Here is a 57,505-nt window from a genome sequence, read left to right on the forward strand (position 1 = left end):
ACCAAAGCCGGCACAAGCCTTCCAGCAGAAGTCAGCATCATCCGCACCACCACCCAAACCGCCCCACCCCCACAACCCATCACGATCTAACACCCAAACCCGTTCACAACCACTTGACACAAAGCGCGGCGCGGCACATGTGTCACTTTCCCCAGGTCGCTGCAGGGGCGGACGGCAGATCTGTCACAACCGCCGCCCCTACGCCTCCTGCTGCTGGGCCATGCGCCAGCGGATCCCGGCCTCGAGGAAGCCGCCGATGTCGCCGTCCAGCACCTTTTGCGGGTCGCCCACCTCGTACTCGGTGCGCAGGTCCTTCACCATCTGGTACGGGTGTAGCACGTAGGAACGCATCTGGTTGCCCCAGCTTGCGTTGCCGCCGGCGCCGAGCGCCTCCATCTCCGCCTTTTCTTCCTGGCGCTTCTTTTCCAACAACTTGGACTGCAAGACGTTCAGCGCCGAGGCCTTGTTCTGAATCTGGGACTTCTCGTTTTGGCAGGTCACCACGATGCCGGTGGGCAGGTGGGTGATGCGCACCGCGGAGTCGGTGGTGTTCACGCTCTGCCCGCCGGGGCCGGAGGAGCGGTAGACGTCCACGCGGATGTCGGAGTCCGGGATGTCGATGTGGTCGGTCTGCTCCACCACAGGAAGCACCTCCACCTCGGCGAAGGAGGTTTGGCGGCGGCCCTGGTTGTCAAAGGGCGAGATGCGCACGAGCCGGTGCGCCCCCTGCTCCACCGAGAGCTGGCCGTACAGGTACTCGCCGTGCACGACGAAGGTGGCGGATTTGATACCGGCCTCTTCGGCGTAGGAGATGTCGTAGACATCCACCTTGTGGCCGGCCTTTTCCGCCCAGCGGGTGTACATGCGCATCAGCATTTCGGCCCAGTCCGCCGCGTCCACGCCGCCGGCGCCGGAGCGGATGTTCACCACGGCCTCGCGCTGGTCGTATTCCCCGGAGAGCATGGTTTGCACCTCCAGCGAGTCGATCTGCGCGGCGACGTCCGCCAGCTCCTCGTCGGCCATCGCCGCGTCGCCTTCTTCTTCGGCCAGTTCGTACATGACCGGCAGGTCGTCGATACGCGAGCGCAGCGAGGACACCTTCTTCAGCCGCGCCTGCACATTCGACAGCTCCGTGGTGACCTTCTGCGCGTGAGCCGGATCGTCCCACAGCGACGGATCGCCTGCCTGCGCCTCAAGCTCGCGGGCGCGCTCGCGGAGTGCGTCGAGGTCCATCACCTTCTCAATGGTGGAAAGGGTGGAGCGTAAGTCCTTGATCCGCGCGTGAGTCTCCGGCTGCATAAGGGGGAAGTCTAGCGAACAGGCTGACGAAACAGCCAAGACGGGATAAGGTGGCTCGAGACCCCACACGGGCGCCCGGGGCACCGGGCTGAGATCGCGCTGATGCCAGCGCGAGCACCGTTCGAACCTGTCTGGTTAGCACCAGCGAAGGAAGTAAAGGAGAAGGTCGTGTCACACACGCATGCCGACTTGTACGCAAACGAAATCCACCCGAAGCACTCCTATGCCCCGATCACGCACAACGGGCTGGAGGTGCCGGAGACCGCGATCCAGTTGGATGACTCCCCCACCGGCCCGAACGCGCCGTTCAAGGTCTACCGCACCCGCGGCCCGTACGCGGAGCCGGAGGTGGGCCTGCCCAACCTGCGCGGCGAGTGGATCACCGCCCGCGGCGACGTGGAGGAGTACACGGGCCGCGAACGCAACTTGCTTGACGACGGCCGCTCCGCCGTCAAACGCGGCAGCGCCAGCGAAGAGTGGCGGGGCGAATCACGCAAACCGCTTCGCGCCAAAGACGGCAAGCGCGTGACGCAGATGGCGTACGCCCGGCGCGGCGAGATCACCCGCGAGATGGAGTTCGTGGCGCTTCGGGAGCACTGCGACGTGGAAAAGGTGCGCGATGAGGTCGCCGCGGGGCGCGCGATCATTCCGAACAACGTCAACCACCCGGAGAGCGAGCCGATGATCATCGGCAACGCGTTTTTGACCAAGATCAACGCCAACATCGGCAACTCCGCAGTGACCTCCTCCATCCGCGAGGAGGTGGACAAGCTGCGTTGGGCCACCCGTTGGGGCGCGGACACCGTGATGGACCTGTCCACCGGCGACGACATCCACGCCACCCGTGAGTGGATTCTGCGCAACTCCCCGGTGCCGATCGGCACCGTGCCCATCTACCAGGCGCTGGAAAAAGTCAACGGCATTGCGGAAGACCTGACCTGGGAGATCTTCCGCGACACCGTGATCGAGCAGTGTGAGCAGGGCGTGGATTACATGACCGTCCACGCCGGCGTGCGCCTGCCGTACGTGCCACTGACGTCGAAGCGCGTCACCGGCATCGTCTCCCGCGGCGGCTCCATCATGGCCGGCTGGTGCCTGGCGCACCACAAGGAATCCTTCCTGTACGAGAACTTCGACGAGCTCTGCGAGATCTTCGCGCAGTACGACGTCGCATTCTCGCTTGGCGACGGGCTCCGCCCCGGCTCCGTGGCCGACGCCAACGACGCGGCCCAGTTCGCCGAGCTGAAGACCATCGGCGAACTGTGCAAGCGGGCCTGGGAGTACGACGTCCAAGTGATGATCGAGGGCCCCGGCCACGTGCCACTCAACATGATCCAGGTAAACAACGACAAGGAGCAGGAGTGGTGCGGCGGCGCGCCGTTCTACACCCTCGGCCCCTTGGTCACCGACATCGCGCCGGGTTACGACCACATCACCTCCGCCATCGGCGCGGCCAACATCGCCATGGGCGGCACGGCCATGCTCTGCTACGTCACCCCCAAGGAACACCTGGGACTGCCCAACCGCGACGACGTGAAGACGGGCGTGATCACGTACAAGGTCGCGGCGCACGCGGCCGACGTGGCGAAGGGCCACCCGGGCGCGCGCGACTGGGACGACGCGATGAGCAAGGCCCGCTTCGAGTTCCGCTGGCACGACCAGTTCGCGCTCTCCCTCGACCCGGAGACCGCGCAGTCCTACCACGACGAGACGCTGCCGGCGGAGCCCGCGAAGACGGCGCACTTCTGCTCCATGTGCGGGCCGAAGTTCTGCTCTATGCGCATCAGCCAGGACATCCGCGACGAGTTCGGCGACCAGATCGCGGACCTGGGCATGCCCACCTTTGACTTCGACGCCACGCCCGACCCGGTGACGGGCCCGGCCGCGCGCGAGGGCGAGCAAGAGATGGCGCGGGAGTTCCGCGACCTGGGTTCCAACGTCTACCTCGAGGAGAACGAGGAAGCCGCAGACGTTGCTGCAACCGCCGCAGACGCGGCAGGCACCGCTACCCCGTCTGCGCAATAATGGCTGCGTGACGGAAGCAACCAGCACTGCAGCATTCATCGAGGCCCACCGCGCATCCACCGATGCCGAGCTGGCCGCGGCGCTCGTTGAGCACGCCGGCCAGCTCGCGCTCCGCATGCGCACGGCGGGCGTCGGCACCGACTTCAAGACGTCGATTTCTGACGTGGTGACCGACGCGGACCGCGCCGCCGAGCGGTTTGTGGCCGATGTGCTCGCTGAGCTGCGCAGCGACGACGGCGTCCTCGGCGAGGAAGGCGCGGACCGCCCGTCCGCCACGGGCCGAACCTGGGTGATCGACCCGGTGGACGGCACCTACAACTTCTCGCAAGGCTCGGATTACTTCTGTTCGGCGCTCGCACTTGTCGATGCCGGCTCCGCCCACACCCCCGCCATCGGTGCTATCCACCGCCCCGCCACGGGCACGACCTGGCTGGCGGCGCACGGTAAGGCCACGCGTGATGGGGTGGAGCTTGGGGAGTTGCCGGAGGCGTCGCTAAGCGAGAGCGCCGTGGTGACGTACCTGCACCCCACGTCCTTGACCGACGACGAGGTGCGGGAAACCTGGCTGCGCGTGGTCACCGGCGCCGCCACCCTGCGTATGCAGGGCGCGGGGTCTGTGGATCTGTCCAACCTCGCGTCCGGGCAGATGGGCGCGTGGCTACAGCACACGGTGCCGGATTGGGATTGGCTACCGGGCAAGGCGCTTGTCGAGGCCGCGGGCGGGCGGTGCGTCACGGTCGACGCCGGCGGAGTGACCTGGTGTGTGGCGGGTAACCCGCGGGTGGTCGACGAGATCGTGTGCAGGCTCCGCGGCTAGCGCCCGCCGGCTGCCCCGCTAGGGCAGGCGGAAACCGCCCGGCATGTCGCTGAGCGCGGTGTCCATACGCAACGAGCCTGTCGGCGCGTGGACAGGGCCCTGCAGCGGCGTCCGGCAGGAGACGTTAAACGGCGGGCCCCAGATGCCGCCGTTGATCATGCCGATGACGCGGTCGCCCTCCATGAGGGGCGCTCCCGAATCGCCCTGCATCGCGCACACGTGGTTCGTGTTGCGGGTGCCCCAATCACTGATGGTGTAGCCGCAAGTGGTGCCCGACGCCACGCCGGTCTTGCACACCACGCCCCCCGCCGGCACAGGCGCGCCGCCGAGGTGGTTGACGGTGACGCCGTTGTAGCTGCGCGTGACCTCGGTGTTGGGGGCCAACGTGATCACGGCGTAGTCCAGATCGTGGTTGACGTGGGTGATCATCCCGGTGCGGCCGAGCTGCGGGGCATCCGCCGAGCGCACGGCATCGCCCACCTCGCCGCAGTGGCCAGCCGTGATGGCGACCTTCTGCCCGCGGTCGTTGTAACCGGCCACGGTAGTGGTGCAGATGACCTCCTGGCCGGGCACAGAGCCGACGTAGATCGGGGTGCTGGGGCCGTAGAGCGCGTGGCCGCGGCGCAGCGCTGCGTCGGACTCCGGCGGGGTACGCGGCGCGTCGAAGAACGAGCCAGGGACGCGGTGCAGCACGCGATCCACTGTGGGCTTACCGGCGAGCGCCTTGGAGATCGGGTCGGTGCGCCAGACGTAATTCTGCAGGTCTTCAACCGGCGCTTCGGCGTTTTGCGCGTCCGCTGCCGGGCTGCCCGCAGCCGCCGAAACAACGAGCATGATCGCGGCGGCAATCGTTCGGGCGGCGAGCAAGCGGCGCATGGCATCCCCAATCACATTGGCAACAGCAGTATCAACGAACATATTCAACCACACCTCGCGGCGACGTGGGGACGCATTGAAATTGCACCGCAAAGCCTGCTCCTTCCTCCCTCTCCCCGTGGCCGACCCGTGGGGGAAGCGGTACGTTGAGCGCATGCAGGACAGCCGACCCCAACAGCAACGCCTGATCGTCCCTGACCTCGCCCGCGGCACCGCGCTGTTGGGCATCGCCATGGCCAACGCTGCCCAGGCGTGGGTGATCAACGGCTGGTCCGAGGACCAGTCCCGCGTCGGCTGGACCGTCGGCGGCGTGCGGCCCGGCAGCGTCGCGGACCATATCAGCGCCATCTTCGCCGCCATGTTCGTCCACGTGCGCGGTCTGCCGATGTTCTCCACGCTCCTCGGCGTCGGGTTCGGCCTCGTCGCCGCCAGCCTCTACCGCAAGCACTACCCCGCCAAGCAGGCCCGGCGTGTGCTGTGGCGGCGCTACGGGATTCTCGCGCTGTTCGGCCTCGCACACGCATTCCTGCTCTTCTACGGCGACATCATGCTCACCTACGGCCTGATCGGCATTGTGCTTGCTTTCATGCTCACACTCAGTTCACGGACACTGCGAATCATCGCCTACAGCATCCTCGGCATCTTCACGGCGATGGGCGTGATGGGCGCGTTCGCGTCCCTGTACTTCGACGCCGGCGCCGGCATCATCGAGTCCGCCCCTACCGCCACGCTGGACAGCCTAGGCGCATATTTCAGCACGAACGCTCAAATGGCGCTCGGGCTCTTGGCCATGCAGCCGTTCGCCGCACTCCAGCTCGGCGCGCTCAGCATCATCGGCTTTGTGTGGGCGCGGGAGCGGGTGCTTATCGACGTCGCTTCGCACCGCCGTACCCTCATCACCTGGACCGTCATCGCGGGGCTGGTCATCGTCTGCGTCGGCCTGCCGTGGGGGCTGAGCGCCGCAGGCGTGCTGCCCGCCGAGTGGGAGATGCCGCTGTTCGTGCTGAACCAGGCCGTTGGCTACCTCACCGGCCCGGGCATCCTAGCCGCGCTCGCGCTCGCCACCGACAGCCTGCACAACCAGGTGCCCGGCTGGGCCCGCGCGTTCGTGGCCCTGGGCAAGCGCTCCATGTCCGGCTACCTCGCCCAGTCGTTCCTCTTCGTCCTCCTGTGCACGCCCGCGTTCCTGGGCATCGGCCTAAATGCCTCCGTCACCGGCAAGCTACTGCTCGGGCTGCTGGTCTGGGCGATCACCCTCCTGCTCGCGGTCGTATTGGACCGCGCCGGCAAACAAGGCCCCTTTGAGTGGGCGCACCGCCACCTCTCCTACGGCGCTACAGGAAGGATTGAGCCGAAATATGATCACGTTCAAGTCACTGGTTGAGATGACCCCGTTTGAGGTCCACCAGCTGTACAAGCTGCGCGTGGACGTCTTCGTCGCCGAGCAACATTGCCCCTACAACGAGATTGACGACCAAGACGCGGACCCCGACACCCGCCACATCCTCGCCTTCGACCGCGAGGCGCTCGTCGGCTGCGCCCGCGTCTTCCCCACCAAGAACGGGTCCCGCTTCGGCCGCTTCGTGGTCCACCCCAGCCACCGAGGCTCTGGTCTGGGCCCGGATATTGTTCGCGCCGGCATCGAGTACACCGAGAGATTCCCCGGCGACCTCGTCATCGAGGCCCAGGCCGGGCTGGTGGGCTACTACTCCCAGTTCGGTTTTGTGGCCGAGGGCGAAGAGTTTCTGGACACCGGTGTCCCCCACCGCGCCATGCGTCTGACACGCGGAGCTCGTCGATAGGCTAGGTGCGCTCCCCGCGGTCCAGCACGAAGCCCTCGGGGAACTTCCACGAGTCGTCCTCTGCGTCGTACTCCAGCTCGGGGCGCTCGACCTCGTTGCCCTCCGCGTCGTAGCCCGGCGCGGGCTTGTTCTCGCCCTGCTCGAGCTTCTCCGCGGTATCCGTCTTTTCCCAGGTGCGCGACCGTGTCTTGCGCGCCGCCGCGGAGTCGTCGTTCATTGCCTTAACCAGCGAATACATCATGACGAAGTACATAAAGAAGAACGGCAGGGCGATGATGATCACCACTTGCTGCAGGGCTTCGATGCCGGAGTCGTTGATGAACAGCAGCGCGCCCGTAACCAGGCCGACGGCGACGACCCAGCCCACGCGGTAGTAGGTGGGCGACTTGTTCTCCTCACCCGAGGCGAACATGTCCATCACCATGGCGGCGGAGTCCATCGAGGTGACGAAGTAGAACACGATCACCACGAGCGCCACGGTGCCGGTGATGGCGTACAGCGGGTACTCGGCCAACAGGGAAAACAGCGCCTGCGGTGTGTCGCCCTCCTCCACCACCGGGGTGGTCAGCACACCCGGGTCCTGCTCCTCCATGTCAATGGCGGCGCGGCCGAAGATGGAAAACCACACGAGGTCGAACGTGGTGGGCAAAAGCAGCGTGCCGCCGATGAACTCGCGAACGGTGCGGCCGCGGGAAATGCGGGCGAAGAACATGCCCACAAAGGGCGACCAGCAAATGGTCCAGGCCCAGTAGAAGGCGGTCCAGGTGGCGTGCCAGCCGGGGTTGTCGTTGTAGGAATCCACCCAGAACATCAGCTCCGGAAGCGACTGCGCGTAGATGCCGAAGGACTCGGTGATCTGCCCCAGAAGCTTCAGGGTGGGGCCGGTGAGCAGCACGAAGATCATCAACGCGATGGTGCCGGCGATGTTGAGGTTGGACAGGATCTTCACGCCCTTGTCCAGGCCTGTGGCCACGGAGATGGAGGCGGCGATGGTGATGGCGCAGATGATCGCGATCTGCACCGGGGTGACCAGCGGCACGTCCCACAGAATGTTCATGCCGGCAGAGATCTGCAGCACGCCCAGGCCCACCGAGACGGCGAGGCCGAAGACTGTGCCGATGATGCCCAGGGCGTCGAGAAGCTTGCCCGGCGCCTCGTACACCTTGCCGCCGAGCAGCGGCGCGAACATCGACGACATGCGCGCGGGCATCTTCCGCTTATAGACGAAATACCCTACGGCCAGCCCCGGCAGCGTGAAGATGACCCACATGTGAATGCCGAAGTGGTAGTAGGTGAACTCGAAGGCCTGGATGATCGCGTCGCGACTCATCGAGTCGTACCCGCCGCGCGGCGGGTTGTAGGCGTGGTTGAGCGGCTCGGCGGCACCCCAAAACATCAGGGTCGCGCCCATGCCCGCGGCGAACAGCATGGCGAACCAGACCGGGTAGGAGTACTCCGGCTCGTCGTCATCGTCGCCGAGGCGCAGGTTGCCGTAACGGGAGACAAACACGCAGATGAGAAACACTAGGGTGGCGGATACGCCGCCGATGTAGAGCCACGTGAAGTGGTCCATCAACCAACCGGAGATGGCCGCGTAGGTCTGGCGCGCCTGGTCGCCGAACGCCAGCGTGGCGGCGACGAACACCAGGATGAAGCCCAACGCGGAAAAGAAAATGAGCGGGTCGGAGTGCAAGCGACGGGTGCGCGCCATGCGGGGTCCTAACTAACTATGTGCGAATGCGGTGAATAAGCGGTACGATCAAACAATGGTACCGGTTTGCTAGGCTTGCCCACCGGAAAACGGGGTTGAGAGGAATGAAATCCGTGGTTGCTGACGAGCAGAAGCTCCTCGAGCGCTTCATGTGGCTCTCCATCGGTGCAGCTGTGCTGACCATCGTGATGAAAGCAACGGCGGCGTGGGTGACCGGCTCCGTGGGCTTTTTGTCCGACGCTATCGAATCCGGCATTAACCTCATCGCCGCCGCCGTTGGCCTGTGGGCGCTGAAGTTGTCGGCCAAGCCTGCGGATGCGAACCACAACTTCGGCCACGCCCGTGCCGAGTACTTTTCGGCCCAGGTGGAAGGCTCGCTGATCCTCCTCGCCTCCGTGGCCATCATCTTCACCGCCATCGACAGGCTGATTAACCCGGCCCCTGTGGAGCAGGTTGGCATCGGTCTGGCCTTCTCTATCGCCGCCACCGCGCTCAACGGTGCGGTCGGCGTCGTGCTCATCCGCGCCGGAAGGAAGTACCGCTCTACCACGCTGGACGCCGACGGGCACCACGTGCTCACGGACGTGTGGACCACCGTCGGCGTCATTGTCGGCATGGCGCTGGTGTGGCTGACCGGGTGGCAGCCGCTGGACCCGATCGTCGCCCTCATCGTCGGCCTGAACATTTTGTTCACCGGCTACAACCTGCTCAAAGGCGCAATGCTCGGCCTGCTCTCCGAGGCGCTGCCGCAGGAAGAGACCGCGGTGGTCCACGCGTTCTTGGACGACTACGCCGCCGCGAACGGTGTGACCTTCACCTCCGTGCGCACTGCCGCCGCCGGCCGCCAGCGCACCGTCAGCTTGGTCATGCAGGTCCCCGGGGACTGGACCGTAGCCCGCGCCCACGACCACGCCGACGCCGTAGAGGAAGGCATGGCGCACGCCCTCGGCAGCGCAGAAACCATCGTGCACGTTGAGCCGCTGGGGCACCCCACCCGCACCGGCCCCCTGGAAATGTAGGGACGCGCGGATCTGCTAGTTACTGCGCGCCGTTTGTGGATGGGCACTAGAAGATCAGCCGTCCAGGTTTGCGTTTTCCCAGGTGGTGTTGGAAACGAGTTTCGGTAACAGCGTCATCTGCTAGTGGTGCCTCCGCGCTCCGAGCGGATCCGCTCACCCCGCCCAGGGAAAGAAAACCCGAACGGCCCCGCGGCAACGCCTAGGCTGACCACCATGGCTGATTCGATCAAGGACCCCGAGGTGTACGAAGCCCTCGTGCGCGAGGGCAACTCCAAATCCAAGGCCGCGGCGATAGCCAACGCGGCGGCGCGCGACGGCCGCTCAAAGGTCGGCGAGCGCGGCGGCGAGGCCGGTTCCTACGAGGACTGGACCAAGGAAGAGCTGTACAAACGCGCCCAGGAGCTCGACATCGACGGCCGCTCCGGGATGACCAAGGACGAGCTGATCGAGGCGCTGCGTGACTAAACCAGCTCTCGACCTGCGCTGCTACTTCGTCACCGGGCAAGGCCTCGACGTCGTCGAGCGCGCGCGCCAAGCCGCGGCCGGCGGCGCGGGCGTAATCCAGGTGCGCTCGAAGCCGATTTCGGCGCGCGAGCTCTACTCGCTCTCCCTCGCCGTCGCCGAGGCGGTGCATTCCGCGAATCCCCATGCACGCGTGCTTATCGACGACCGCGTCGACGTCGCGCTCGCCCTCCAGGGCCACGGCATCGCTGGCGTGCACGTCGGCCAAGACGACCTGGACGTGCGCGTGGTGCGCGAACTGCTCGGCCCGGAGGCGATTATCGGGCTGACCACCGGCACGCTCGATCTGGTCCGGGCCGCCAACGAACACAAGGACGTGATCGACTACATCGGCTGCGGGCCGTTCCGCGCGACACCGACGAAAGATTCGGGCCGCACCCCGATCGGGCTAGACGGCTACCCGGAGCTGGTGGCCGCCTCCGAGCTGCCCCTGGTGGCCATCGGTGATGTCACCGCGGACGATGCATACGACCTGGCGCGACAGGGTGTGGACGGGTTGGCCATCGTGCGTGGCATCATGCACGCAGCTGACGCGAGGGCGTACTGCGAGCGCGTCGTCGCCGAGTTCAAGCGAGCCACTTAGGGCCACCTAGCGCCACCTAAGACAAAACAGACCTCAGCGCGACGCGCGACCTGGGCTTTTGCGGCACCAAGTTCGCTGAGGTCTTGTTTATCCGCGGCACAGGTACCGCTGAGGTCTGGTTTGCCCCACGAGCTAGTACGAGCTGAACCCGTCGCCGGTCAGCTCGTGCACCTCGTCGCCGGTAATCGCCGGGTTGAACACGGACACCAGCACGAGGTCCTCGTCTTTGCCGCCGCGCAGGTAGTGCGGGTCGTGCTTGTCCAGCACGTAGATGGTGCCCGGGGTGATCGGGTAGACATTGCCGTCGGTGTCTTCGACCTCGCCGGAGCCGGCGATGCAGTAGCAGGCCTCCAGGTGGTTGCGGTATTCCAGCTTGGATTCGGTGCCGGCGCGGACCACGGTGTGGGCGACGGCAAACCCCATGTCGTCGCGAGCGGTGAGCAAGCGTTCGCTGGTGCCGCCGCCCCATTCGACGGTCTCGACGTCTTCGCGGGATCGGATGAACATGTTGCACTCTCCTTAAATCGGTCCTTGATTCGGTCTTGCACACTTGCACCTGCCACGGTATCGAAATTCCCAATAGCACCGACACGTTCGCGCTACCCTGTCAAGCGTGAACATCTCGGTCGTCGGCGCAGGCATCATCGGTTTGACCACAGCACTCACTCTCGCGGACCGCGGCCACGCGGTCACCGTCCACGACCCAGCCCCGGCCTCGGGCGCCTCGCACCACGCGGGCGGCATGCTCGCGCCGACCGCGGAGGTGGTGTACAAACAGGACCCGCTCTTTCCACTCATGCGCACGTCCGCCGAGTGGTACCCGGAGCTAATCGCGCTCACGGCCAAATACACGGACTTACCCACCGGTTACCGCACCGACGGCACGCTCGTGGTGGCGCGCGACATCGCGGACAAGACGCACCTGCGCGAACTCGGTGAGTACCAGTCCCGGCACGGCATGGCGGTGGATAAGCTCACCGTCCGCCAGGCCCGGAAGCTCGAGCCCGCCCTCTCCCCCGCCATCAACGGCGCGGTGGCCATCGACGGCGACCACCAGGTGCAGCCGCGCTTGTTCACGCGCGCGCTTCTCGACGCTTGCCGGTCCGCCGGCGTCACCTTCACCACCGACCACGTGAATTCGCTGGACGCTCCGGAAGGCGACCAGGTCGTCGTGGCCAACGGGCTCGGCGCCAGTGCACTCGTGCCAGGTCTTGACCTGCGCCCGGTGTACGGCGACGTGCTGCGCGTGCGGGTGCCACAGCACCAGTACCCGCTGCTCACGCGCGTGGTGCGCGGGTTTGTGGAGGACCGCCCCGTCTACCTCATCCCGCGCGAAGACGGCACGCTCACCATCGGCGCGACCACCCGCGAGGACGGCCGCGACCAGCCCCAGGTCCAGGGCGTCCACCAGCTGCTGCGCGACGCCATCGAGCTTGTTCCGGCCGTGGAGGAGTGCGACTTCGTCGAAGCCACCGCGGGCGCGCGCCCCGGCACGCGGGACGACTTGCCCTACCTGGGCCGGATAGACGAGCGGACCGTCGTGTCCACCGGCTACTTCCGGCACGGGATCTTGTTGGCGGCGTTGGGGGCGCGGGTTGGGGCGGGGCTCGTCGATAGGCAGGAGCCCGCAATAGACTTGTCAGCGTGCGACCCGAGGAGGCATTCATGAACATCACACTCAACGGAGCAGCAACCACAACCGACGCGGCCACCGTCGAGGCGCTGGTGGCGGAGGTCGGCGCCCCTGCCGACGGCACCGCGGTAGCCATCGACGGCGAGGTCGTGCCACGCTCGCAGTGGGGGCGCGAACTTCACGACGGCTGCTCCGCCGACATCCTCACCGCAGTGCAAGGAGGCTAAACGTGCTGGAAATCGCCGGAAAGCAGTTCGGCTCGCACCTGATCATGGGCACGGGCGGGGCGAGCTCCTTCGACATGCTCGAGCAGGCCCTGAAGGCCTCCGGCACGGAGCTGACCACGGTGGCGATGCGCCGCCACGCAGCCACAACCGGCGGCGGGGAGAGTGTGTTCGACCTGCTCAAGCGCCTGGATATCGCTCCGCTGCCGAACACGGCGGGGTGCCGCACCGCACGCGACGCCGTGATTACCGCGAAGCTCGCCCGCGAGGCGCTGGGCACGGATTGGGTCAAGCTAGAGGTCATCGCGGACGACCGCACGCTGCTGCCGGACGTGGTGGAGACGGTCGACGCCTGCGAGATGCTTATCGACGAAGGCTTCACCGTGCTGGCCTACACCTCCGACGACCCGGTGGCCGCCAAGCGCCTGGAAGATCTGGGCGCGGCAGCGGTGATGCCGTTGGGCTCGCCGATCGGCACCGGCCTGGGCATTTTGAACCCGCACAACATCGAACTGATCTGCTCTCGCGCCGAGGTGCCGGTGCTTATCGACGCCGGCGTGGGCACCGCCTCCGACGCCGCCCTGGCCATGGAGCTGGGCTGCTCGGGCGTGCTGCTGGCCAGCGCGGTGAACCGCTGCCAGGACCCGGTGGCGATGGCCCACGCCATGCGCCACGCGGTGGAGGCGGGCCGCCTGGCTCGAAGCGCGGGGCGTATCCCGCGGCGCGAGCACGCCGTGGCGTCTTCCACCTTCGACGGGCTGGCTAGCTGGGCCGATGAGGTGCTGTAGCGTGCTGCCCGAGCGAGAACTCAAACGCACCGCCCGCCAGATGAACCTGCCCGGCTTCGGCCCGGAGCAGCAGGAACGGCTACATAACTCCCACGTGCTGGTCATTGGCGCCGGCGGCCTGGGCTGCCCCATCATGCAGACGCTGGCGGCAACCGGCGTCGGCCACATCACCGTGTGGGACGACGACACGGTGGACCTGACCAACATCCACCGCCAAATCCTCTTCGGCGCGCAAGATGTGGGCCGCAGGAAGGTCGACGTGGCCGCCGAACGGTTGCGCGCGCTGCAGCCGGACATCCAGGTCACGGCCGTCAACGACCGGCTCACCCCCGACAATTTCCTTGAGGCGCTCGAGGGCATCGACCTGCTCATCGACGGCTCCGACACCTTCGCCACCAAATTCCTCGCCGCCGACGCCGCCGAGATCACCGGCACGCCGCTGATGTGGGGATCCGTGCTGCGCTACCGCGGCGACATCGCGCTATGGTGGTCCGGCCCCGGCGCGCCTGCGCACGGGGTGGGTCTTCGCGACCTCTACCCCACCCAGCCCGACGCGGACTCCGTGCCGGACTGCGCCACCGCCGGCGTGCTCGGCGTGACCACGTCTGTGGTCGGCTCGCTCATGTCCACCGAGGCCGTGAAGTTCCTCGCCGGCATCGGCGACGTGCACGTCGGCCGCCTGCACATGTACGACGCACTGACCACCACCATGCGCCAGTTCACTGTTGCCCGCGACCCGGCGCGCCCGCTCGCTTCCACGCTGGGCACGTATATCGACGCATGTGCCGCGCCGTCGACCGAGGGCCAGCAGCTTTTCGACGCGCTTGCGGCTCACAACCTCCCCTCCCTCGACGTGCGCGAACCCCACGAGAAGGCGATCGCGGATCTCCCCGCACCGGGGTTGAACCTGCCGCTCAGCGAGGTCGCGCGCGACCCGGAGGCCGCGGCGCGGGCGCTGTCCAGCTTCTCCCCCGGCGACGACGTGGTGGTCTACTGTGCGGGTGGCGTGCGCTCTGGCCGATTTGTCCAGGAGCACGCTGAGCTCGCCGAACGGTTGGGAATCACGCTGCACTCGCTGCCCGGAGGCGTCCAGCGCTGGGGATGAGGCGCGCGGTTTCCTCGCGCGCATGTTCGATACTTCAGCTCGCGGCTTCGTCCTCGCATTTATAATGTCGCGTTGTTCCATCACAACCGCATAAAGGAGGCGCCCTTGGGCGAAGTATTGAGAGCTGCCGTGCGCTGTGCAAAGGCACCGTCGCTCTACCCCTGTGAACTGAATATGTTGGCCGATATCGCGCTGTGCTGCGATGACCGCTCGGGCCCTGTACTGGACAACTCCGGCACGGTGCGCCAGGCACGGGCTGGCTACGTACCGGAGCTCGATCTGCCGGACGACGTGCAGGGCCTCAAAGCTAAGTTGTTGGAAAGCCACCTCTTCGTCTTCATCGCCACCGGCTGGCTCAAACCGGTGGAGGGCGCAGCCCACGACGGCGCCTACAAACTGAATGTCCCCCGCCTCCAGCGGCTGCTCGACGCGGCCGAGGCGGCAATGGCCGCCGGCCAGCCGGACCCGGATGCGCTCGAGCGCGCGGACCAGGAACTGGAAACCGATTTCCAGATTGACGCCCCCGACCTTGCTGACCAGGTAGACCGGCTCTTAGTGCACAACCCGGCCACGTAGGTCGCTCCCCCAAATCGCTCGCTGGTGGTTCAATGGGGCGCATGAAGTTTCTTGCTCTTTCCACCAGCGCCCACCGCTACGCCAACTCCGGTATCCACACCGGCATGTGGCTCGGCGAATTCACCCACTTCTACGACGTCCTTACCGACGCCGGCCACGAGGTCACCCTCGCCAGCGTCGACGGCGGTTCCGTGCCCATCGACCCGGTCAGCCTGAAAACCCCGGTGATCCAGCTCGGCGGCACGAACAAGCGCTACGAGGACCCCGACTTCATGGATCAGCTCGAAGGCACCCCCGCCATCGCCGACTTGAACCTAGACGAGTTCGACGGCATCTACCTCATCGGCGGCCACGGCACGCTCTTCGACTTCCAGAACGAGGCGGTCTCCCGCGCCGTCGCCCACTTTGCTGACAACGACAAGATCGTCTCCGCGGTGTGCCATGGCCCCGCAGGACTTCTCGACGTCACGCTCGCCGACGGCAGCAAGCTTCTCGACGGCCGCAAGGTCACCGGTTACTCCTGGGCCGAGGAGAAATTGGCCCGCCGCACCGAGGAAGTCCCCTACAGCCTGGAGGAAAAGCTGCGCGACCAGGCCGGCGAGTACACCACCGCCACGGTGCCAATGACCAAGCACGTCGTCGTGGACGGCAAGCTCATCACCGGCCAGAACCCGACGTCGGCTGCAGGGGTGGGCGAGGCGGTGCTGGAGCTGGCGGTATAACTCGAGGTCGGGGGGATCCGACCGACATGCAGAAACCCGGCCAGAGGATGTCTCCTCTGGCCGGGTTGTAATCAGAGCGTTTCGTAAAACTCTGTGACCAGCTCTAAGGTACTCCCTACAGAAATGCTTCCCGCCAAAACCCCCGCACATTTCCCGTTTCCTCCTGCGCAAATGCTGAACAACCCTCCTGACCAGCACTAACAGAACATTCCCGCAGGTGGTCACACACCCCGGCGAGGCGAGGAAAGCCACACGAAAAGGGACCTGCCACACCGTCCGAATGGACGAACACAACAGGTCCCTTTCGCTATCTCGGCACTCCAAACTGGAGCGCCAGTCGGTCTGTGGTTAGACCAACTGCACAATCGTCCCGGAGGGGTCGATGTCATCGCGTCCACCCCGAACGAAGCGACCAGTCTTTGCCGAACGGGTCACCTTACGGGCGTTACCCGTACCGGGACCTACTCGCTCAGTCGTGGTCTTGCCGGGCCACCGCGCAGCAGCAGCGTTGGAAACAAATCGTCCGGTCTTTGCGGAACGATGAACATAACGAGCCATAGCTCATTCCTTTCTGCGAAAAGTATCTTCGCGCGAAAAGTGAGAGTGAGCACGTTTCTTAGGTGAAACGCTGTGAACTCCGTTAGACTCGCCAGCATCACCACGAAGTGATAGGAGAGTCTAACCTCTCAAGCCGGGGCTGAGTTGCCGCTCAGTCCCGGCATTTACCTTAGACCATTGTGTCCAAAACGGACTATCACTACTACATCTAGTAGGTTCCCCCGTAGGTGGGTATTTTCGCCCGAAGCGCGTTTCCTATCGACCCAGCTCAAGGGGTACGGACAAAGAAAACAACCGCGCGCTTCTTGTGTCTGCTAGGTAGGATTTTGCCTTACAACTGTGTAATTAACCGCCAGTGAATTACGTCACATTAAAAGTAATGCGTACGACCACTGTGACGCCGGATTAACTAACGCGCCCTGCCCAGCCCCTAGTACAACGCCTGCGCCTCGTCAACCGGCAACGAGAAAACCACCTACTAAGTGATCCCACCGATTCACCTAGTAAGTGGCTCCATACGCGCTCCCCTCGGGACTGCCCTTCAGAGCACCAGGATGATGCAGCCACGCCGAGCGCGGCCAGCACCACCCCTTACCTACAGCATCGAGAAACGATCCACGAACGCTGTCAGCTTTCTGCCCACACGAGCGCGCACCTCATCGTGGTTTGCCTGTCGCCCAAACCTGGACGTGGTCGGCAAAAGCTTCGTCATCGCCGTGCCAGAGGTAGACACCACGCCAGTGCGAAGTGCTTCCTCCACAAACGAGTAGGTCTGGTCAGCTTTCAGCTTCTCTGCCTCGATCAACTCGTTGAGTTCCTGGTCACGCCGGATCGCCATGAACTGCTCCCAGCGCACATCCGTATCGCCGGACGCGCCAGCGCCGTCCTCGGAATCCATGAACTCTTCGATGAGGTCGCGCTTGTCGCGCAAGGTCGGAGACGCGTCGACACTACGCCCGATGATCGCACGAGTCTCCCGCGCGCCAGCCTCGTCGCCTTGCCCCTGTTTGGTCCGGTAATCGTCAATCAGCATGACGATGTAGTCCACGTTGATCTCAACCTGTTTTACCAGCTCGATTTCGAACACCAGCTGGTTATCATCCGGGGCATCAACGTGCGAGTTGTCCACCCCGCGCTCAGCGTCGCGACGTGCCTTGAACTCGTCGTGGAGGTCCAAGTACATCGACTTGTAATCCTGCGACTCGCGCTCAGTGATGAGCTTCTTGTCATGGAACTCATCGAAGGAAGTCAGGATGTTCTCCAGCTTGAGGATCTCACCGTAAATCTTCACAAACGCAACCTGCGCCTTCTCGGACACGATGAGTTCCCCAGCTGGGTAGAACTCCTTCAAATCCTCCACCTTGCGCTCGTAGTCCCGGTAGAAGTCCTTGAACGGGGCGAGGATCGCTACCTGAGCCGCATTATCAGCATTGCCGAACAACTCCAAGGCTTCGTTCGTGTTCTCGTCTAGGTCACGAAACGCCACGATATTGCCGTAGGTCTTTACAGAGTTGAGAATTCTGTTCGTGCGTGAATACGCCTGAATCAGCCCGTGCATCCGCAGGTTCTTGTCAACAAACAAGGTGTTGAGCGTAGTCGCATCAAACCCAGTCAAGAGCATGTTCACAACAATCACAAGGTCAATCTCGCGGTTTTTGATCCGCTGAGAGAGATCCTTGTAGTAATTCTCGAACGATTCTGGATCGTGCGCGTCGTAGTTGGTGGCGAACATCTCGTTGTAGTCGGACACCGCGCCCGCTAAGAACTCCAGATTGTCGCCGGAAAGCTTCGAGGTATCGAAGTCCTCATCCTCAATAATGTCTACCGCGCCGTTTGGAGTCGATTGCGCTGAGAAAATCGTCGCCACCTTCAAGCGCTGCTCTGGCGCAACGTGCTCTTGCTGTCGGGCGAACGCCTCATAATATGTCCGAGCTGCCGGAATGGAGTCAGTCGCAAACAGCGCATTAAAACCGCGCACGATCTTATCCGACTTCGTTGCATCAAGTGCGCCACGCTTGCGCACGGATTGCTCCACGTTGGTCACAACCTTGTGCATGTACGTCTGCCCGAGATCACGCTTCGTCTTCTGATCGAAATGTTCCAAGATGTAGCCAGTGATCGCTTCGACACGTCCGGGCGCGAGTAGTTCAGCCATTCGCTGCTCTACCGGGGAATGAGGATCAGGATCGACCGGCGCAAGCTCGTTGTATTCCACGCGGAACGGCAGCACGTTCTTATCCCGAATAGCGTCCACAATCGTGTACGCGTGGAGCAAGTCGCCGAAGGCTTGTGCTGTCGTTTGCAGGTTCGGGTTGGAGCCGACCTTGTTCTGATCGAAGATCGGGGTGCCGGTGAATCCGAAGAAGTTAGCCTTCTTGAACTTCTTCTTAATCGAGGTATGCATGCTGCCGAATTGAGAGCGGTGGCACTCATCGAAGATAAATACGGCGTGCTTGTTGTAGATCTCGCGCTTGTCGTTTCCGGCGATAAAGTGGCTCATCTTCTGGATGGTCGTGATCACGATCTTCGAGTCCGCCCGAGATAAATCAATCCCGCCCGTGGATTTACCCTCACGCTCGCGCTGCTCGATTTCTGCAAGCAACTCTTCGCGCGTGGAAAGTTGCTGCGAAAGGACGCGCGTGGACGTATTCGAGTTGGCTGCGCCCCTCTCGAAACGGTCGTACTCGCGGATGGTCTGGTAATCCAGATCCTTTCGATCCACGACGAAGATCACCTTGTCCACAGAATCCATCTCGGAAGCGAGCTGGGCGGTCTTAAACGAGGTAAGCGTCTTGCCTGAGCCAGTGGTGTGCCAGATGTAGCCGCCCGCGTTAATCGTTCCGAGCTGCTTGTTGAGCACAGATCGCTCGATTCGATTCAGGATGCGCTCGGCTGCTGCGATCTGATACGGACGCATGACCAGCAGCAGCTCATCGACAGTGAACACGCAGTACCTAGTAAGTACAGACAACAGCGTGTGCTTGGACATGAAAGTCTTGGCAAACGCGATCAGATCCGTGATCGGTTTATTGCTCGCATCCGCCCACCAAGAAGTGAACTCGAAGGAGTTCGAAGTCTTCTTCTTGTTCTTCCGGGGGTCAGTCTTACCCGCTGCTTCCTTCACATGCAGGTCACGAGTGGTATTTGAGTAGTACTTCGTCTGCGTTCCGTTGGAGATCACGAACAATTGGACGTATTGGAAAAGTCCCTCGTCCGCCCAGAAAGAATCGCGCTGGTAGCGGTCGATCTGGTTGAAGGCCTCGCGAATCGCCACACCCCGACGCTTTAGCTCGATATGGACAAGTGGAAGCCCGTTTACGAGTACGGTCACGTCATAGCGGTTGGATTGGCTGCCCTTGTCGCTACCCTTGGTTGAGTACTGGTTAATGACCTGAAGGGAATTCCGGTAGATGTTCGACTTGTCGATCAGTCGGATATTTTTTGTAGTGCCGTCATCTCGGATCAGGTTTTTCTCGTGATCAACATGGATTGTCCGAGTCTTCTCCACGATGCCCGACGACGGGTTTGCGATTTCCGCGTGGTAGAAGGTTTCCCACTCTGAATCTGTGAAGGCGTAATCGTTCAGGGCCTCGAGTTTGTGACGGAGGTTATCGCGCATTACTTCGGGAGTGCGAATATCCGCGTGCTCATACGCCTGGCTTTTGAGCTGCTTGATGAAAGCATCTTCAAGATCAAATTCAGACTGATACCCAGTAGCACTTTTGCCGTCTGCTACGTAGTTGGCTATGACCGTGGACGTGTCCGTGACCGCAACCGGGTCGGTGTAGACGTGTTGCGGGCGGGGCGAGAAGGAGCGAGATGGGTTCGTGAACTGTGCCATTTCGGATTACTCCTTCGCGTCGAAATCGAGAAGCTGGTCACGGTAGTACTCGTACTGCTTTTGACGTAGCTCGCGCTCTCGCTTCAGGTTGTCGACGTATTCCGTGAAAGTATCGAGCTTGGTGGCGATTTCTTCTTGGACCTCAAGCGGCGGGAGGGGGACCCCCACGCCTTGCACGACTTTAGAATTCAAGTTAGAAACTGTTCCGGAGCTTGCAACTCTGGCGAACTGGCTTTGGACTACTCCCGAGCTAAGAAGATAGTAAAGATAGTCAGGAATGCATGAGTCTTCGAAATCGCTGATTGACAGCCAGCCGTCATGAATCGCTCCTTCAATTTGAGTGATATACGGGCGACCAAAACTCATTGAGTTTGAGAGCACGAAATCGCCGGGATAAACCATGCGGGATTTCTGAGCACCCTCTTGAGTGACTCGCTCAGCAGTTTGGGTGATGAATTTTCCTCCGACCGGTACATCTCCGATCTTGATCCAAGGAATGCCGTCTGGATCATCCGTAGTGAACTTCTTAATGGGGCGGGGTGAAGCTCCACGGGCGACTGTCGCCAGATCGCCGATTCGCACCGTCCCAGCGGACACTACGTCAAGAAGTGCTTCTCGGGCGTTCTGGAACTGTTTTTCGCGCCCGGCGATCTCTTCCTCTAGCTCGCGGTCTAGCTCCACGAACTGATCGAGAATCCGCACGATCTCTTCCTGGACTCCAAGAGGTGGGAGGGGGATCTGAAGAACAGCAGCATCCTTGGCGTAAACGTGAGGAACCCCACCCCCTTTCTTAAGGTCATGCAGCTGGTCTTGCTTGGACTTAAGGACATGAAATACAAACTTGAGCAGCAAATGGTCATTATGCGACTGGATACTGAACGCGTCTGATACGAAAACAGGCTCATCCCAAAAACTTACAAATCCTGCATTAGCGCCAGAACCAGCAACAACGATTACCTTGCCTTCGCGGTTCGGTTTGTCGATGTAATATGCAGGGTTTAATCCTCCGGCGATTACAGGTACTTCGCCGGTTTGAATATTTTTCTTACTAATTGAAGTTCCACGCTTGAGTTCTGTAACCTCTCCGAGTGCGACTCGCTCTACTCCGTCGGGGCACAGCTCTTGAACTAGCTCATCGAGCTTACTCATCTGCGCCCACCTCACCTTCTAGGTCAGCCACGATCTCATCGATGGACTGGCGAAGGACTTCCTGGCGGGAGACGATCTGGCGCAGCTCCTCATTGAGAGCCTTAACGTCGATAACCTCGCGCACATCCTCGCGCTCGACGTAGGAGTTGATCGAGAGGTTGGAGTCGTTGTCGAGCACGTCCTCGTTGGAGACGAGCGCCGTCTCGTACTCGACCTCTTCACGATCCTCGTAGAGCTTCAGGATTGCGTCCTGGTGCTCGGGGAAGAGCTTGTTGTTCTTGCCCACGCGCTTGAAGTGCTTGGACGCGTCCACGAACAGGATGGAGTTGTCTTCCTTGGATTTCTTCAGCACAAGGATGCAGGTAGCAATCGGCGTGCCGAAGAACAGGTCTGCCGGAAGCTGGATGACAGCCTGGACGAAGTTGTTCTTGATAAGGTACTCGCGGATCTGCTTCTCCGCACCCCCGCGATACATCGCACCGGGGAACTCAACAATGGCTGCAGTGCCATCTACGTCGAGGTACGACAGCATATGCATTGTGAACGCGAGATCCGCCTTGGATTTCGGTGCAAGCACACCAGCAGGTGAGTAACGATCATCGTTAATCAGCACTGGGTTGTCTGCGCCCTCCCAGTGGATCGAATATGGCGGGTTAGACACGATTGCATCGAACGGCTCAATATCGTCGTGAAGCGGGTTGATGAGTGTGTCCCCACGCTGAATATCGAAGGATTCAAACCCAATATCGTGCAAGAACATATTCATGCGGGCGAGATTATACGTGGTGATGTTGATCTCTTGCCCATAGAACCCGCCGACGTTCTCCTTGCCCAGCACCTTGGCGAACTTCAGCAGTAGCGAGCCGGAGCCACACGCTGGGTCGTATACCTGGCGCACCTTTTCCTTGCCCGATGCCGCAATTCGGGCGAGTAGCTCGGAGACTTCTTGGGGAGTGAAGAATTCACCACCAGACTTACCCGCGTTGGACGCATACATCTGCATGAGGAATTCGTATGCGTCACCGAACAGATCGATGGAGTTGTCCTCGAAGCTGCCAAGGGGAAGTGCCGCGACTGCATCGAGCAGTTGCACGAGTTTTTTGTTTCGCTCAGCCACGGTCGCGCCCAGCTTCGTGGAGTTGACCTGGAAATCATCGAAAAGTCCCTTGAAGTCATCTTCGGATTCTGTACCGACCGCGCTGGATTCGATATTACGGAGAACCAGCTCGATAGTCTCATTGAGGTTGGGGTCATCGTGTGCCTTCGCCTGGACATTTTTGAAAAGCTGCGACGGCAGGATGAAGAAGCCCTTGTCCTGGACTACACCCGCGCGTCCGTATTCTGCGTCCTCATCCGAGAGGTTTGCGTAATCAAGTTCAGAGTCTTCAGCGTTGAGGTACGCGGTGAGGTTTTCCGAGATAAAGCGGTAGAACAGCATGTTGAGCACGTAACTCTTGAAATCCCACCCATCGACTGACCCACGAAGACCGTTCGCAATCTTCCAGATGGTCTTATGTAACTCCGTGCGCTGCGCAAAGCCGCCGGCTGGAGCATTTTCTGCTACCTCTTTAGCAATATCAGCCATGGTTAGTGTGCTTCCTAATGAGTTGTTTCCGAACCCCTCAATCCTCTCATACCCACTCCTCTATTCACTCGAAAAGGAAACGTGTCCGAATCGTTCCGTGCTTTACCCAGTGAGCATTTACCGGGGGTTGCGACGGTCGGAGCCGAGAGCGGCAACCGAAGCGGCTGCGGATCGGCCATGAACAGAAACCACCCACAGCTAGCCGTACTAAACCACTCCGGCACGAGTCGCAGTGAGCCTATATCCATGTTCCTGGCCGTAACCTTTCGAGGTCGGGTCCAGGGTAGTGGCGTAGTTGTTTGCGCTCCCGGCTCGGTATTCGGTTGGGGTTAGGCGATTAGGTCGCCGCCGTGATTTTCTGCTGTGCGGTGCATAAGGTGTTTGGTGTGTTCGAGTGCAGACAGTGACATGTAGCGTTTCTGCTGGGTACAGTCCTTGTGTTATGGGGCAATGCCCCAGCCCCCAGAGCGGATGATGGAATCGCGGTTCGGGATCCTAATAGCGCCGGCAAGCCGGCGAATTTTCCGGTTCAACCATTCAGCGAGGTTGTTCGACCACACCTTCGCACATTCCGATTTCGGGACTGCGATAAGACGCCAACGCCTGGTCGAGTGTTTCCTCCAGATACCGCTCTAGCTTGCGGGAATTTCGGTCTTAGCAGGTCAACAACTTCGTGTGAATGTGCCCAGTCGGGCAGGGCATCAGGTCGTTGGTGGGTTGTTTGGAACAACGTCGAGATCGTGTCAATCGCGTTTTCGTGCACCTCTCGTGGAGGTTCCCTAAAAGTGGGTATAGTACCGCCGCTACGGCGCACCAGGCAGCACTTCGGAAAAGGCGTGCTGGATGCCTTCGTGAACATCACTGGTGAACCAAAGACCCCGTGAAGCGCCACGGATTTGTACACGCGTGGTGCGCCCCTCAGTGCGTTGTGGGGGTTGCTGATAGTGGGCCTGTTCAAATCCGGGACGGCCACCTCCAGCTCAAACAGCTACTGTGTATAGCCGGATGAACGAAAGCTACGCGACCAGTTCTCGGGGTAGGGGTCGGGCTTTAGGTGTACGAACTCGTAATTCTGACGCCGCCTCTTGCGTTTGTGTTGGGAGATTTCGCGCCTCTGTTGCAGGATCATGCTTTCAATCGCTGCTTCGGGAATCCTTTTCGGAGGTACTTCAACAACCTTGAACTCATAATCGCCGTTTACGTAGCATGCTTTCTCGCTGCCCGTCCTCGAGTGGGAGTACAGGTACCCGCGCTTGAGGTTCACACGCACTTTGCGGCCACATTCCGGGCAGTCAGTTTTACCGTCCCGAACTTCCAGTAATTTCGTCATATCGGGAATCTTCCCACAATGAGCGATATCTTGCGGGTACGCAGCCAGACATTGATTCTTGGTCTGAGCTACGACGGCAGCGGATGACACCCAACAATAGGACCAGACGGTCCCACCGTCGGCACCCGAGCCGGGTGAGAGCGTATAGAAATTGAGGACGTCGCATCGACAAAGAAGTTCTGCCCACCCTGTACGTCCGGCTAGACCTGCTCTTGGCCGGTATCCCGACAATTTAAATCTCTTCTTGACGAACCGAGCCGTCGATGGGGCGATAGGAGCACCACAATCACTTCGCAGGAGAGTGCTCTGCGAGGCATGCACTACGTATAGATTCCATTGCTTGAGCAGTACTGATGACCGGTCGCATTCGCCTTGACAGCCAAGGTTGGCAAGTTCGAACCTGTGCCTCTGCGATTCTCAACCTTCAATTTGCTTCGCCGGACCCAGGGCAGGTGAAGCAGCAAAAACCCGGCCAGAGAATGTCTCCTCTGACCGGGTTGCAATCACATTGGTAGCGGGGGCAGGATTCGAACCTACGACCTCTGGGTTATGAGCCCAGCGAGCTACCGAGCTGCTCCACCCCGCGTCGGGCGTTTATGTGATTTTCGCCTGTCGCCGTAACCGGCAACGTGGAGTAACTATACATACAGCAATAAATAGCGCCAAACCCACTGGTAAAAGCGGGTTTGGCACTATCGTTTCAACTCTCGAGTGGCGGGCTGGCGCCTGGCGTGCTTACTGCGCCCGCTGGTACTCCTCCACCGCGCGGTCGAGCTGGTCCAGGGCACGGCCGTACTCCTCGAAGGAGCCGTCGCGAGCGCCCTCCAGATTGCGCAGGGCGTCATTGATGCGGTTCATCGCCTCATCCCTGCCCACCTGTGGGGCATCCTGGTTCTCGTCCTGCTCACCCTCATTCTGGGCCGGCTGGTCCTCGCTGTTGGAATCGTCGCCCTCGTCCACGACCTCGATGTCCTGGGCCGCGGAGGAGTTGATGCCCACCTGGCTCAGCGCCTGGGAGATCGTCGGCGCGTAGCCCACCTGGCCACGGTAGAACACCAGCACGCGCAGCAGCTTCGGGAAGGCCGAGGCCTGGTCCTTGCGCTGCGAGTAGATCGGCTCGACGTAGAGGATCTCGCCGCCGCCCACCGGCAGGGTGAGCAGGTTGCCGTTCTTCAGGTCGTTCGTGCCCTCCCACAGGGTGCGGTCGCGCGCCACTTGGTCGGAGGACATCAGCGCGTCCTGCGCCTGCTTCGGGCCCTGGGTCTGCGTATTCGTCGGCAGCACACGCACGGTGATCTGTCCGTAGGTCTCCGGGTCGGAGGACACCGCCATGTGTGCCGAGAGGAACTCGCGGTTGAGGCCGCGGAACGGGGTGATCAGCTGGAAGGAAGGCTCGTCCGTCTCCGGGTCGGCAGCCACCACGTAGTACGGCGGCTGGTTCAGCTGGCCGCGGCCTTCCGGCGCGGTCGGGTCGTTCGGCACGGACCAGAAGGCGTCGTTGTTGAAGAACACGCCCGGGTCATCAACGTGGTAGCGGGCCAGCAGCTCACGCTGCACCTTGAACAGGTCCTCCGGGTAACGCAGGTGCTCGCGCAGGGAATCCGAGATGTCGGACGCCGGGCGGACCGTGCCCGGGAAAGTCTCCTGCCACGCCTTGAGCACCGGGTCGGACTCGTCGAAGGCGTAGAGGTCCACGGTGCCGTCGTACGCGTCCACGGTGGCCTTCACGGAGTTGCGGATGTAGCCCACGTTGTCCGTGATCAAGCGCTGGGTCGTGCCGTCCGGGTTCAGCGCGTCTTGGGTGGTGTCCTGCAGGGAGGTGCGGGTGGAGTACGGCAGCTGGGACAGCGTGGTGTAGCCGTCAACGATCCACTTCACGCGCCCGTCCACCACGGCCGGGTAGGTCTTGGAGTCCGTGGTCAACCACGGCGCAACCTTCTCCACGCGCTCGCGCGGGTCACGGTCGTAAAGCACCTTTGAATCCCCGCCCACGCGGTCCGAAAGCAGGAAGTTAAGCTCCTGGTACTTCACGGTGTAGGCGAGGCGGTTGACAATGTTGCCGATGTCCACGCCGCCCTTGCCGTCGTAGGTGTAAGTGGAATCGTCCGTGTCGTACTCCACCGGCCCCTGGCCGGTCTCGCCCACGATGGCGTAATCCAGCCCGTCGTCCGCAGACGAGATCACAGGGCCGTAGTAGATGCGCGGTTCGTCCACCTTGATACCCAGCTCCTCTGCGTCCTCAGCGGCCTCAGCGGCGGCGTTGGACTGCAGGTCGGAGACGGTGAAGATGGGCAAGCCACCGCGGGTGGAGCCAGCGTCTTGCGCCGCCTCGTCCACCGTGTTCGCCTGGGCGGCGATGAAGCCGTTGCCGTGGGTGTACACGGTGTGGCGGTTGATCCAATCGCGCTGGTTCTCGCTCAGCGAGTTCGGGTTCATCTCGCGCGCCGCCACGACAAAGTCGCGCATCTCGCCGTCGACCTCGTAGCGGTCCATGGCCAGCTGGTCCGGGAAGCCGTAGAAGTTACGCAGCTGCTGCATCTGGGTAAACGTCGGCGAAATGATCTCCGGGTCCAGAAGGCGCAGGTTGGCAATCGTGGCGGTGTCGGACGCTACCTCCGCGTTGGAGGTGTTTCCCGCGCCCCAGTTCTCCATGTATTCCACGCGCGTGTCCGTCAGGCCGTACGCCTCACGCGTGGCCTCGATGTTGCGCCCGATGTACTCGTATTCCTTGGCTTGGCGGTTCGGCTTGACCGAGAACTGCTCCATCAGCGCGGGCCAGACGTTGCCCACCACCACAGACGACAGCAGCATCAGCACCGTGGCCAGGACCGGGACGCGGAGGTCGCGGTAGACAATGGAGGCGAAGAACGCCGCGGCTACGAGCACCGCGATCACGGTGAGGATGATCTTCGCCGGCAGCATCGCGTTGATGGTGGTGTAGGACGCGCCGGTGAAGATGTCGTTACGCCCGTACAGCAGGTAGTAGCGGTCCAGCCAGTAGCTAACCGCCTTCAGCAGCATCCAGAGCCCGGCAGTGACGGCGAGCTGGATGCGCGCGTCTTTGCTGATGTGGCCGGAAATGCCGGACACCTTATTGCCGATGCGGATGCCGCCCAACAGGTAGTGCCCGACGGCACCGACCAAGAACGCGACAAGCAGCAGCATGGACAGGGTGTCCACCACCGCCGAAATGCCCGGGAGGGTAAACGCGTAGAAGCCGAGGTCGCGGCCGAACTCCGCATCGGTGGTGCCGAAATCGCCGCCGTTGAACCACAGCATGAAGACGCGCCACATCCGCTGGCCGGCAAGGCCGGAGAGGATGGCCACCACAACGGGCACCCACACCAGCAGACCGCGGACGCTCTGCTGCAGCTGCTGGCGGTATTGCGCGGCCTGGTCGAACGGCGCCGCGTCCTCCTTGGGCCGGCCCCGCCACGCAAAGCGGGCGGCCAGCCATGTCACTGCCCCGCCCAGCAGGGCGAAGATGATAAACAGCGCCACCCGCACCAGGATCACGCGGTTGAACACGCCCCGGAAATCAACCTCGCCGAACCAGAGGAAGTCGGTGTACAGCCCGACCGCCATTGGCAGGAGGATGAGAATAAGGCCGAGAATGGCCACGGTGGTCATGAGCCCCGTGTTCGGTTTCTTGGCGCGTGGTTGTGGCCGATTGAGGCGGGTAGCCAAGCCTGCTCCTTAAGAATTAGTGTGTGCAACGCAGATAAGCTTCGAGCTTAAATACTCCAACGTCCGAGCAGTCCGGAGGGTTCCCGTGCGCGAACAGCAAGCATTAAATAAGGCCATGATGGAGGCCGTCGAGTTCGTCCACGCCGAAGGCTGGGACGCTCCGCCCACCCTCTTCGGCCTCGTGCCGACGCAGCTGCTTGTGGACGAGCTGGTGGACCTGGATGATTCTTCCCCGCTCACGCTGGTGGTACAGGATTTGCCGGAGCACATCCTGCCGGGCTCCGAGGAATTGGGTGAGTACGTCTCCCGCATCGCCTGGCCCAGCGAGGTCGAGGGCGTGATCTTGGCGCAGGAGATCGTGTTCAAGGACGCCTCCGCCGGTGACGATGCCCAGCCGCGCCCCGCCCGTTTGTTCTCCGGGGTGCTGCGCGGGGAAGACCTCGACCAGACGCTGCTGCAGCTGCGCCTCACCGACGAGGAGCTGGAGGAGCGCGGGGCGTTCGCCCAGGACGACATCGAGCTGCGCGGCGGCCCCGGCATCGCGCCGGGCGTGCTGGCCGCGCTGCGCTACGGCCTCGAGCAGGACCCCGACGAGCTGGTTTAGTATGACACTCGTGTCTACTTTCCGGCCCCGTTCTCTCACGCTCACCGCCGCCGCAGCTGCAGCCGCACTGACGCTGTCTGCCTGCTCCACCGATTCCGACGACGCTGCGGACGACACCGCCGCGCCGGAAATCACCTCCACCGAGTCCCCCACCCCCGACACGCAGACGTCTGCGGTTACGGCGACGGACACCACGACCGTGTCGTCTGTGTCGTCGACCACCTCCTCAACGCGGGCGACGGAGAGGAGTTCGTCGGCGACGGAATCGACGTCGACAAGCAGCACCGCAAAAAGCCGCGACGAGAATGTACTGGGCGACGTGCGCGATCGCTTTTCGACGCTCGCTCCGCCCGAGTTCTTCGACCAGTTTGATTCCTGCGTAGCCGGTGGGCTGAGCGGGTCCTTCGACTGCTCCGGCGACGGGATCGGCCAGTTCCAGTTCTTCGACTCCGACTCGAAGGCCGCCTCCACGACCCAGCTGCTGACGGAGCTGCGCTCCTCGCGCGTGGTGGAGGACAACGGCGACCGTGTGGTGGGCTGGTCCACGCTGGGCACCTCGGCGATCATCACCGTGGTGGATAACCGCGAGGGCCAGGTCATGCAGCAGCTGATTTCCACCGACCAGGAGGATCCGCGCCAGCGCATCTACGACCTGGGCCTGGCGGAGCAGTAACTAGCAGGCGGGAACGTCGCGTCCCGCCGCGAAATCCTCCATCGCTTGCACAGCGTCGGTGAGCGTGTCCACCTTCGCCACAGTCATGTGGTCGGTGCGGGCGCGTTTGACCGCGTCGCAGTTGCCGGCGGGCGCGAGGAAGAGCTCAGCACCCGCGTCCTCCGCACCACGGATCTTGTGCTCGATGCCGCCAATCGCGCCGACCTCGCCGGCCTCGTTAATGGTGCCGGTGCCGGCGACGAATGTGCCGCCGTTAAGTGCGCCGGGGGTGAGCTTGTCGATGACCGCGAGCGAGAACATCATGCCGGCGCTTGGGCCGCCGACGTCGTTGAGGTTGTAGTTCACCGTGACACCGTCTGCCGGCTCAGAGGTCATGAGGATGCCCAGCATCGCCTGGCCCTTCTCGTGCGGGTTCTCCCCCAGCTCGATCGGCTCGGTGAGTTCGGTGCGCTCGCTGTCCCCTCGCTCGACGGTGACCTCGATGGTCTCGCCCGGCCGCTTGGCGCGGACAATGTCCTGCACCTCGTTCGGGGTGGAAACGTTGCGCCCGGCAATTGCGGTGATCCGGTCTCCCGGCTGCAGGATGTCCGCGGAGGCCGCGCCGTCAACGACGTCGTGCACCACCACCGTGGTCGGGCGGCCCAGGTAGTGCATCGCCGCGACCGTCGCTGACGCCTCCGAGGCCACAAACGCCTGCTGGTTGTACTCGCGGACCTGGTCCTCGTCCAGATCGGGCGGCAGGATCTGCTCCACCGGCACGATGGTGTCGTCGGTGGCGATCCACCGGCCGAGCGCCTGGCCGAGTGTCATGTTCGTGCGCACGGACACCGTGGTCATGTTGAGCTGGCCTCCGGTGTCCTGGGTCTGTGCGCCCTCGATGTCCACGACCGGCTCGCCGCCGACCTCGCCGAGCGTGTCGAAGGTGGGCCCGGGGCCTTCCGCCGCGTAGGGCACCGTCAGGCGGATGTCGGTGCCCGGGATGTGGTCCACGGTCAGCGCTCCCGCGAGCAGGACAACCGGGATGGATCCCCACACCAGGGTCGACCACCGCCGGTTTCTGGCTTCAAGGCCTTGTGACATGGGCGCAGATTCTAGCGCAGGCCGCGCGCACCACCCGTGCTGGCTCTCAGCGAACCCATGAGCGCGCAGGCTGAATGTATTCTGGCGGTTATGACTAACGGATTTGGCTTCTCCTTCCCCAACGACTCCAACGACGACGGCGACAACGGCGACAACAATCGGGGCGGCGGAAACGGCCGCGGGGACGGGCGCGGCGACGGCGACGCGTCAAACCCGTTCGCGGCATTCGGAATCGGGGGAAGTTTCGGCGGCGGCCAATCCGGCGGGGGCGGCTTGGGCGACATGTTTAACCAGCTCGGCCAAATGCTCTCTGGCATGGGCTCTTCCATGAACGCCCAGGACAGCGGCGACGCGGTGAACTTTGAGCTCGCCGCACGCATGGCACGTCAGCGCGTCGCTGGGGCCAGCCCTGTTTCCGAGGCAGACACCCGTGCCGCCGAGGAATCGCTGCGCTTGGTGGAGCTGTGGCTGGACGAGGCCACCGACCTGCCGGCGAGCGGGGCAAGGGCCCAGGCGTGGAACGCCGAGCAGTGGCTGAATCAGACCATGCCTATGTGGAAGCGGCTGGTCAACCCGGTTGCCGAGCACATGAACCGCGCCCAGCTGGACACGATGCCGGAACAGGCCCGGGAAATGATGGGCCCGATGGCCGGGATGCTGAACCAGATGAATGCCATGCAGTTTGGTATGAAGCTCGGCCACGCCCTCGGCGACCTTGCCCAGCAGGCGCTCACCGGCACCGACTTTGGCTTGCCGGTGGCTCCCGCAGGCACCGCCGCGGTGCTGCCGCGCAACATCGCGGAGATTTCCAAGGGGCTGAATCTGCCCGGCCAGGAAGTCATGGTCTACATCGCCGCCCGCGAAGCCGCGCGCCAGCGCCTCTTCCGCCACGTGCCGTGGCTGGTGGAGCGCGTCGTGTCCTCCGTTGAGGAATACGCGGCAGGCTTGGAGATCGACACCTCCCACATCGAAGAAATTGCCCGCAACCTCAACCTCGAGGGCGGCGACCCACAGCAGATCCAGGAGGCGCTGCAGAACCTGCAGGGCGAGGACCTCTCCCCGCGCGTGGGCACCCGCAACGAAGGCGCGACCTCGCGGTTGGAGACCCTGATTGCGCTCGTTGAAGGCTGGGTCGACGTGGTGGTGGCCGACGCCCTCGGCGAGCGCATCCCGTCCACGCCGCAGCTGGCGGAAGCGTGGGCGCGCCGCCGTGCCACCGGCGGATCGGCCGAGCAAGCCTTCGCCAACATCGTCGGTATCGAACTCGGCGCGCCGCGCACCCGCGACGCGGCGGAGCTGTGGCGCCGCATCGACACCGCCGTGGGCACGGAACGCCGCGACCAGGTGTGGAACCACCCGGACTTCCTCCCCACCGCGGAGCACCTGGACAACCCGGCAGCTTTCATTGACACGCTGCTAGACGACCAGCCGGACACCGACTTCGACGACGAGTTCGCCAAACTCGAGCAGGAGCTGCGCGACAACCCGGAGCTCAAGCGGGAAGACAGCGACGGCACAGACGACGGCCGCGAGGACGGCACCGAGCTCTAGCCGCCAGCGTCTTCGGAACGGGCTTCCGGCTCGCCGAAGCGCTGGTACGCCTCGAGGTAGCCGCGGGCACGCTCTGCCTGCGGCGCCCGATCCGCCCACGCGTAAAACTCCGCGCTGTGGTTGGGAATGAACGTGTGCGTGAGCTCGTGGACGATCACCGCGTTGAGGACGTAATCCGGGACCTGCCTGAGCCTGTCGCTGATGCGGATATCCCCGGTGGACACGGTGCAGGATCCCCACCTGGAACGCTGGTTAGACACCCAGCGGATCGAACCGATGCTCGCCCGCCCCTCCAAGACGCTCGCGTTCAGGGATTCGGCGCGGGACCGCAAGGAGGCGTCGTCACGCCGGCGCGCCCGCGTTTTCTTTGCCAGCTTGGCCAGCATCTCTTCGACCACCTCCCGCTCCTGCGCCTGCGTGAAGTGGGCAGGGATGCGGATCTCCGCCACTCCGCCGACGAGCCTTGCCTGCACCGACCGGGTCCTTCGCGCAGAGCGGATGACGCGGTACGGCGTCGGTTCGGATCCAGTTTCCCTGCCAGCCATAGCCTTGCATTGTAGGATCCCGCCCTGGGGGTGGATGCAGGGATGATCAACGAGCACACACAGGTGAAACTCGCAGGCAGCGCACACCCGTTTTTGCGCGCCGCGAACGTGATCCAATTTGGCGCAGACGCCACGCGCACGGGGCTGGTAACCACAGACCACGCCGAGGACGTCGCGGCGGTGCTGGCCACGCTGCTGCGCCCGCGCCAGGTGAGCTGGGTGGTCGACCAACTTTCCGCGCTGCTAGGAGATGCCGCGGCGCGCAGCCTGGTGGACGACCTCGTGTCGTACCGGATACTCGTGCCCTCGACCAAGCCTGCCGTGTTGTTGGTGGGCTGCGGTGCGCTCACCACGTCGCTGGCCACGCAGCTCGGCGAATCCGGGCTGCTCGTTCGCGCACCCGCGCGGGGCGAGGCGCTGTCGCGGTTTCTCCTGCGCACCGACCGCTGGTTGCCCGTTGCCGCGGTGAATGCGACGGCCCAGCTCGGCGAGCTCGCCGCCCTCACCCGGCTGCGCCACGGCCCAGTGCTGCCGGTGACGCAGGTGGACGCGCGCGTGGTTGTCGGCCCGGTGTGCGCACGACCCGGGCCGTGTCCGCTGTGCGCGCGCCTGTACCTGCTGGACCGGGACGCGAACTGGGATGTGGTGGAACAGCACGTGCCGTTCAACGCCCACGGCGAGGCGGCGACTGCGGCTGCCGGCGCCGCCTTTGCCGCGGTGGCACTGCGCCGCCTGGCTGGAGTGCCTGATCCGCCGGGGGTGTCCGCCCCCGCGCCCACGCCGGGCCAGCTCACCGTGGTGGACCCGTTCGCGCCCACCCCGCTCGCCACTGCGCCGGTGCCGCCGCACCCGGACTGCCCGGTGTGCTTCTAGGGGCTGCCCGCACCGCTTAACGGAACTGCTCGAGCACGCCTAGAACGCCGGCGCCGTAGTTTTCCACCTTGACAGGGCCCACACCGGAGACGCCGAGCAGCTCGCGCTCATCCGCCGGCATGGCTTCCGCGATGGACATCAGCGTGGCATCGGTGAACACGACGAATGCTGGCTGGTCGGCGGCGCGTGCGACCTCTAGCCGCCAGCGCTTCAGCGCGGTGTAGACGGCCTCGTCGTAGCTGGGCTCGCACTCCTCGTGCCTGCCCAGTGCCTTGTCCGCCGGAGTGGCCAGCGGGTTGCCGCAGACACGGCACCGCTTTGCGCGTTTGAGCCGCTGCGGGGACTGCTCCACCTCGACCTCCGGCACGATGCCGTCGAGGAACCGCGAGCGGGAACGGTTCTTGTTGCCGCCCTCCTGGCGAGCCAGCGACCACGACATATGCAGGTGCTCGCGCGCACGTGTCACGCCGACGTAGAACAGGCGCCGCTCCTCCTCGATCTGCTCGTCGCCCGCCTTGATCGCGTGGGAAATGGGCAGCGTCTTCTCCACCAGACCCACCAGGAAGACGGCATCCCATTCCAGGCCCTTGGCGGCGTGCAGGCTGGCCAGGGTCACGCCATCCACGGCCGGGGGCTGCTTCGCCTCCGCACGACGGCGCAGCGAGGCCAGCACCTCCTGCATCGTCGATGCCTCACGGGTGCGTACGATCTCCTCAATCAGATCCACCAGCGCGTTCAGCGACTGCCACCGCTCCCGCGCCTGCGCACCCTCGGGTTCCGTGGGCGTGAGGCCGAGCGGTGCGAGAGCCGCGCGGGCGACCACCACTGGGTCGTCCGGCAAGTCCGTGCGCTTGGAGGCGCGCACCAGCTGCGCGAACGCCTCGCGTATCTCCGCTCGCTGGAAGAAGCCCTCCCCGCCGCGGACTTGGTAGACAATCCCCTCGTCCGCCAGCGCCGCTTCGAAGGCCGCGGATTGCGCGTTGATGCGGTACAGGATGGCGATTTCGCGGGCCGGGACGCCGTCGCGAAGCAACTTGCGCACCGCCTGCGCGACGGCGCGCGCCTCCGACGGTTCGTCGTCGTAGCCGTTGAACTGCGGTGTCGGGCCATGGCCGCGCATGCCCTCCAGCTGCAGGCGGGTGCCGGCGATGCGGCCGGACGCCTTGCCGATGACCGTGTTGGCCAGGTCCGTGATCTCCACGGTGGAGCGGTAGTCGCGCTGCAGCTTCACGACGGTCGCGTGGTCGTACGTCCGCGAGAAGTTGAGCAGGTATTCCGGGGTCGCGCCGGTGAACGAATAGATGGTCTGGTTGGCGTCCCCGACCACCGTAAGGTCGTCGCGCGTGCCCAGCCAGCCCTCCAGCACCCGCTGCTGCAGCGGCGTGACGTCCTGGTACTCGTCCACCACGAACGACTGGTACTGCCCGCGGAACTCCTCCGCCACCGCCGGCGCGTTCTCCAACGCCCCCGCGACGTGGATGAGCAGGTCGTCGTAGTCCAGCAGCATGCCCTCCGGGCTGGTCTTTGCCTCCTCGTAGAAGCGGTAGACCTGTGCGACCTTGTTCGCGTCCGCCGGCGGGGTGCGCGGGGAGTCGCCGACACGCTGCACGTAGTCTTCCGGGCCAATCACACTGGATTTCGCCCACTCGATCTCGCTGAGCAAGTCGCGCACCATTTCCTTGCCCGTGTCCAGACCGGCGGAGCGGGTGGCGCGGGCGACGATGGGAAACTTGTTATCCAGCAACCGCCAGGGCAGGTCGCCGGCGATCTGCGGCCAGAAATACTGCAGCTGGCGCATCGCCGCGGAGTGGAACGTGCGCGCCTGGACGCCACCAATGCCCATGGCGGTGAGGCGGTCACGCATCTCCCCCGCCGCGCGCTTGGTGAACGTCACTGCGAGCACGCGGTTGGGAGCAACCTGCCCGCGGTCGATGAGGTTTGCAATGCGGTACGTGATCGTGCGGGTCTTTCCCGTGCCCGCACCTGCCAGTATGCACACCGGCCCCCGGGGGGCTTCCGCCGCCACGCGCTGGTCCGCATCCAGCACGCTGAGATCAATCGCCATCGGTGTGCTCCTTCCGCGGGAGGTGGTCTGGATGTGGGGTGGTGGGATGTAGCGCCCATTGCTCGATCAGCGTGCGCGCGATCGAGCCTGGTGCGGCGAGGGTGAGGCTATCAAGCTCTTCTCTGGTGGCCCACACCGTGCGGGCGAGCTCCCCATCCACCGCCGCGATCGGGTCAATGTCCGCCGTGCGCGCCGTCATCCCCAGCATCAGCGCACCCGACGCCGGCCACGGCTGGGAGCGAAGATAGGCGATGTCAGTGGCGCGGCGCCCAGTTTCTTCCATCACCTCTCGGGCGAACGCCGCTTCTAAGGTCTCACCGACATCCACGTACCCGGCCACCAAGCTGAGATAGCCGGGGCGGCGGGCGTTTTCCACCAAGAGGATGCGCTCACCCGCCAGGTCTTCCACCACGCCGATGACAGACGGGTCCAACCGCGGAAAGATCGCATGGCCCGACGCGCCGCGTGCGACGATGCCGCCGTCGCCCCACGTCAGCTCCGAACCGTCAACGGGGTCGAAGCGGTAGCGTTCCCGCGCGTTGACCAGGCCAATGGCGCGTGCGGCCAGCGGGTGACCCGCGTGGGAACGGGCGTCTCCTGTGGCGCCGGCGGAGCCTGCCAGGTCCGCCGCATCCACGCCGTGCACCCGGGCAGCGGTGATGCCCGGGCTGACGTGCACGTGGGACGACAGCGTGGCGGCGGCCGGAGGGGCGTCGAAAAGCAGTGGCTCCCCGTTCGAGGTGAGTGGGAACCTTCCTGCGGCGTCGATGAGCAAGAACACGGCGTCAGCCCCGCTGCGTGGTCGCGCCGTTCATGCGCACGTACAGCAGACGATCGCCCGGCTCCACCGTCTCCGCCTCGGGGGAATCGATGCGGTAGAGCTCGCCGGAGCGCACGACCCCGAGCACAATGTCGGCGAGGTGGCGGGGGTTCGCGCCAACCTCGTCGTCGGCGATCTGCCGCTCGGCGACGGCGAATCCCTCGTCTGGGCTGAGCAGGTCCTCCATCATCTCCACCACCGGCGGAGTCACGGTGGCGATGCCCAAGAGGCGGCCGGCGGTCTCGGAGGAGACCACGACCGAGTCCGCGCCGGACTGCATGAGCAGGTGCTGGTTCTCGCCCTCTCGGACGCTGGCCACGATCATGGCGCTCGGCGCCATCTCGCGCACGGACAGGGTGATCAGCACCGCGGTATCGTCCGAAGACGGCGCCACGATCACGGACCGTGCTCTGCTCACAGCGGCGACGCGCAGCACGTCGGACTTTGTGCCGTTGCCGTGCACGGTGATCAGACCGCGCTTTTCCGCCACGGTGAGCGCGGCCGGGTCTGGGTCGATGACGACGATCGACGACGGTGCTGCCCCGCCCGCGATCAGGGCGTCGATGGCCGAGCGGCCCTTCGTGCCGTAGCCGATGACAATAGTGTGGTTGCGCACGCTGTTCCTCCATTGCTGGATTTGGAGTGTCTTGCGGGAATCCTCCGTCAGCACCGACAACGTGGTGCCGACGAGGAGCATGAGGAAGGCCACGCGGGCCGGGGTGATGAGGAAGATGTTGATCAGACGCGCTGTCTGTGTCACCGGGGTGATGTCGCCATAGCCTGTTGTGGAGAGCGTCACCGCCGAGTAATACAGCGCGTCGATGAACGTCAACGGCTCGGAGTAGCCCGCACGGTCGAGGTAGGCCAGGAACGCGACGGCGATGATGAGCAGAAGGGCGTACCCGAAGCGCCTGGCGATCAGCGCCCACGGTGTGGCGCGCGCGTCGGTCGGGATGTTGACCACGTCGAGCAGGCTGTGCACCGGGATCTCGGTGAGATTGGTGGCATCCGCTCGCAGCGACAACAGGCTCCGAAGCTTCATCCCTGTCGCTCCTCGCTTTCCGTTACAGTTACGCCACTCTCTGGCCTTGTGTCGGGCCTCGTGTCGGGCCCGGGCTCGGCGCCGCCAAGCATTGTCTCGAGCTGCTCAGGATCAGGCAAGTAGCGCGGCGCGAACGTCTCTCCCGTGCGCACGTAGAAAAATACAGCCCGCACCGGCTTGCCGTCATGTGCAATCCGGCGCCACGCCTCACGGTAGACCGCGAGCTGCAGCTGCGCCGATTCCATCGCGTCACGGGAGGGTTTTTCCCCGGTTTTCCAATCGACCACCACCCAGCCGTCCGGCTCGGCAAAGACCGCGTCCATACGCCCGCGCACAACCGCATCACCGAGCGACAGCTCAAACGGGTGCTCGACATATTCCGGGGTGCGCCGGGCCCACTCGCTGGCCTCGAAGTTTCGCTTCAGCCGCTCCAAGGTTGCGCGGTCGACCTCTGCGTCGTCGTTGCCCGGCAGCTCGTCTTCCGTCAGCAGCGGGCGGGCCCCGTAGTAGTCTTCGAGCCACTCGTGGAAGGCGGTGCCGCGCTTGGCGTAGGTGTTGGGTTTAAACGGCACCGGCCGTCGCGCCCGCCGGGCGAATTGTTCCGGATCTGCCCGAAGCGCCACCACGTCCGACGCGGTGAGCTCGCCCGGCATCACTACCGGCACGTCGGCCGCCTGCGCCGCCTCGTGCTCCTCGATGAGCGCTGTCGCGTCGCGCTCCCACAGCGAGAAGAGCTCGCCCTCGGCGTAAGGAGGCAATTCCTGCATAGCCGCGCGCACGGCATCCGCCGCGGCGAGGTCGCCGGGGCTCGGCGCATAGTGCGGCCAGCGACCAGTGTCCTGCGAGGGACCACCCGCTGCGGCATCACCGTTGTCTGCGGCAGGCTCGTCCTCCGCGTCCGCCCCGTCATCCCACGCCACGATGGAGGCTTCCGGCACCCGGTCACGCATGGCGGCGAAGTGCCCGTACGGCTCGGCTTCCTTTGCCACCCCGTCACGCCGGCGGGACCCGGTGACGATGAGGCGTTGCGCAGCCCTGGTCACCGCAACGTAGAACAGACGCGACGACTCTTCGGCTAATTCGCCCGCGACTTCCTTAAGCCAAGCCTTGCCCGCCTTTTCAAAGTCCGTCCGGTTCTCCACCTCGGCGAAGAAGGGATATACGTCCGGATCACCGAACGTCTCGGTGGGCAGGTACCGGGTGAGGGTCAAAAACGTCTCCGTCTTTGCCTTGTACGTTTGCGCGTCAGCGTGCAGCACCGCCACGGTGTCCCACTCCAAGCCCTTCGCCTTGTGGGCGGTGAGAATCTGCACCCGGTCCTCTTTCACCATCACCGCTCCCGGCGCGAGACCGTCTTCGAACTTGCGGGCCAGCTCGAAGTAGTTCAACAACCCGTCCAAGCTTGTGCCCGGGTAGGCGGCTACCTCCTCCATCAGCCGGTCCAGATGCACCGCGCCCGACGCTGCGCTGCGCGCCAAGACCTCTGTGCGGATGCCGAAGACGTGGATAATGTCCGCGAACACGTCGCTGAGCCGTTTGCCCAAGCTGTGGGTGCGCAGCCAGCGCAGCTTGGCCGCGGTGTCACGCATGCGGGCCAGGCCTTCCTCGCTGTAGCGCTCCGGCTCCCCCAAGTCAGCCAGCGCGTCGGTGAGCCCCTCAGGTTTGTCTCCGCTGGCGGAAATTTCCTCCGCTCGCGCAGTCAGGTCGTCCAGCTGAGCAAGGAGGTGCTCCGTGGCATCCGTCGGGTCGTGCTCCAGTGACGTCTCTGCCGCCGACCCGCGCAGGTTGCTTGCACGAGTAGCCAGCGCCTGCAGGTCCGCGAGGCCCAAGCCCACAGCCGGTCCGCTCAGGATGCGTAGTGCGGCGGCAGCGTCGTCGGGCCGCACCAGCATGGTTGCAACGGCGACGGTGTCGGCGACTTCAGGAACGTCGAGGAGCCCGGCGAGGCCCACAATCTCGTACGGCACCCCCCGCTCTTCCAGCGCGGCAGCGAGCACCGGCGAGTGGCGGTTTTTCCGCACCAGCGCCGCGGCTGAGAACGGGCGCCCAGTCTCAGACGCCTCGCGGTATTCCTGGGCAAGCCGGTCCGCGACGAAGGCGATCTCCGCATCGTGGTGTGGGAAAAACCCGAGGGTGACATCGCCGGCGTCCGCGCCAGGGCGAGCCTCAAGCGCTGCCACCGCCCGGGTCTCAGCGGGGCCTAACACCGCGTCTGAGACGCCGTTGGCCAGATCCAGTACCTCCGGCGGGTTGCGCCAGGAGGTGGTCAACTGCTTCTTTGGCGCGGGGCCCTGCGCGGTTGGGAAGTCCTCCACGAAGGCCTCCAAGTTCGCCGCCGTGGCGCCGCGCCAGCCGTAGATGGCCTGCATCGGGTCTCCGACAGCGGTCACCGTCAGCTCGGGGTCCGCGCCTTCGCCGAACAAGCTGCGCAGCAGCACACGTTGGGCGTGCGAGGTGTCCTGATACTCGTCCAGCATGATGACCCGGAAACGCGCGCGCTGCGACGCCCCCACTGTCCGGTGGTCGCGCGCCAATTTTGCGGCGACGGACATCTGCTCGTTGAACGTCACCACCCCGCGCCGGCGTAGCTCCGCATCCAGCTCCTCCACCAGCGGTAGCAGCTTCGTGCGCTCCTCCTGCTTGGAACGCCATCCCGAGAGCGTCTTGGTGAACTCAACGCGGGCACGCGGACCGGTTGGATACGACTCAGTTTCGGCCAAGAAGTCGTGTGCGTGTTCGCGCACCCAGTCGGGGGCCGCGAGCTCGTTGCCCATCGAGGTGCTGAGCGCAAGGAGGTTCTCCACCACGGTGGAAAGCGACGGGTTATCCCCCAGCTCGGTAAGCAGCCCGCCCGAATAGTTCACAACCACGTCTGTAGCGATGGCGTGCAGTTCCGCGTCTGTGATCAGCCGGGCATCCGGCTCGACCGGCACAAGCAACCCGTACTCCCGGATAAGCTGCCCGGCGTAGGAATCGTAGGTGGACACCGTCGGCGCAATGACTTGCAGGTTGCGTGCCAGCTCCCCCGACGGGTCGAGGCGGCGCACCAAGTCGGTGTTCTGCGCAAGCGCGTCTAGACGGTCGCGGATGCGTTTGCCCATCTCCTGCGCCGCCTTGCGGGTAAACGTGAGCCCCAGCACCTCATCTGGGCGGACGTAGCCGTTGGCGACGAGCCACACGACACGGGCGGCCATGGTCTCGGTCTTGCCCGCGCCCGCGCCCGCGACGACGAGCAACGGGCCCGGCTCAGCGCCGATGACCGCCGCCTGCTGCTCGGTGGGCGGGAACTTCTGGCCGAGGTATCGCGACAGCAGCGTCGGCGACATGGGGTTCGGGTTACGCATGGTGGATCGTCGCTCCTTCCGGTTGCACTGGGCACAGGGCTCGCACAGCGCAGCGGTCACACTGCGGCCCAGTAGCCGCCAGCAGCGTGGGCCCCGCGATCTCTTCCGGCAGCCTGTCCAGGCTCGACGAGAGCGCAGCGAGCTCGTCATCGGTCTTCGCCGCCTGCTCGCGCGTGGACAGCGAGGATTTACTCGCGTTGGGATACACGAGGACAGCGCCGCCTACCTCGAGAGGCTCCCCGCCTCCTCCGGCTGTGACCACCTTCCCGTTGAGAAACTCGCCGCGTGCTAACGCAAGCTGGTACGTGGCTAGCTGGGCGTTATCCGCCGTTGCCGCAACAGTGGGCGGGTTCTTCCCCGTTTTGAGGTCGACGATGTGCACGGCGCCACTGCTATCGCGCTCCAGCCGGTCCAGACGGCCGCGGATACGCACGGCGTCGCTGACCTGAACGTCAACATCCGCCTCAACCGCGAGCTGCTCGAAGGTGCCGCGGGTTGCTTCCAGCCAGCCGCGTGAACGCTCCAGCATTGCGCGAAAGTCCGCGATGTCTCGCTCGACCTTCCATTCTGGTGCCGAGCCCGCCGCCCGGCGCGCCGCCACGGTGGCTTGCAGCGCGTCTTCCTCGTCTGCACCCGCACCGAGCGCTTCGAAGTAGGCGTGGGCCATCGAACCGTAGACCATCTCCAGCGTTTCGTTGAGGCCGGACATCCGCTCCAGCACCGCTTTCATGGGGCATGCGAGCAACTGCTCCACCCGCGATGGGGATAGCGCCCGCGCGGTGTCCAACCGGGCTTCGGTCGAGGGCGTCGTGGTAGTCCACCACTGCTCCGGCGCGGCGCCGAGCACCCCAGCGTCTGCCAGGCGGGCAAGCTGCCGGGCGGCTTGCGCCCGTTGCGCCTCGCCCGTTTCCGGGTCAGTAACCACGCGCCGGAATTCGGCGATGAGGTCGTCGTGGGCAAGCAAGCGCACGACGGCCACGTCGTCCGCGGCGACATCGCCGCCCCGCGTGCTGGCGGATGCGACGGCATCGTCTAACGAGTCCGCGATCCGCGCAGGCTTCGCCTCGAGGGCGTGGTCGCGGCAGAACTCTTCCACGAAGCGGGAGCGCTGTTCCACCTCGTCACCGTTGTCGCTCTCCACGGCCGTGACCAGCAACTGCTCAGTAGCGCGGCTGGTGGCTACCGTGAACAGGCGGCGTTCCTCGACCAGGCGCTCGTTGATGTGGGACACCGGCACCGCGGGGTCCACTCCCTCATCGATAAGATCGACCAAATCCTCTTGTCTGAACAGCGATCCTGTTTCACCCAGGCTGGGCCAGGTCAGTTCCTGCACCCCGGCGACGATGACCCGGCGGAACTCCCGCCCCGCTGCGCCGTGCGCGGTCAGTACTGCCACCGCGTCCGGGGTTGCGTTTCTCCGGTCGCGCACGCCGGTGGGCAACTCTTGTTCAGCGATGGAATCGACGAAGGATTCGATACCGGCCGTCGGCCTGCGCTCCGTGTAATCGCCGGCCGCGTCGAACAGCGCCATCACGGCGTCCAAATCCAGGTCCGCCTGCGAGCCGGTTGCGCCACCACGCAGCGCCATCGCCATGAGCCGGTTGGACAAGCCCGTGGCGTGCCAGAGGGCCCACAGCACCTCTTCGACACTGCCACCGTCGGCCAAAGCGGTGCGCCCAGCATCGATCACATCTCGCACCCGCCGCAGAATATCCAGCTCGCGGTCGGTGAGCACAGTGTCGAAATCAGGGAGTCCGTCAGGGGAAACGAGGAGCCCCCGCAATGTGTCTTCCGCACGAGAATCGGGTGCCCAGCGCCGCAGGCCGCGCAGGAGCCGCCGCAGCGTCACCGGGTCCGCCCCGCCGACGGGGCTGAGCAAGAGCTCCCGCCACTGAGTGGCTGGAAGTTCTTCGTACAAGGCTCGCATGCCAAGCAGCAACGCGGCCACGATCCGCTGCTCCCCCAGCACGAGGTCCGTGGGGTTCAATGCCACCGGCACACCTGCGCGCAGCAAAGCCCGGCGCGTTGGCTCCAACAGCGGTGTCGAGCGCACCACAACCGCCATATCCCGGTAATCCACACCGTCTTCGAGATGGGCGCGCCGCAGCACGTCGCTGACAAGTGCAAGCTGCGTGCCGCTGCTATCCGCAATCGCAACTGAGCGTTCCGGGTTCCGCTTCGAGGATCCGAGGTCGATGACCTCATGCGTCATCCCACCGAGGTCGCGGAAGAACGCGGGTGAGGCCCCGCGGAAACGAAACACCGACTGCTCTATGCTGCCGCCGACAACGCCAAGATCCGCCTGCCGCAGCAGCCGCTCAACGAGTTCGGCGGACGCAGGGGCAAGGTGCTGCGCGTCGTCCACGATCACGGTGTGCCACCGCTGCGGCAACTCCACCCGGAGGGCAGCGTCGATGAGCTCCGACGCGGACATCCGGTGCACCCCGGACAACGCCATCACCTGCTGGTATTCGCGCAGAAAATCGCCTGAGGCGGACCAGATGGGAATGCCGTGCGCCTCCCCGAGCTGCACTAGGGCGTCCGGGCCTAGCCCGCGCTCAATGGCGCGCAGAAGGAAGTCCCTCAGTTGGCGGGCAAACCCCACCATCGGCAACGCGGGGCGAAGGTCTGCCGGCCAGGCGCCTCCGCCGTCTTCGGCATGGCCCTGGAGGAGCTGGCGAATCACCGCGTCCTGCTCCGCGCCTGAGATCAGTCGAAGCTCCTCGTCCAGCTGCTGCCTGACCAGCGCGAACGCCAGTGAGTGCACGGAGCGCACCACCGGCTCGTCCGAGATAAACCCCGACGCCGCGAGGGCATCCGACAGTTCCGCACGAAGTCTTGCTCCGGTCTCCTTGGAGTCCGTCAGCACAAGCACTCCACCAGCGCCACTAGCTCCGTCGGCCTCGCTGAGGTCGCTTCCGCGAGTGCGGATCGCTTCTGCGGCGGTGTCCAGCAGAAAACTCGACACCCCGGAACCGGGCGCTCCGGTGACCTTGTATAGCCCGCGCTGCGGCAGCGCTGTCGGCCACTCGCGCACGGTCTTTTCTCGCGAGCGCGGTACGAGGTACGCCTTCGGTTCAAGCGCCACTGGGGGCACGGGAGAAGATCGACGGGAAGCCATGCGACAGATTGTGTCACTCACTCCGACACGAGGATCGTTTGCACCCGCTCAGCTATCGAACGTATGTCCGATCCCGCACTCTTAGCACAGGCCAGACGGTATTCCAGCGCGCGGTTCGCCAGCTCCCGCAACCCGGGCACATGCGCCCACCTGTCCAGCACCGCCTCATCCACCGCGCCGCTCAAAAGCCCGTCGACAATCACCAAGGCAGCGGTGAAGCCGCGAGGGCGTTTGCCTGCGGACGGCACAAGGTCGGTCAGCGTCGGCGCAGCATCTCCCGAGTACAGCAGGCAGGACCCGAAATCCACGTGGGCCACCACATCACCGGGTTCTTCCGAGTAGCCGTCCCACACCGCCCGTTCTGCGGCAGCGAACACGTCGTCCCGGTCCACCGCAGGTGCGTCGATCCCGTCCATTGCGTCGTCGTAGCGCAGCGCGGCGGACACGGCCTCGTCGATACGCGAAAAGGGGCGCCCCTCCACAAACTCGCCGGCTTTGAAACCGCCTACAACGAGGCGGCCGTCCGTCGCCCGCACAGGGCGCGAGACCGCGATGCCGTGTCCGAATTCGCCGGCGCGATCCCGCGCCTTACCGGACCATGCCGCGGTGGGAGCCGCCCGGGACACGACGACCCGCCCGAAGCGCACGCCGTTGTCCCATGCCGCACCAAGCGGTGTGCCAGCGTGCCCGTCGAGCTGGAACGCAGAGAGAACGTGCCCGGGAATTGCTGCGGTTGCGCGTGTGCTCAACTGCAACCCCCTAGAGCGCAGCCGGTCGCGGATACGGCCACGGGTTGGCCCGGCATGTGTCCGCATTATCCGGGTATTGGCCATCCGGGGTCATCTCGCGCAGCTGCGCGTTGTTCAAGCTCAGCGTCTGCTGCATCATGATCGGCGCGAGCGCGTTCGGCTCCGGGCACGGTTCATGCGTCGCAAAGCCGACGGCGTGGCCCACCTCGTGATTGATCAGGTACTGGCGGTAGCTGCCCAGGTCGCCCTGGAACGGCACCGCACCCCGGACCCAGCGCGACTCGTTGATAATCACGCTGTCTTCACCGGTGATGCGGGTGCGACAACTGGTTTCTGTGCCCAGCTGGGCGCCGCAGAGCTCGGCGGTGGTGTCCAGCGACGCCAAGCGAATCTTCAACGTCGGGTTGTCGTCGACGCTCACGTGCTCGAAGCGGAATCGCGGGTCGTTGGTCCAACTGCGCGGATCGCTCAACGTCGCATCCACCATGTGCGCGAACGCGTTGTCCCCGCCGTAGCCGGAGGTGTCAACACCCCGCTCCACCTCGACGGCGTAGCGCACCACAAGCTCGGTGCCGTCGCCCGCAGTCATGCCGGGGGCGCCGACCTCGTAAAAGGTGCCCTCGCCCGTGGTGGTGTACGGGCCACCCGGGGGCAGGTCGTCCGGGTCGAAGTGACCTTCTGCGATCTCGGCCGGCTCCAGGGCCCTTTCCCCACCGCCGTCACCGCCCTCGGCCGACACCACGGATTCGAGCGCTACGTCTTCGGGGTTTTGCACCATGTTGATCAGGACGAAGACGGTGATCACCGCCAAGACGGGGATGGCGTACGCGCGCCACCCGTACTCGCGGGCGAACGCAGCGAGCCTGCCCTCCGGGTCACCCGTCCGCCTGAGGGAGCCGTCGCCGTTCTGGCTGGGTCGCACCCCCTGGGAGCCCCGGGCGCCGCGTTCATGCGCCCCGTGCCCACGAGCCCCGTGCCGTTGTGTCATAGGTGCGTAATTTAGCGCATGAAACCAACGGTTCGGGCCGCGGCGGTACCCTGCTCCACGTACACGATGCGGTCGGTGCGGATGAGGTAGGTGCGGCCCTTGTCGTCCTCTACCTTCAGCGTGGCTTGCCCGCCGCTGATGGCCTGCTCGACGGTGGAAATGATGTCTTCCTGCCCCTCCGGCAGCTTGATCGTCAGTTCGCGCGGGCTGTCTGCAAGGCCGATCTTGATATCCATGGTGTCGCTCACTGTCCTTTAGATCATTCGCTTCAGCGGTCTCCCGCTCTGCCGCTGCGGCAGGCATGTCTCAGCCCGCTCGCACACTGCAGTCATTGTAGCCGCCTGACGTTAAGATGAACGCGTGCCCTATTCAGCTGAGAGTGAACACGCCCGCGTTGACGCCGGCGGCTCGGTGGGTGCCGAGACACCGCCCCCGACCTTCGCTCAGTTAGGCGTCGCAGCTGAAATCGTCGATGCGCTCGCTCAGCGCGGCATTGTGCGCCCGTTTTCTATCCAGGAGCTGACGCTGCCAAGGGCGCTGGTAGGCCGGGACATCATCGGGCAGGCGCGGACCGGCATGGGCAAGACCTTCGGCTTCGGCGTGCCGCTGCTCGACCGTGTCTTCGACGACGCCGACATCGAGGAACTCGACGGCACCCCGCGGGCGCTGGTTATTGTGCCCACCCGCGAGCTCGCGGTGCAGGTGGGCGACGATCTCGCCCATGCGGCGTCGCTGACCCCGGTGCGCGTCACCACGATATACGGCGGCCGGCCCTACGAGGAGCAGCTCGCTGCGCTTCAACAGGGCGTGGACGTGGTCGTCGGCACGCCCGGGCGGCTGATCGATCTGTGGCGGCGGGGCGATCTCAACCTCTCTGCCGTGGCCATCCTCGTGCTGGACGAGGCGGACGAGATGCTGGACATGGGGTTCCTGCCCGATATCGAGACGCTGTGGGCGGCCGTGCGCGACGACGTGCAGGCCATGCTCTTCTCCGCCACGATGCCCGGCCCGATTCTTTCCCTCGCCCGGGCGAAGATGCATACGCCGGTGCACATCCGCGCCGAGGCCGCGGACGCCCCAAGCACCCACGACACCACCCGCCAGGTGGCGCTCAAATCCCACCGCATGGACAAAACGGCAGTCGTCGCCAAGGTCCTCCAGGCAAATGATCGGGGACGCACCATCATCTTCGCCCGCACCAAGCGCTCGGCCGCGGAACTTGCAGAGGACCTCGCCCAGCGGGGCTTCGCCGTCGCTGCGGTGCACGGCGATTTAAGCCAGCGCGCCCGCGAGGCAGCGCTCGACGCGTTCCGGCGGAGCGACGCCGACATTCTCGTCGCCACCGATGTTGCGGCGCGAGGCATCGACGTCGAGGATGTCACCCACGTCATCAACTTCCAGACCCCCGACGACCCGATGACGTACGTTCACCGCATCGGCCGCACCGGGCGCGCGGGAAAGAAGGGCACCGCGGTGACCCTGGTGGGTTACGACGAGGTGGCGAAATGGCAGGCGATTAACGACGAGCTCGCGCTGGGTGCCCGGGATCTGCCTGAGTGGTTCTCTACCTCCCCGGAATTGCACCAGGCGCTTAACATCCCAGACTCGGCGACGGAGCGCGTCGGCCGCCCACGTACAGTGCTCGGAGCACGGCCGGCTAAGCCCTCTGGCAAGCCCTCGGCTAAGCACTCAGGAAGGAGTCGGCGATGAACGCTCCCCTGCGCCGCACCCGCGGCGATCTCATTGCTACCGGAGTCATCGCCGGCATCTCCGCATTGCTTGTCGGCGCCGCATTCTTCACCGCACCCGCGCGCGACGCGCACCTTGCCCCCGCCGCGGGGGAGCAGCAGGATTACGGTCGGCTTGCCGTTGCCCCTTCCGCGTTGAGCGAGAGCTTTACCCTCCGCGACACCTCGGGCCGCGACCAACCGTTGGTGGCCAATGGGTTGATCATCACCTACGACAACAACACCCTGAGCGCCACCACCCCGGAGGGCGAGACGGTGTGGACGTACGAGCGCCCCAATGAGCTCTGCTTGGTGGACCAGGCGTGGGACAAGGTCGTGGCCGCGTACCGCAACAACGCGGGTTGTGGCGACGTCGTGGCAATCGATGCCAAGACGGGCACCTACGCGGGGACCCGTTCCGCTATTGCGCCGGACAACGTCGTCCGCCTCGCATCCAACGACCGGGTTGGCTACGCCAGCGCCGAACGCGTTGAGCTTTGGCGGTCGGACTTGGTGCGCACCGTGGAGTACGGCCGGGTGGAGGCGAAGCAGGAGCCGAAGCAGCAGCCGCACGAGTGCACCATTACCTCCGCGCTGACGCGCAAAGAGCTGCTCGCGGTGACAGAGATCTGCGACGACGGCGCGTTCCTGCGCCTGCAGGAGGCGACGCCGGAAGATTCCCGCGAACCGGAAATCCTCGCGGACATCCCTGTTAGCGAGGACGCCTACCTGGTGGCCATCTCGCAGGACGCGGCCGCTGTGTACGACCCCGCTACGTCTGAGGTGCGGGGGTACGACAAAGATGGCGCCACCATGAGCACGTCCTTCGTCCCGCAGCTGGACGCCCCGGAGATTGGCCCCGACGGGGTGGTGAAGAACCTGCCAGTAGCGGATCTTCCGCACCACATGACGTACTGGGAGAACGGATCGCTCGTGCTCATGGAGCCAGCCAACCTCGAGGTGACCGGGGTGTTTCAGGACGCATTAGGCACCGGCGTCGCCGCGGGGGACGCACTCTTGTACGCCACAGACAACGGCATCGTCGCCGCGGACTGGCACGCCACCGCCCCGGAGCGGGTCATTCCCGTTGACCGCGGCGGCTATTCGGGCCCTGTGCACATCGCGTCTGCGGGAGCGACTGTGGTGGAAAAACGCGGCGACGAGGTCGTCGTTATGCGCGCAACCACGTCGTAACCCGGCTCCCCGCCAGGCACCGGCCGCCTGGCTCTACCGGCGCGCTTTGCGCAGCTCGTAACGCGCTTCGTTGTAGTCCCGCGTGGCCGGGTGGAAGATACCCACCAGCGCGAGCAGCGCCGAGGCGAGCGTGGCTACACCGAGCAGGGGCGCGCCTCCGCGGAACATGTAGACGGCCACGCCCGCGAGAATCGCCTCCACTAGGACCACTGCCCCGGTCGCCCGAGGGGTGCCTTTCAACGTCGATACCGCGGCGTACCCGACAAACCCGAAGATGATGAGCAAAAACACGGCCGTGCCGATGTTCACGTAGCTGGCCGCCGCCGACTCGGATTCAAGTGTGGACGTGTGGTCAGTGAACTGGGAGATGATCAGCGTGGCCACGTAAATAAAGATGGCAGCGCACTGCACCAGCACTACGACCGCGCTAAAACGCATGATCGCGGGAACGGTGCCGAGCTCGTTCTGGGCGGGTTCAGAGTTGGTGTTCACGGCTAGTTAGTCTATGCCCTCCGCCGCCCGCTGCAGAGCCACTCCCATTCACGCTCCGCGATTTGACGGACACTCACACTGCGCACATCATCCTTTCTGCAGCTCAGAGCACCTACTTGCCACCCCATACGTCAACCCACGGTTCACCTCGCAGACCCAAAATCGCGTTTCATTCTATGATTCGGGTCACATTTTGCCTGGCCCCCTAGCGCGGTGCAGGTGAACATGCCATTATTTCCGGGTAGCAAAAACAACGGGCTGGTTACACAGCCCTTAACCCTAAGCCACCACAGGGTTAACGCCCGGTAAACGGAAGACGGGCCCCGCGACACAAGGGAGCTCCGCCCACTGCCGGGAATCAAACGTCGTTTGCAACGCATCCGCTTCAGCCGGGTGTTTTGTGGTGCGCACGTAATTGCACATGGACCCGACACACAAACCACACAAAGGAGAATCACCATGGATTGGCGCCACGAAGCTATCTGCCGCGACGAGGACCCGGAACTGTTCTTCCCCGTCGGCAACTCCGGACCTGCCCTGAGCCAGATCGCCCAGGCCAAGCTGGTATGCCACCGCTGCCCCGTTACTTCTGAGTGCCTGAAGTGGGCGCTCGAGACCGGCCAGGACGCTGGCGTCTGGGGCGGGCTGTCCGAGGAGGAGCGCCGCGCCCTCAAGCGCCGCAACAAGGCCCGCGCACGCAACCGTGCCCGCCTCTCGGCCTAACGCCCTAGCGGATTACCCGGCAGCGGGTACCGGGCGATAGAGTGGAACACCTGTAACCGGTACCCATCACTAGAGGAGGCCCCCATGAGCAAGCGTGGTCGCAAGCGCAAGGATCGTCGTAAGAAGAGCGCTAACCGCGGTAAGCGTCCTAACGCATAAGCACGCGGTACGACGAGCAAGCGGGCCCTTCCCACCTGGGGAAGGGCCCGCTCTCGCGATTCACGCGCCCGTGGTGAGCACTAGTACGTCTCCGTGTAGGTGACCGTCGTGATGGACGCGATGATCCGGCGGCGCAGCGGTTCCGGCGCCTTGGCCGGGCCGCAACAATCTTTCACCATGGAGCGCACGTCGCGTTCAGACCGAGCGACGGCCAGACACTCCGGGCAGGACGCGAGATCCCGCGTGATGGCCTCTCGGCGTTCAGGGGTGGTGTCGGCGTCAAACAGTTCACACAGCAGTTGGTGGGTGGCGTTGCAGCCGTGTGCGTCGGTGTGGGTGTGCCCGGTGGACATTACTTCTCCTTCGCGTCCTGTGCGGTGCTGTGCGCGCGGGTCGCGCCAGCCATGTCTGCATGGTCGAGTCCAATGCCCCGCTCTTGTGCCACGTCCTTCAACATCCCTCGGAGCTGTTTTCTTCCCCGGTGCAGCCGGCTCATCACCGTGCCGATCGGAATGTCCATCACTTCCGCGATCTCTTTGTACGCCATGCCCTCCACGTCGGCGTAGTAGACCACCATGCGGTAGTCCTCGCTCAGCGAGTTGAGCGCGTCGGAGATCCGTGAGTTCGGCATCGCTTTTAGCGCCTCGACCTCTGCGGACTCCAGCCCTGTCGAGTCGTGCGAACTCGAGGTGTAGAGCTGGTTGTCCGTCACCTCGTCGGCTGAGGTCTCCAGTGGGCGGCGCTGCTTCTTGCGGTACGAATTGATGTACGTGTTGGTCATAATCCGGTACAGCCACGCCTTGAGGTTCGTACCCGGTGTGAAGCTGCCGAAGTTTTTGTAGGCCTTCAGGTACGTCTCCTGCACCAGGTCCTCGGCATCTTGCGGGTTTCGCGTCATCCGTAGCGCGCCACCGTAGAGCTGGTCCAAAAGGGGCATCGCTTCGTCGTTGAAGCGCGTCTTCAGGTCGTCGCTTGCGCCGTTGTCAGGCTCGGTTTCGGGCATGCCCGCCATTGTAGGGCCACCGGTTGCCACGGCTACCCTGTCCCCATGGCAGAGAAAACCCGTGCATTGACCGCTTTGCATGGCACCGACCACGAGGTGCTCACCTATGCCCCGAGCCAGGACCACTTTGGCGCCCACGCCGCCGAAGAGCTGGACTTAGAGCCGGCCGCCGTGCTGAAGACGCTGGTGATTGCCCACGAACGCGACCTGGCGATCTGCTGCGTGCCCGTGGACGGGCACCTCTCGCTCAAGGCCGCGGCGAAGGCGCTGGGCTGGAAGCGCGCCGAAATGGCGGAGCCTGCAAAGGCGCAGCGGGCCACCGGCTACGTCGTCGGGGGCATCTCCCCGCTGGGCACGCTGCACACGCTGCCAACGCTTATCGACGCCTCCGTGGCCGACCTGCCCACCGTCACCGTCTCCGCCGGCCAACGCGGCTTATCTGCCCGCCTGTCCCCGCGAGACCTCGCCGAACTCACCGGCGCCCAATTCGCGGCAATCAGCGCCCCATAAGTTCTGCGTAGTCGTTCCTGGTGTTGCCGACCTCCTGCGCGGCCTCATTCCACACGAGCGTCTCGGCCACGCGCGACGGGTGCACCAGCTCGAGGGCCTCCTCCGGCGTGCCCTCAACCCACTGCCGGACTTCGTCCCGGCGCAGAAACAGCGGCAGACGGTGGTGCAGCCACGCCATGTTCTCGGCCGCCTCGGTGGTGACCATGGTCGTAGACAACCGCTCGAGCCCCGTCTCCCACAGCGCCGCCGCGAAGAGCATCCCGTCCTCCGGGCGCACGAAGTACGGCTGCTTGCCGTTTTCCGTCTGCCGCCACTCGTAGTAGCCGTCCAAGACCATGAGGCCGCGGCGGGCCTTGAACGCGCTGCGGAACGAGGGCTTTTCGGCCACGGTCTCACCGCGGGCGTTGAACAGGGGCGCCCCGGTCTCGTCCTTCTTCCAGGTGGGCAACAGCCCCCACCGGGCAGCGTCGATACGCGCGTCGTTTCCCGCGATCCTGATCAGGGGCACTTGCTGCGTCGGCGCGATGTTGTAGCGCGGCGGCGGGGCGCCGTCCGGCGCCTCCACCGCCGACACGCCGGGCAGCCCCGCCACGGCTTGGGTGAGATCGTCGCCTGAGGTGAAAAGAACGAATCGTCCGCACATGCCCTCCATTATCATTGCACGCATGAGCGAGATGTGGCCAGCGCCGTTTCACCCCAGCCCAGTCACCCACACCCGTGAGGTGCCCGGCTCGAAATCCATGACGAACCGCGCGTACATCCTCTCCGCGCTCGCCTCCGGCCCCTCCACCATCACGGGCGCCCTGCGCTCGCGCGACACCGACCTCATGGAGGCCGCGTTGCAGGCGATGGGCACCGGCATCCGGCGCGACGGCGCGACCAGCCACGTCACGCCGGGCCCGCTGCGTTCCGCGGAGGTGGACTGCGGCCTCGCAGGCACCGTGATGCGGTTCGTTCCGCCCGTCGCGGCGTTCGCGGAGGGGCCCGTGCTTTTCGACGGCGACGCCCACGCACGCACACGCCCCATGGCCACAATCCTGGAGGCGCTGCGCGCCCTCGGCGTGAACGTGACGGGAGAGAGCCTGCCGTTTACGGTGCACGGCACCGGCGGCGCCGTGGGCGGGCCGGTGGACATCGACGCCTCCGGTTCCTCCCAATTCGTCTCCGGTTTGCTGCTTTCCGCCCCGAGGTTCAAGCGGGGCGTGCACATCCGCCACACCGGCGACACCCTGCCCTCCATGCCCCACATCGACATGACGGTGGCAATGCTTGCCGACGCCGGAGTGCACGTGGAGGCCGCCGAGAAGTCGTGGGCGGTGCAGCCGCAGGAGATCCGGGGCACGCACTGGGCGATCGAACCCGACCTTTCCAATGCGGCGCCATTTCTGGCCGCCGCAGCGGTGACTGGCGGGGAGGTGCGAATCCCCCACTGGCCGGAGCACACCACGCAACCGGGCGCGGCCATGCTGTCCATCTTGGAGCGCATGGGGTGCGAGGTTGAGCTGGAGGCAGACGGAGCGCACCACACCCTGCGCGTGCGCGGCCCGCAGCCGGGGCACCTCCTGGGCATCCACCTTGACATGGGCGATATCGGCGAGCTGGCCCCCACCGTGGCCGCGATCGCCGCCTGCGCCACCACGCCCAGCGAGCTGACGGGCATCGCCCACCTGCGCGGCCACGAAACCGACCGACTCGCCGCGCTTTCGGCAGAGATCAACGGGCTCGGAGGCGACTGTGAGGAGCTTGCTGACGGGTTGCGCATCACCCCCACCCGGATGCGCGGCGGCGTGTGGCACACCTACGACGACCACCGGATGGCCACCGCCGGTGCCATCATCGGGTTGGTGACGCGGGGGGTTGATGTGGAAAACATCGAGACTACGTCCAAGACGCTGCCCGGGTTCGCGCAGATGTGGGCGGAGGTGGTGGCGCAGTAATGGGCCGTAGCTTCTCCGACTATGACGAATCTGACGTGCGTGTCCGCCCCGGGAAGGGATCCCGGCCGCGTTCCAAGCAGCGCCCTGCGCACAAGGACGCCGAGTTTGGCCTCGTGGTGGCCAAAGACCGCGGCCGCTGGGGCGTGGTGCTGGACACCGGCGCGCGCCTGCAGTGCACACGCGCCCGGGAGTTGAAACGGACCTCCATTGAGGTGGGCGACCGTGTCGGCGTCGTCGGGGACACCTCAGGGGATAAGGACACGCTCGCCCGCATCGTCAAGCGCGCGGATCGCACCTCCGTGCTGCGCCGCACCGCCGACGACACGGACCCCTATGAGCGCATCATCGTCGCCAACGCGGAGCTCATGCTCATCGTGGTGGCTGCGGCAGACCCGCCGCCCCGGACCGGTTTTGTGGAGCGGGCGCTGATCGCCGCCTTCGTCGGCGGTGTCACCCCTGTGGTGTGCGTCACCAAGACCGATCTGGCCGATCCGTCGGACTTTGAACGCGAACTCGATGCGATGGGCGTCGACGTGTTGCGCACCGGCGTGGAGGACGGGGTGGAGCGGCTGCGCGAGCGCATTGCGGGTCGGGTCTCCGCCCTCATCGGGCACTCCGGCGTGGGCAAGTCGACGCTGGTCAACCGCATCGTGCCTGAGGCAGACCGAGAGACCGGAGCAGTGTCCGGCGTGGGCAAGGGGCGCCACACCTCCACGCAGTCCGTTGCGCTGGAGGTGCCCGGCGGTGGCTGGATCATCGACACCCCCGGCATCCGCTCGTTCGGCCTCGCGCACGTCGCCCCCGAAGAAATCGTGGAGGTGTTCCCCGATCTTGCGGAGGCCGCGGAGCGCTGCCCCCGCGGCTGCACCCACCTTGGTCCCCCGGCAGACCCCGAGTGTGCGTGGGACGAGCTGGACCCCGACTCCCCCGTCGGCCGGCGCGCAGCCGCTGTGCGGGGCCTGCTTGCGGCCCTGCACTCCAACAACGACTGGGAGTTAAAGCAGCTCGACGAGGACCGGTAGCTCGCTCGGGTCGTAGAACGCCATGTAGTTGTCCTGGGCGTCGCCGACGGTCAGCTCTGCGTCCTCGTCGCCGAGGTCGGCGGCATCAACGACCTCGATCGCCTTCGCCGTTGCCTGCTCAGCCTCCGCAATGTCGACGTGGATGGCCGCAACGTCCTCCAGCTTCACCGGCCCCGCGAGTCGCACCACGGATTCGCCCATCTCCGGGTCCGCGGTGGCATCCGCGACATCCGCGGAGATGACCACGCGCCGGTGCGGGTGCCGCTCTTCGTCGCCGATGGCTAAGAGCCGGATCGAGGCGAGCGCAGCGTCGTCGAACGCGACCGCCTCAATCTCCTCCTCATCGCCCGAGGTGAAAAAATCGTGCAGTGCATCGGTAGCCGCAAACGCCCATCCGTTTCGGGCGTGAATCAGCTTGTTCTCCTCCAGCGAGGCGAGCATGCCGAAGGTGGCGGGAAGGTAAACGCGCACTAGAACTCGCCCTCGATGTCGAAGAGGGACTGGATCTCTACCGCGGTGCGGTCGATGGCCGTGTGCAAGATGCCAATCATGTTGTACTCGACCGCGGCGCGGACGTTCATGATGTCGTCGTCGATCATCACGCACTCGTTCAGATCCACCCCGACAGCGTCCGCGGCGGCTTGGAACGCGGCGCGCTCCGGCTTCTCAGCCCCGATCTCGCCTGAGAGCACAACGGCGTCCACCACGCCGTTGAACTCCCACTCGCGGATCTGCTCTGCAGCCTCGCCGTCGCCCTCCTCGTTGGAGAGGATGCCTACGGCGATGTCCTTTTCCTTTACCGCCGCGATGAGGGTTTTCCAGCGCTTCTCGTCCTCTGCACCGGTGTCCAACACGCCTGAGTAGTCGATGATCAAGCCCTGCACGGGACCCCTCTTTCGTTTGTTGCTCTTCGGATGTGCACTTAAATGAGCACGCCCTTTACACGGGCGGCTGCAAACGTGGACAATGATACCCACCCCGCAGCCACACCGTCCCCCTCCATCTGGCATCACCGCATGACGCGAGGGAGGATCACCCCACATGTACTACACCGCCCCAGGGCACCGGCACGTCCAGATTCTCGTGCCGACGGCGAGCCGCGGCCGGTCGCCGTCGGCCCCCGCACCCGCGTCCCCCTGCCCCGGCCCGCACAGTCCGCGGCGAGACGTGGAGCCCGTCGTCGCCGAGGCGCTTTCCGCAGCCTTAGGTACGGGCCGGCAACCGTCGATGATGGCGTGGCGGTTTGCCCCTGCCGTGCGGGCGCACATCCGGGCGAGGCAACGCGCAGCCGCACTGGCCGCTGCTCAAAAAGCCACCACCCCCGCGGCGGGCAAGGTGAGGGTTCTCACCTGCCACACCCGCGAGGGTGGCGAGTTCTTCGGTACGGTCCAGGCCGCCGACGGCACCCGGCGGGCCTACGCCGCCAAGATCGACGGGGGCAAGCTCGTCTCGTTCAAGGTGCTCTAGCGCGAAGACGCGGCCGCGGCGTCCTGGTCCTCGAACTGTTTGCGCATGGCAAACAACTGGCGCACGGTCTCCTCCTGGACCGCCTCGTTCATCGCGTTAAACATGTCGCCGCCCTCCTTCTGGTACTCCACCAGCGGGTCGCGCTGCGCCATCGCGCGCAGGCCGATGCCCTCTTTGAGGTAGTCCATCTCGTAGAGGTGCTCGCGCCACTTCGTGTCGATGATGGGCAAGATGACCATGCGCTCAAGGTTGCGCATCTGGTCTTCACCGCCGATGGACGTGATGCGCTCCTCCAGGCTGTCGTACTGGGCGTTAGCGTCGTCGATAAGTGCCTGGCGCAGCTGGCCCGAAGTGAGCTCGCCCGGGGACCCGTACTCGTCGCCGTCGATGAGTTCCTGCGCGCTCACCTTGGGGCCGTACAGGGAATTAAGCGCGTTCCACAGCTCGTCGAGGTCCCAATCCTCCACGTACCCCTCAGCGGTCGCGCCGTCCACGTACGCGCCGATGGTTGACTCGATCATGCGCCGCACTTGGCCGGCGATGTCGCGTGAACCCAAGATCTCCTGGCGCTCGCGGTAGACCACCTTGCGCTGTTCGTTGAGCACCTCGTCGTACTTCAGCACGTTCTTGCGCATCTCAAAGTTCTGGTTTTCCACCTGGGACTGCGCGCCCTTGATGGCGTTGGAGACCATCTTCGCCTCAATCGGCACATCGTCCGGCACATTGAGGCGGTTCATCATGTTCTCCATGGACTGGCCGACAAAACGGACCATCAGCTCATCGCGCATGGAGAGGTAGAAGCGGGATTCGCCCGGGTCGCCCTGGCGGCCGGAGCGGCCGCGCAGCTGGTTGTCAATGCGGCGCGACTCGTGGCGCTCGGTGCCGATGACGTACAGGCCGCCAGCCTCGCGCACCTCGTCGCCGAGCTGCTGCGAGCGCTCTTTGGCAATCGGCAGCTGCTCGTTCCACGCCTCCTGGTAGCGCTCCTCGTCCTCGAACGGGTCCAGGCCCTGCGTCTGCAGCTTCGCGTCGAGGAGAACCTCGGGGTTACCGCCGAGCACGATGTCGGTGCCGCGGCCGGCCATGTTGGTGGAGACGGTCACCTTGCCGGGCAGGCCCGCCTCGGCGATGATGCGGCCCTCTTCCTCGTGGTGCTTTGCGTTCAGCACGTTGTGCTCCACGCCCTTGCGTGTGAGCAGCTGCGACAGGTACTCCGAGCGCTCGACCGAGGTGGTGCCCACGAGCACCGGCTGCCCCTTCGCCACGTGCTCCGCGATGTCATCCGCTACAGCCGCGAACTTGGCTTCCTGGGTCTTGTAGATCAGGTCGTCGCGGTCAGCGCGCTGGTTCGGGCGGTTCGGCGGAATTTGCACGACGTCCATCTTGTAAATCTGGTGCAGCTCCGCCGCTTCGGTCTCCGCGGTGCCGGTCATGCCGGATAGCTTGTCGTAGAGGCGGAAGTAGTTTTGCAGGGTCACCGTGGCCAGCGTCTGGTTCTCGTTTTTGATCTCCACCTGCTCCTTGGCCTCGATGGCCTGGTGCATGCCCTCGTTGTAGCGGCGCCCGGGCAGCACACGGCCGGTGAAGCCGTCCACGATCATGACCTCGCCCTGGCGGATGATGTAGTCCTTGTCGCGCTCGAAGAGCTCTTTCGCCTTGATGGCGTTGTTGAGGTAGCTGACCAGCTGGGAGTGCTCCGGCGCGTACAGGTTGTCAATGCCCAGCTGGTCCTCGACAAACTCGACACCCTCCTCAGAGATGCCCACGGTGCGCTTGCGCTGGTCCACCTCGTAGTGGATGCCCTCGCGCATGCGCGGGGCAAGCTGCGCGAACACGTTGTAGAACTGGCTCGAGCCGTCCACCGGACCGGAGATAATCAACGGCGTACGCGCCTCGTCGATGAGGATGGAGTCCACCTCGTCCACGATTGCGTAGTTGTGGCCGCGCTGCACAATGTCGTTGAC

Annotated in this window: 51 protein-coding genes and 1 tRNA gene (1 of these 52 cut by a window edge); 25 read left to right on the plus strand and 27 right to left on the minus strand. The window is 64.8% G+C overall.

The features are described 5' to 3' along the window. Positions 1 to 198 precede the first annotated feature (198 nt). Positions 199 to 1,299 carry a peptide chain release factor 2 gene (prfB, locus tag HF989_RS05475; RefSeq protein WP_168684633.1) on the minus strand — a complete coding sequence of 367 codons (1,101 nt, stop codon included), beginning with the start codon at positions 1,297 to 1,299 and terminating at the stop codon, positions 199 to 201. Between the two features lie 168 nt (positions 1,300 to 1,467). On the opposite strand from prfB, the gene thiC reads away from it, so the two are divergent. Continuing rightward, entirely contained in the window at positions 1,468 to 3,324 is a 1,857-nt protein-coding gene (thiC, locus tag HF989_RS05480; protein WP_168684635.1) for a phosphomethylpyrimidine synthase ThiC, read from the plus strand. Between the two features lie 7 nt (positions 3,325 to 3,331). Beyond that, positions 3,332 to 4,141, plus strand: coding sequence for an inositol monophosphatase family protein (locus HF989_RS05485; protein ID WP_168684637.1), 810 nt, complete (start codon positions 3,332 to 3,334; stop codon positions 4,139 to 4,141). Between the two features lie 18 nt (positions 4,142 to 4,159). Here the strand turns inward: HF989_RS05485 and HF989_RS05490 are convergent, their stop codons facing one another. After that, positions 4,160 to 5,059 (minus strand): S1 family peptidase, encoded by a 900-nt coding sequence (locus HF989_RS05490; RefSeq protein WP_246233820.1) that lies wholly within the window; start codon positions 5,057 to 5,059, stop codon positions 4,160 to 4,162. Between the two features lie 112 nt (positions 5,060 to 5,171). Here HF989_RS05490 and HF989_RS05495 point away from each other — a divergent pair, with 112 nt between their 5' ends. Both HF989_RS05495 and HF989_RS05500 read left to right on the plus strand, forming a co-directional pair. Beyond that, positions 5,172 to 6,401, plus strand: coding sequence for a DUF418 domain-containing protein (locus HF989_RS05495; protein ID WP_168684638.1), 1,230 nt, complete (start codon positions 5,172 to 5,174; stop codon positions 6,399 to 6,401). Next, positions 6,376 to 6,819, plus strand: coding sequence for a GNAT family N-acetyltransferase (locus HF989_RS05500; RefSeq protein ID WP_168684640.1), 444 nt, complete (start codon positions 6,376 to 6,378; stop codon positions 6,817 to 6,819). The genes HF989_RS05495 and HF989_RS05500 overlap by 26 nt, the downstream gene beginning before the upstream one ends. Position 6,820: 1 nt before the next feature. On the opposite strand, the gene HF989_RS05505 is transcribed toward HF989_RS05500, so the two are convergent. Continuing rightward, entirely contained in the window at positions 6,821 to 8,530 is a 1,710-nt protein-coding gene (locus HF989_RS05505; protein ID WP_168684642.1) for a BCCT family transporter, read from the minus strand. Positions 8,531 to 8,634: 104 nt separating this feature from the next. On the opposite strand from HF989_RS05505, the gene HF989_RS05510 reads away from it, so the two are divergent. The 3 genes from HF989_RS05510 to HF989_RS05520 all read left to right on the plus strand — a co-directional run bounded on the left by HF989_RS05510 (position 8,635) and on the right by HF989_RS05520 (position 10,654). Continuing rightward, positions 8,635 to 9,549 (plus strand): cation diffusion facilitator family transporter, encoded by a 915-nt coding sequence (locus HF989_RS05510; protein ID WP_168684644.1) that lies wholly within the window; start codon positions 8,635 to 8,637, stop codon positions 9,547 to 9,549. A gap of 213 nt (positions 9,550 to 9,762) precedes the next feature. Further along, positions 9,763 to 10,014, plus strand: a complete 252-nt coding sequence (locus HF989_RS05515) for a DUF7218 family protein (RefSeq protein ID WP_168684646.1) — start codon at positions 9,763 to 9,765, stop codon at positions 10,012 to 10,014. Further along, entirely contained in the window at positions 10,007 to 10,654 is a 648-nt protein-coding gene (locus HF989_RS05520; RefSeq protein WP_168684647.1) for a thiamine phosphate synthase, read from the plus strand. Before HF989_RS05515 ends, HF989_RS05520 begins: the two co-directional genes overlap by 8 nt. A 132-nt stretch (positions 10,655 to 10,786) precedes the next feature. Here HF989_RS05520 and HF989_RS05525 read toward each other — a convergent pair whose 3' ends face one another. After that, a complete protein-coding gene (locus tag HF989_RS05525; RefSeq protein WP_168684649.1) occupies positions 10,787 to 11,161 on the minus strand; it encodes an ectoine synthase in 375 nt (124 codons plus the stop codon). A 97-nt stretch (positions 11,162 to 11,258) separates the two neighbouring features. On the opposite strand from HF989_RS05525, the gene thiO reads away from it, so the two are divergent. The 6 genes from thiO (at position 11,259) to HF989_RS05555 (ending at position 15,702) form a co-directional block, all read left to right on the plus strand. Next, positions 11,259 to 12,323 carry a glycine oxidase ThiO gene (gene thiO / locus HF989_RS05530; RefSeq protein WP_168684845.1) on the plus strand — a complete coding sequence of 355 codons (1,065 nt, stop codon included), beginning with the start codon at positions 11,259 to 11,261 and terminating at the stop codon, positions 12,321 to 12,323. Next, positions 12,320 to 12,514 carry a sulfur carrier protein ThiS gene (gene thiS / locus HF989_RS05535; protein WP_168684651.1) on the plus strand — a complete coding sequence of 65 codons (195 nt, stop codon included), beginning with the start codon at positions 12,320 to 12,322 and terminating at the stop codon, positions 12,512 to 12,514. The genes thiO and thiS overlap by 4 nt, the downstream gene beginning before the upstream one ends. A 2-nt stretch (positions 12,515 to 12,516) precedes the next feature. Further along, a complete protein-coding gene (locus HF989_RS05540; RefSeq protein ID WP_168684653.1) occupies positions 12,517 to 13,299 on the plus strand; it encodes a thiazole synthase in 783 nt (260 codons plus the stop codon). Continuing rightward, positions 13,286 to 14,404, plus strand: coding sequence for a ThiF family adenylyltransferase (locus tag HF989_RS05545; protein WP_168684655.1), 1,119 nt, complete (start codon positions 13,286 to 13,288; stop codon positions 14,402 to 14,404). Before HF989_RS05540 ends, HF989_RS05545 begins: the two co-directional genes overlap by 14 nt. Positions 14,405 to 14,578: 174 nt before the next feature. Further along, entirely contained in the window at positions 14,579 to 14,980 is a 402-nt protein-coding gene (locus tag HF989_RS05550) for a hypothetical protein (RefSeq protein WP_168684658.1), read from the plus strand. A gap of 41 nt (positions 14,981 to 15,021) precedes the next feature. Next, the gene (locus tag HF989_RS05555; protein WP_168684662.1) at positions 15,022 to 15,702 is read left to right on the plus strand and encodes a type 1 glutamine amidotransferase domain-containing protein; all 681 of its coding nucleotides are present in this window, start codon (positions 15,022 to 15,024) and stop codon (positions 15,700 to 15,702) included. A gap of 1,153 nt (positions 15,703 to 16,855) precedes the next feature. Here the strand turns inward: HF989_RS05555 and HF989_RS05560 are convergent. From HF989_RS05560 to HF989_RS05585, 6 genes are all read right to left on the minus strand, one after another. Further along, the gene (locus HF989_RS05560; protein ID WP_168684664.1) at positions 16,856 to 20,101 is read right to left on the minus strand and encodes a type I restriction endonuclease subunit R; all 3,246 of its coding nucleotides are present in this window, start codon (positions 20,099 to 20,101) and stop codon (positions 16,856 to 16,858) included. Between the two features lie 6 nt (positions 20,102 to 20,107). Further along, a complete protein-coding gene (locus HF989_RS05565; protein ID WP_168684666.1) occupies positions 20,108 to 21,250 on the minus strand; it encodes a restriction endonuclease subunit S in 1,143 nt (380 codons plus the stop codon). Then, entirely contained in the window at positions 21,243 to 22,835 is a 1,593-nt protein-coding gene (locus HF989_RS05570) for a type I restriction-modification system subunit M (RefSeq protein ID WP_168684667.1), read from the minus strand. Before HF989_RS05570 ends, HF989_RS05565 begins: the two co-directional genes overlap by 8 nt. 440 nt (positions 22,836 to 23,275) lie before the next feature. Next, positions 23,276 to 23,461 (minus strand): transposase, encoded by a 186-nt coding sequence (locus HF989_RS10925; protein WP_168684847.1) that lies wholly within the window; start codon positions 23,459 to 23,461, stop codon positions 23,276 to 23,278. 1,213 nt (positions 23,462 to 24,674) lie between these two features. Next, positions 24,675 to 24,751 (minus strand) — tRNA-Met (locus tag HF989_RS05580). A 149-nt stretch (positions 24,752 to 24,900) separates the two neighbouring features. Then, positions 24,901 to 27,795: a UPF0182 family protein gene (locus tag HF989_RS05585; RefSeq protein ID WP_246233827.1), complete on the minus strand. Its 2,895-nt coding sequence runs from the start codon at positions 27,793 to 27,795 to the stop codon at positions 24,901 to 24,903. 172 nt (positions 27,796 to 27,967) lie between these two features. Here HF989_RS05585 and HF989_RS05590 point away from each other — a divergent pair, with 172 nt between their 5' ends. Together HF989_RS05590 and HF989_RS05595 are read left to right on the plus strand one after the other, a co-directional pair. After that, positions 27,968 to 28,456, plus strand: coding sequence for a PPA1309 family protein (locus HF989_RS05590; RefSeq protein ID WP_051952150.1), 489 nt, complete (start codon positions 27,968 to 27,970; stop codon positions 28,454 to 28,456). Between the two features lies 1 nt (position 28,457). After that, positions 28,458 to 29,129, plus strand: coding sequence for a hypothetical protein (locus tag HF989_RS05595; protein WP_168684671.1), 672 nt, complete (start codon positions 28,458 to 28,460; stop codon positions 29,127 to 29,129). Here HF989_RS05595 and HF989_RS05600 read toward each other — a convergent pair whose 3' ends face one another. Further along, on the minus strand, positions 29,130 to 30,209 hold the full coding sequence (locus HF989_RS05600) for a YlbL family protein (RefSeq protein WP_168684673.1): 1,080 nt from the start codon (positions 30,207 to 30,209) through the stop codon (positions 29,130 to 29,132). Positions 30,210 to 30,299: 90 nt separating this feature from the next. Here HF989_RS05600 and HF989_RS05605 point away from each other — a divergent pair, with 90 nt between their 5' ends. Continuing rightward, positions 30,300 to 31,760 (plus strand): zinc-dependent metalloprotease, encoded by a 1,461-nt coding sequence (locus tag HF989_RS05605; RefSeq protein ID WP_168684675.1) that lies wholly within the window; start codon positions 30,300 to 30,302, stop codon positions 31,758 to 31,760. On the opposite strand, the gene HF989_RS05610 is transcribed toward HF989_RS05605, so the two are convergent. Beyond that, on the minus strand, positions 31,757 to 32,305 hold the full coding sequence (locus HF989_RS05610; RefSeq protein ID WP_168684676.1) for a M48 family metallopeptidase: 549 nt from the start codon (positions 32,303 to 32,305) through the stop codon (positions 31,757 to 31,759). The genes HF989_RS05605 and HF989_RS05610 overlap by 4 nt on opposite strands. 42 nt (positions 32,306 to 32,347) lie before the next feature. Between HF989_RS05610 and HF989_RS05615 the strand changes: the two genes are divergently transcribed. Further along, positions 32,348 to 33,178 (plus strand): hypothetical protein, encoded by an 831-nt coding sequence (locus tag HF989_RS05615; protein ID WP_168684678.1) that lies wholly within the window; start codon positions 32,348 to 32,350, stop codon positions 33,176 to 33,178. A 16-nt stretch (positions 33,179 to 33,194) separates the two neighbouring features. Here HF989_RS05615 and HF989_RS05620 read toward each other — a convergent pair whose 3' ends face one another. Genes HF989_RS05620 through HF989_RS05655 form a run of 8 tightly spaced genes read right to left on the minus strand, consistent with a single transcriptional unit; the run spans position 33,195 to position 45,543 of the window. Further along, positions 33,195 to 35,243: an ATP-dependent DNA helicase UvrD2 gene (locus tag HF989_RS05620; RefSeq protein WP_168684680.1), complete on the minus strand. Its 2,049-nt coding sequence runs from the start codon at positions 35,241 to 35,243 to the stop codon at positions 33,195 to 33,197. Next, positions 35,233 to 36,024, minus strand: coding sequence for an NUDIX domain-containing protein (locus HF989_RS05625; protein ID WP_168684682.1), 792 nt, complete (start codon positions 36,022 to 36,024; stop codon positions 35,233 to 35,235). The genes HF989_RS05620 and HF989_RS05625 overlap by 11 nt, the downstream gene beginning before the upstream one ends. Before the next feature lie 4 nt (positions 36,025 to 36,028). Further along, positions 36,029 to 37,105, minus strand: a complete 1,077-nt coding sequence (locus HF989_RS05630) for a potassium channel family protein (RefSeq protein WP_168684684.1) — start codon at positions 37,103 to 37,105, stop codon at positions 36,029 to 36,031. Continuing rightward, on the minus strand, positions 37,102 to 40,449 hold the full coding sequence (locus HF989_RS05635) for an ATP-dependent helicase (RefSeq protein ID WP_246233821.1): 3,348 nt from the start codon (positions 40,447 to 40,449) through the stop codon (positions 37,102 to 37,104). Before HF989_RS05635 ends, HF989_RS05630 begins: the two co-directional genes overlap by 4 nt. Next, a complete protein-coding gene (locus HF989_RS05640) occupies positions 40,442 to 43,570 on the minus strand; it encodes an ATP-dependent DNA helicase (protein WP_168684686.1) in 3,129 nt (1,042 codons plus the stop codon). Before HF989_RS05640 ends, HF989_RS05635 begins: the two co-directional genes overlap by 8 nt. 17 nt (positions 43,571 to 43,587) lie before the next feature. After that, positions 43,588 to 44,319 (minus strand): hypothetical protein, encoded by a 732-nt coding sequence (locus tag HF989_RS05645; RefSeq protein WP_168684688.1) that lies wholly within the window; start codon positions 44,317 to 44,319, stop codon positions 43,588 to 43,590. Positions 44,320 to 44,329: 10 nt separating this feature from the next. After that, positions 44,330 to 45,307, minus strand: coding sequence for a DUF3152 domain-containing protein (locus HF989_RS05650; protein WP_168684690.1), 978 nt, complete (start codon positions 45,305 to 45,307; stop codon positions 44,330 to 44,332). A gap of 11 nt (positions 45,308 to 45,318) precedes the next feature. Further along, positions 45,319 to 45,543: a DUF3107 domain-containing protein gene (locus HF989_RS05655; protein ID WP_038613772.1), complete on the minus strand. Its 225-nt coding sequence runs from the start codon at positions 45,541 to 45,543 to the stop codon at positions 45,319 to 45,321. Positions 45,544 to 45,718: 175 nt separating this feature from the next. Between HF989_RS05655 and HF989_RS05660 the strand changes: the two genes are divergently transcribed. Together HF989_RS05660 and HF989_RS05665 are read left to right on the plus strand one after the other, a co-directional pair. Then, entirely contained in the window at positions 45,719 to 47,017 is a 1,299-nt protein-coding gene (locus HF989_RS05660; RefSeq protein ID WP_168684851.1) for a DEAD/DEAH box helicase, read from the plus strand. Beyond that, a complete protein-coding gene (locus HF989_RS05665; protein WP_168684692.1) occupies positions 47,014 to 48,228 on the plus strand; it encodes an Rv3212 family protein in 1,215 nt (404 codons plus the stop codon). Before HF989_RS05660 ends, HF989_RS05665 begins: the two co-directional genes overlap by 4 nt. A 33-nt stretch (positions 48,229 to 48,261) precedes the next feature. Here the strand turns inward: HF989_RS05665 and HF989_RS05670 are convergent, their stop codons facing one another. Then, the gene (locus HF989_RS05670; protein ID WP_168684694.1) at positions 48,262 to 48,720 is read right to left on the minus strand and encodes a hypothetical protein; all 459 of its coding nucleotides are present in this window, start codon (positions 48,718 to 48,720) and stop codon (positions 48,262 to 48,264) included. Positions 48,721 to 49,179: 459 nt separating this feature from the next. On the opposite strand from HF989_RS05670, the gene HF989_RS05675 reads away from it, so the two are divergent. Further along, a complete protein-coding gene (locus tag HF989_RS05675; RefSeq protein ID WP_038610031.1) occupies positions 49,180 to 49,443 on the plus strand; it encodes a WhiB family transcriptional regulator in 264 nt (87 codons plus the stop codon). A gap of 84 nt (positions 49,444 to 49,527) precedes the next feature. Then, complete coding sequence (locus tag HF989_RS10930; protein ID WP_100227335.1) at positions 49,528 to 49,602, plus strand: 50S ribosomal protein bL37; 75 nt, start codon at positions 49,528 to 49,530, stop codon at positions 49,600 to 49,602. Between the two features lie 80 nt (positions 49,603 to 49,682). Here HF989_RS10930 and HF989_RS05680 read toward each other — a convergent pair whose 3' ends face one another. Together HF989_RS05680 and HF989_RS05685 are read right to left on the minus strand one after the other, a co-directional pair. Continuing rightward, positions 49,683 to 49,955: a mycothiol system anti-sigma-R factor gene (locus HF989_RS05680; RefSeq protein WP_168684696.1), complete on the minus strand. Its 273-nt coding sequence runs from the start codon at positions 49,953 to 49,955 to the stop codon at positions 49,683 to 49,685. Then, the gene (locus tag HF989_RS05685; protein ID WP_168684697.1) at positions 49,955 to 50,605 is read right to left on the minus strand and encodes a sigma-70 family RNA polymerase sigma factor; all 651 of its coding nucleotides are present in this window, start codon (positions 50,603 to 50,605) and stop codon (positions 49,955 to 49,957) included. Before HF989_RS05685 ends, HF989_RS05680 begins: the two co-directional genes overlap by 1 nt. A 45-nt stretch (positions 50,606 to 50,650) precedes the next feature. Between HF989_RS05685 and ybaK the strand changes: the two genes are divergently transcribed. Then, the gene (ybaK, locus tag HF989_RS05690) at positions 50,651 to 51,115 is read left to right on the plus strand and encodes a Cys-tRNA(Pro) deacylase (RefSeq protein WP_168684699.1); all 465 of its coding nucleotides are present in this window, start codon (positions 50,651 to 50,653) and stop codon (positions 51,113 to 51,115) included. Here the strand turns inward: ybaK and HF989_RS05695 are convergent. Beyond that, entirely contained in the window at positions 51,102 to 51,758 is a 657-nt protein-coding gene (locus HF989_RS05695; protein WP_168684701.1) for an SOS response-associated peptidase, read from the minus strand. The two genes, ybaK and HF989_RS05695, sit on opposite strands and share 14 nt — an antisense overlap. Before the next feature lie 22 nt (positions 51,759 to 51,780). Between HF989_RS05695 and aroA the strand changes: the two genes are divergently transcribed. After that, positions 51,781 to 53,052 (plus strand): 3-phosphoshikimate 1-carboxyvinyltransferase, encoded by a 1,272-nt coding sequence (gene aroA / locus HF989_RS05700; RefSeq protein WP_168684703.1) that lies wholly within the window; start codon positions 51,781 to 51,783, stop codon positions 53,050 to 53,052. Further along, a complete protein-coding gene (gene rsgA, locus HF989_RS05705; protein ID WP_168684705.1) occupies positions 53,052 to 54,074 on the plus strand; it encodes a ribosome small subunit-dependent GTPase A in 1,023 nt (340 codons plus the stop codon). The genes aroA and rsgA overlap by 1 nt, the downstream gene beginning before the upstream one ends. On the opposite strand, the gene HF989_RS05710 is transcribed toward rsgA, so the two are convergent. Then, entirely contained in the window at positions 54,048 to 54,545 is a 498-nt protein-coding gene (locus HF989_RS05710) for a DUF6912 family protein (RefSeq protein ID WP_343033556.1), read from the minus strand. The genes rsgA and HF989_RS05710 overlap by 27 nt on opposite strands. Beyond that, on the minus strand, positions 54,545 to 54,958 hold the full coding sequence (locus HF989_RS05715) for an HAD-IA family hydrolase (RefSeq protein ID WP_168684707.1): 414 nt from the start codon (positions 54,956 to 54,958) through the stop codon (positions 54,545 to 54,547). The genes HF989_RS05710 and HF989_RS05715 overlap by 1 nt, the downstream gene beginning before the upstream one ends. A 346-nt stretch (positions 54,959 to 55,304) precedes the next feature. Between HF989_RS05715 and HF989_RS05720 the strand changes: the two genes are divergently transcribed. Next, positions 55,305 to 55,541 (plus strand): hypothetical protein, encoded by a 237-nt coding sequence (locus tag HF989_RS05720; RefSeq protein ID WP_168684709.1) that lies wholly within the window; start codon positions 55,305 to 55,307, stop codon positions 55,539 to 55,541. Here HF989_RS05720 and secA read toward each other — a convergent pair. Continuing rightward, positions 55,538 to 57,505, minus strand: partial view of a preprotein translocase subunit SecA gene (gene secA / locus HF989_RS05725; protein WP_168684711.1) — the 3' portion only. 576 nt of this gene lie beyond the right edge of the window; 1,968 of the gene's 2,544 nt are visible here — the last part of the coding sequence; the start codon falls outside the window, past its right edge; its stop codon occupies positions 55,538 to 55,540. The two genes, HF989_RS05720 and secA, sit on opposite strands and share 4 nt — an antisense overlap.

This window comes from Corynebacterium mucifaciens (assembly GCF_012396315.1).
In the GTDB taxonomy this organism is placed as follows: domain Bacteria; phylum Actinomycetota; class Actinomycetes; order Mycobacteriales; family Mycobacteriaceae; genus Corynebacterium; species Corynebacterium mucifaciens.

Excerpts from the sequence above, each read along its gene's own strand:
- prfB (WP_168684633.1), bottom strand. The coding sequence starts at position 1,299 with ATGCAGCCGGAGACTCACGCGCGGATCAAGGACTTACGCTCCACCCTT.
- HF989_RS05490 (WP_246233820.1), bottom strand. The coding sequence starts at position 5,059 with ATGTTCGTTGATACTGCTGTTGCCAATGTGATTGGGGATGCCATGCGC.
- HF989_RS05495 (WP_168684638.1), top strand. The coding sequence starts at position 5,172 with ATGCAGGACAGCCGACCCCAACAGCAACGCCTGATCGTCCCTGACCTC.
- HF989_RS05500 (WP_168684640.1), top strand. The coding sequence starts at position 6,376 with ATGATCACGTTCAAGTCACTGGTTGAGATGACCCCGTTTGAGGTCCAC.
- HF989_RS05505 (WP_168684642.1), bottom strand. The coding sequence starts at position 8,530 with ATGGCGCGCACCCGTCGCTTGCACTCCGACCCGCTCATTTTCTTTTCC.
- HF989_RS05510 (WP_168684644.1), top strand. The coding sequence starts at position 8,635 with ATGAAATCCGTGGTTGCTGACGAGCAGAAGCTCCTCGAGCGCTTCATG.
- HF989_RS05515 (WP_168684646.1), top strand. The coding sequence starts at position 9,763 with ATGGCTGATTCGATCAAGGACCCCGAGGTGTACGAAGCCCTCGTGCGC.
- HF989_RS05525 (WP_168684649.1), bottom strand. The coding sequence starts at position 11,161 with ATGTTCATCCGATCCCGCGAAGACGTCGAGACCGTCGAATGGGGCGGC.
- thiS (WP_168684651.1), top strand. The coding sequence starts at position 12,320 with ATGAACATCACACTCAACGGAGCAGCAACCACAACCGACGCGGCCACC.
- HF989_RS05545 (WP_168684655.1), top strand. The coding sequence starts at position 13,286 with ATGAGGTGCTGTAGCGTGCTGCCCGAGCGAGAACTCAAACGCACCGCC.
- HF989_RS05550 (WP_168684658.1), top strand. The coding sequence starts at position 14,579 with ATGTTGGCCGATATCGCGCTGTGCTGCGATGACCGCTCGGGCCCTGTA.
- HF989_RS05555 (WP_168684662.1), top strand. The coding sequence starts at position 15,022 with ATGAAGTTTCTTGCTCTTTCCACCAGCGCCCACCGCTACGCCAACTCC.
- HF989_RS05560 (WP_168684664.1), bottom strand. The coding sequence starts at position 20,101 with ATGGCACAGTTCACGAACCCATCTCGCTCCTTCTCGCCCCGCCCGCAA.
- HF989_RS05565 (WP_168684666.1), bottom strand. The coding sequence starts at position 21,250 with ATGAGTAAGCTCGATGAGCTAGTTCAAGAGCTGTGCCCCGACGGAGTA.
- HF989_RS05570 (WP_168684667.1), bottom strand. The coding sequence starts at position 22,835 with ATGGCTGATATTGCTAAAGAGGTAGCAGAAAATGCTCCAGCCGGCGGC.
- HF989_RS05585 (WP_246233827.1), bottom strand. The coding sequence starts at position 27,795 with ATGACCACCGTGGCCATTCTCGGCCTTATTCTCATCCTCCTGCCAATG.
- HF989_RS05590 (WP_051952150.1), top strand. The coding sequence starts at position 27,968 with ATGATGGAGGCCGTCGAGTTCGTCCACGCCGAAGGCTGGGACGCTCCG.
- HF989_RS05595 (WP_168684671.1), top strand. The coding sequence starts at position 28,458 with ATGACACTCGTGTCTACTTTCCGGCCCCGTTCTCTCACGCTCACCGCC.
- HF989_RS05600 (WP_168684673.1), bottom strand. The coding sequence starts at position 30,209 with ATGTCACAAGGCCTTGAAGCCAGAAACCGGCGGTGGTCGACCCTGGTG.
- HF989_RS05605 (WP_168684675.1), top strand. The coding sequence starts at position 30,300 with ATGACTAACGGATTTGGCTTCTCCTTCCCCAACGACTCCAACGACGAC.
- HF989_RS05610 (WP_168684676.1), bottom strand. The coding sequence starts at position 32,305 with ATGGCTGGCAGGGAAACTGGATCCGAACCGACGCCGTACCGCGTCATC.
- HF989_RS05615 (WP_168684678.1), top strand. The coding sequence starts at position 32,348 with ATGATCAACGAGCACACACAGGTGAAACTCGCAGGCAGCGCACACCCG.
- HF989_RS05620 (WP_168684680.1), bottom strand. The coding sequence starts at position 35,243 with ATGGCGATTGATCTCAGCGTGCTGGATGCGGACCAGCGCGTGGCGGCG.
- HF989_RS05630 (WP_168684684.1), bottom strand. The coding sequence starts at position 37,105 with ATGAAGCTTCGGAGCCTGTTGTCGCTGCGAGCGGATGCCACCAATCTC.
- HF989_RS05635 (WP_246233821.1), bottom strand. The coding sequence starts at position 40,449 with ATGCGTAACCCGAACCCCATGTCGCCGACGCTGCTGTCGCGATACCTC.
- HF989_RS05640 (WP_168684686.1), bottom strand. The coding sequence starts at position 43,570 with ATGGCTTCCCGTCGATCTTCTCCCGTGCCCCCAGTGGCGCTTGAACCG.
- HF989_RS05650 (WP_168684690.1), bottom strand. The coding sequence starts at position 45,307 with ATGACACAACGGCACGGGGCTCGTGGGCACGGGGCGCATGAACGCGGC.
- HF989_RS05655 (WP_038613772.1), bottom strand. The coding sequence starts at position 45,543 with ATGGATATCAAGATCGGCCTTGCAGACAGCCCGCGCGAACTGACGATC.
- HF989_RS05665 (WP_168684692.1), top strand. The coding sequence starts at position 47,014 with ATGAACGCTCCCCTGCGCCGCACCCGCGGCGATCTCATTGCTACCGGA.
- HF989_RS05675 (WP_038610031.1), top strand. The coding sequence starts at position 49,180 with ATGGATTGGCGCCACGAAGCTATCTGCCGCGACGAGGACCCGGAACTG.
- HF989_RS05680 (WP_168684696.1), bottom strand. The coding sequence starts at position 49,955 with ATGTCCACCGGGCACACCCACACCGACGCACACGGCTGCAACGCCACC.
- HF989_RS05685 (WP_168684697.1), bottom strand. The coding sequence starts at position 50,605 with ATGCCCGAAACCGAGCCTGACAACGGCGCAAGCGACGACCTGAAGACG.
- ybaK (WP_168684699.1), top strand. The coding sequence starts at position 50,651 with ATGGCAGAGAAAACCCGTGCATTGACCGCTTTGCATGGCACCGACCAC.
- HF989_RS05695 (WP_168684701.1), bottom strand. The coding sequence starts at position 51,758 with ATGTGCGGACGATTCGTTCTTTTCACCTCAGGCGACGATCTCACCCAA.
- aroA (WP_168684703.1), top strand. The coding sequence starts at position 51,781 with ATGAGCGAGATGTGGCCAGCGCCGTTTCACCCCAGCCCAGTCACCCAC.
- rsgA (WP_168684705.1), top strand. The coding sequence starts at position 53,052 with ATGGGCCGTAGCTTCTCCGACTATGACGAATCTGACGTGCGTGTCCGC.
- HF989_RS05720 (WP_168684709.1), top strand. The coding sequence starts at position 55,305 with ATGGCGTGGCGGTTTGCCCCTGCCGTGCGGGCGCACATCCGGGCGAGG.